The organism is Bradyrhizobium sp. OAE829, assembly GCF_040546575.1.
In the GTDB taxonomy this organism is placed as follows: domain Bacteria; phylum Pseudomonadota; class Alphaproteobacteria; order Rhizobiales; family Xanthobacteraceae; genus Bradyrhizobium.
This window is the reverse complement of the sequence record NZ_JBEPOE010000001.1, coordinates 1,912,388-1,970,058: the sequence shown is the minus strand read 5'-3', so window position 1 is coordinate 1,970,058 and position 57,671 is coordinate 1,912,388. Positions and strand designations below refer to the sequence as shown.

47 protein-coding genes (2 of these 47 running past the window's edge) are annotated in these 57,671 nt (G+C 61.4%); 31 read left to right on the top strand and 16 right to left on the bottom strand.

The window, feature by feature from the left end:
* A protein-coding gene (locus ABIE49_RS09535; RefSeq protein ID WP_192738752.1) for an acyl carrier protein crosses the window boundary here: on the bottom strand, positions 1 to 207 show its 5' portion. Its footprint begins 63 nt before the window's first position; 207 of the gene's 270 nt are visible here — the first part of the coding sequence; the start codon lies at positions 205 to 207; its stop codon lies beyond the left edge, outside the window.
* A 244-nt stretch (positions 208 to 451) separates the two neighbouring features.
* On the opposite strand from ABIE49_RS09535, the gene ABIE49_RS09530 reads away from it, so the two are divergent.
* From ABIE49_RS09530 to ABIE49_RS09485, 10 genes are all read left to right on the top strand, one after another.
* Positions 452 to 1,678, top strand: a complete 1,227-nt coding sequence (locus ABIE49_RS09530) for an acyl-CoA dehydrogenase family protein (RefSeq protein WP_192738751.1) — start codon at positions 452 to 454, stop codon at positions 1,676 to 1,678.
* Between the two features lie 27 nt (positions 1,679 to 1,705).
* Complete coding sequence (locus tag ABIE49_RS09525) at positions 1,706 to 2,659, top strand: amino acid--[acyl-carrier-protein] ligase (protein WP_192738750.1); 954 nt, start codon at positions 1,706 to 1,708, stop codon at positions 2,657 to 2,659.
* An 83-nt stretch (positions 2,660 to 2,742) separates the two neighbouring features.
* On the top strand, positions 2,743 to 4,017 hold the full coding sequence (locus ABIE49_RS09520; protein WP_192738749.1) for an O-acetylhomoserine aminocarboxypropyltransferase/cysteine synthase family protein: 1,275 nt from the start codon (positions 2,743 to 2,745) through the stop codon (positions 4,015 to 4,017).
* A gap of 27 nt (positions 4,018 to 4,044) precedes the next feature.
* Positions 4,045 to 5,106, top strand: coding sequence for a homoserine O-succinyltransferase MetA (gene metA / locus ABIE49_RS09515; protein WP_192738748.1), 1,062 nt, complete (start codon positions 4,045 to 4,047; stop codon positions 5,104 to 5,106).
* 101 nt (positions 5,107 to 5,207) lie between these two features.
* Complete coding sequence (locus tag ABIE49_RS09510; protein WP_192738747.1) at positions 5,208 to 6,089, top strand: acyl-CoA acyltransferase; 882 nt, start codon at positions 5,208 to 5,210, stop codon at positions 6,087 to 6,089.
* Between the two features lie 24 nt (positions 6,090 to 6,113).
* On the top strand, positions 6,114 to 7,001 hold the full coding sequence (locus tag ABIE49_RS09505; protein WP_192738746.1) for a branched-chain amino acid aminotransferase: 888 nt from the start codon (positions 6,114 to 6,116) through the stop codon (positions 6,999 to 7,001).
* 32 nt (positions 7,002 to 7,033) lie between these two features.
* Complete coding sequence (locus ABIE49_RS09500) at positions 7,034 to 8,698, top strand: thiamine pyrophosphate-dependent enzyme (RefSeq protein ID WP_192738745.1); 1,665 nt, start codon at positions 7,034 to 7,036, stop codon at positions 8,696 to 8,698.
* Positions 8,699 to 8,964: 266 nt separating this feature from the next.
* Positions 8,965 to 10,020, top strand: a complete 1,056-nt coding sequence (locus tag ABIE49_RS09495) for a TAXI family TRAP transporter solute-binding subunit (protein ID WP_192738744.1) — start codon at positions 8,965 to 8,967, stop codon at positions 10,018 to 10,020.
* Between the two features lie 661 nt (positions 10,021 to 10,681).
* Positions 10,682 to 11,281 carry a DsrE family protein gene (locus ABIE49_RS09490; protein ID WP_192738743.1) on the top strand — a complete coding sequence of 200 codons (600 nt, stop codon included), beginning with the start codon at positions 10,682 to 10,684 and terminating at the stop codon, positions 11,279 to 11,281.
* A gap of 326 nt (positions 11,282 to 11,607) precedes the next feature.
* Positions 11,608 to 14,142, top strand: coding sequence for a coiled-coil domain-containing protein (locus tag ABIE49_RS09485; RefSeq protein ID WP_192738742.1), 2,535 nt, complete (start codon positions 11,608 to 11,610; stop codon positions 14,140 to 14,142).
* A gap of 133 nt (positions 14,143 to 14,275) precedes the next feature.
* Here the strand turns inward: ABIE49_RS09485 and ABIE49_RS09480 are convergent, their stop codons facing one another.
* From ABIE49_RS09480 to ABIE49_RS09450, 6 genes are all read right to left on the bottom strand, one after another.
* Positions 14,276 to 15,703, bottom strand: coding sequence for an HlyD family type I secretion periplasmic adaptor subunit (locus ABIE49_RS09480; RefSeq protein WP_192738741.1), 1,428 nt, complete (start codon positions 15,701 to 15,703; stop codon positions 14,276 to 14,278).
* Positions 15,690 to 18,467 carry a type I secretion system permease/ATPase gene (locus tag ABIE49_RS09475; RefSeq protein WP_192738740.1) on the bottom strand — a complete coding sequence of 926 codons (2,778 nt, stop codon included), beginning with the start codon at positions 18,465 to 18,467 and terminating at the stop codon, positions 15,690 to 15,692. The genes ABIE49_RS09480 and ABIE49_RS09475 overlap by 14 nt, the downstream gene beginning before the upstream one ends.
* 113 nt (positions 18,468 to 18,580) lie before the next feature.
* The gene (locus tag ABIE49_RS09465) at positions 18,581 to 20,521 is read right to left on the bottom strand and encodes a hypothetical protein (RefSeq protein WP_192738739.1); all 1,941 of its coding nucleotides are present in this window, start codon (positions 20,519 to 20,521) and stop codon (positions 18,581 to 18,583) included.
* A gap of 883 nt (positions 20,522 to 21,404) precedes the next feature.
* The gene (locus ABIE49_RS09460) at positions 21,405 to 22,202 is read right to left on the bottom strand and encodes a hypothetical protein (RefSeq protein ID WP_192738738.1); all 798 of its coding nucleotides are present in this window, start codon (positions 22,200 to 22,202) and stop codon (positions 21,405 to 21,407) included.
* Positions 22,203 to 22,394: 192 nt separating this feature from the next.
* Entirely contained in the window at positions 22,395 to 23,594 is a 1,200-nt protein-coding gene (locus ABIE49_RS09455; protein WP_192738737.1) for a glycosyltransferase family 4 protein, read from the bottom strand.
* A gap of 32 nt (positions 23,595 to 23,626) precedes the next feature.
* Positions 23,627 to 24,778 carry a glycosyltransferase family 4 protein gene (locus ABIE49_RS09450; RefSeq protein ID WP_354066705.1) on the bottom strand — a complete coding sequence of 384 codons (1,152 nt, stop codon included), beginning with the start codon at positions 24,776 to 24,778 and terminating at the stop codon, positions 23,627 to 23,629.
* Between the two features lie 244 nt (positions 24,779 to 25,022).
* Between ABIE49_RS09450 and ABIE49_RS09445 the strand changes: the two genes are divergently transcribed.
* Positions 25,023 to 26,030: a polysaccharide deacetylase family protein gene (locus ABIE49_RS09445; RefSeq protein WP_192738736.1), complete on the top strand. Its 1,008-nt coding sequence runs from the start codon at positions 25,023 to 25,025 to the stop codon at positions 26,028 to 26,030.
* Here ABIE49_RS09445 and ABIE49_RS09440 read toward each other — a convergent pair.
* The gene (locus ABIE49_RS09440; RefSeq protein ID WP_192738816.1) at positions 25,964 to 26,257 is read right to left on the bottom strand and encodes a hypothetical protein; all 294 of its coding nucleotides are present in this window, start codon (positions 26,255 to 26,257) and stop codon (positions 25,964 to 25,966) included. The genes ABIE49_RS09445 and ABIE49_RS09440 overlap by 67 nt on opposite strands.
* A gap of 60 nt (positions 26,258 to 26,317) precedes the next feature.
* The gene (locus ABIE49_RS09435; RefSeq protein ID WP_192738806.1) at positions 26,318 to 27,178 is read right to left on the bottom strand and encodes an acyl-CoA acyltransferase; all 861 of its coding nucleotides are present in this window, start codon (positions 27,176 to 27,178) and stop codon (positions 26,318 to 26,320) included.
* Between the two features lie 776 nt (positions 27,179 to 27,954).
* Between ABIE49_RS09435 and ABIE49_RS09430 the strand changes: the two genes are divergently transcribed.
* From ABIE49_RS09430 to ABIE49_RS09415, 4 genes are all read left to right on the top strand, one after another.
* Positions 27,955 to 28,416, top strand: a complete 462-nt coding sequence (locus ABIE49_RS09430; RefSeq protein WP_192738735.1) for a cupin domain-containing protein — start codon at positions 27,955 to 27,957, stop codon at positions 28,414 to 28,416.
* 295 nt (positions 28,417 to 28,711) lie between these two features.
* Complete coding sequence (locus ABIE49_RS09425) at positions 28,712 to 29,812, top strand: glycosyltransferase family 2 protein (protein WP_192738734.1); 1,101 nt, start codon at positions 28,712 to 28,714, stop codon at positions 29,810 to 29,812.
* Positions 29,809 to 30,138, top strand: coding sequence for a hypothetical protein (locus tag ABIE49_RS09420; protein ID WP_354066704.1), 330 nt, complete (start codon positions 29,809 to 29,811; stop codon positions 30,136 to 30,138). The genes ABIE49_RS09425 and ABIE49_RS09420 overlap by 4 nt, the downstream gene beginning before the upstream one ends.
* Before the next feature lie 37 nt (positions 30,139 to 30,175).
* Positions 30,176 to 31,108, top strand: coding sequence for an O-antigen ligase family protein (locus tag ABIE49_RS09415; RefSeq protein ID WP_354066703.1), 933 nt, complete (start codon positions 30,176 to 30,178; stop codon positions 31,106 to 31,108).
* Between the two features lie 517 nt (positions 31,109 to 31,625).
* Here the strand turns inward: ABIE49_RS09415 and ABIE49_RS09410 are convergent.
* The 3 genes from ABIE49_RS09410 to ABIE49_RS09400 form a co-directional block, all read right to left on the bottom strand.
* Complete coding sequence (locus ABIE49_RS09410) at positions 31,626 to 33,065, bottom strand: lipopolysaccharide biosynthesis protein (RefSeq protein ID WP_192738732.1); 1,440 nt, start codon at positions 33,063 to 33,065, stop codon at positions 31,626 to 31,628.
* A 161-nt stretch (positions 33,066 to 33,226) separates the two neighbouring features.
* Positions 33,227 to 34,372 (bottom strand): GumC family protein, encoded by a 1,146-nt coding sequence (locus ABIE49_RS09405; protein ID WP_354066702.1) that lies wholly within the window; start codon positions 34,370 to 34,372, stop codon positions 33,227 to 33,229.
* Between the two features lie 143 nt (positions 34,373 to 34,515).
* The gene (locus ABIE49_RS09400) at positions 34,516 to 36,006 is read right to left on the bottom strand and encodes an undecaprenyl-phosphate glucose phosphotransferase (protein WP_192738731.1); all 1,491 of its coding nucleotides are present in this window, start codon (positions 36,004 to 36,006) and stop codon (positions 34,516 to 34,518) included.
* Between the two features lie 350 nt (positions 36,007 to 36,356).
* On the opposite strand from ABIE49_RS09400, the gene ABIE49_RS09395 reads away from it, so the two are divergent.
* The 3 genes from ABIE49_RS09395 (at position 36,357) to ABIE49_RS09385 (ending at position 39,327) form a co-directional block, all read left to right on the top strand.
* Positions 36,357 to 37,724 carry a polysaccharide biosynthesis/export family protein gene (locus ABIE49_RS09395; protein WP_192738730.1) on the top strand — a complete coding sequence of 456 codons (1,368 nt, stop codon included), beginning with the start codon at positions 36,357 to 36,359 and terminating at the stop codon, positions 37,722 to 37,724.
* Positions 37,725 to 37,889: 165 nt separating this feature from the next.
* A complete protein-coding gene (gene galE, locus ABIE49_RS09390) occupies positions 37,890 to 38,966 on the top strand; it encodes a UDP-glucose 4-epimerase GalE (RefSeq protein WP_192738729.1) in 1,077 nt (358 codons plus the stop codon).
* A 151-nt stretch (positions 38,967 to 39,117) separates the two neighbouring features.
* Positions 39,118 to 39,327 carry a hypothetical protein gene (locus ABIE49_RS09385; protein ID WP_192738728.1) on the top strand — a complete coding sequence of 70 codons (210 nt, stop codon included), beginning with the start codon at positions 39,118 to 39,120 and terminating at the stop codon, positions 39,325 to 39,327.
* Between the two features lie 644 nt (positions 39,328 to 39,971).
* Here ABIE49_RS09385 and ABIE49_RS09380 read toward each other — a convergent pair.
* A complete protein-coding gene (locus ABIE49_RS09380; RefSeq protein WP_192738727.1) occupies positions 39,972 to 40,859 on the bottom strand; it encodes a LuxR C-terminal-related transcriptional regulator in 888 nt (295 codons plus the stop codon).
* 668 nt (positions 40,860 to 41,527) lie between these two features.
* Here ABIE49_RS09380 and ABIE49_RS09375 point away from each other — a divergent pair.
* The gene (locus tag ABIE49_RS09375; RefSeq protein WP_192738726.1) at positions 41,528 to 42,208 is read left to right on the top strand and encodes a LuxR C-terminal-related transcriptional regulator; all 681 of its coding nucleotides are present in this window, start codon (positions 41,528 to 41,530) and stop codon (positions 42,206 to 42,208) included.
* Positions 42,209 to 43,195: 987 nt separating this feature from the next.
* On the opposite strand, the gene ABIE49_RS09370 is transcribed toward ABIE49_RS09375, so the two are convergent.
* A complete protein-coding gene (locus ABIE49_RS09370) occupies positions 43,196 to 44,092 on the bottom strand; it encodes a LysR family transcriptional regulator (protein ID WP_192738804.1) in 897 nt (298 codons plus the stop codon).
* Positions 44,093 to 44,205: 113 nt separating this feature from the next.
* Here ABIE49_RS09370 and ABIE49_RS09365 point away from each other — a divergent pair, with 113 nt between their 5' ends.
* The 8 genes from ABIE49_RS09365 (at position 44,206) to ABIE49_RS09330 (ending at position 52,104) form a co-directional block, all read left to right on the top strand.
* Positions 44,206 to 45,636, top strand: a complete 1,431-nt coding sequence (locus ABIE49_RS09365) for an amidase (protein ID WP_192738725.1) — start codon at positions 44,206 to 44,208, stop codon at positions 45,634 to 45,636.
* Positions 45,637 to 45,704: 68 nt separating this feature from the next.
* Complete coding sequence (locus tag ABIE49_RS09360) at positions 45,705 to 46,655, top strand: ABC transporter permease (RefSeq protein WP_192738724.1); 951 nt, start codon at positions 45,705 to 45,707, stop codon at positions 46,653 to 46,655.
* Entirely contained in the window at positions 46,652 to 47,548 is an 897-nt protein-coding gene (locus ABIE49_RS09355; protein ID WP_192738723.1) for an ABC transporter permease, read from the top strand. The genes ABIE49_RS09360 and ABIE49_RS09355 overlap by 4 nt, the downstream gene beginning before the upstream one ends.
* 2 nt (positions 47,549 to 47,550) lie before the next feature.
* Positions 47,551 to 48,564: an ABC transporter ATP-binding protein gene (locus ABIE49_RS09350; protein WP_192738722.1), complete on the top strand. Its 1,014-nt coding sequence runs from the start codon at positions 47,551 to 47,553 to the stop codon at positions 48,562 to 48,564.
* Positions 48,561 to 49,595 (top strand): ABC transporter ATP-binding protein, encoded by a 1,035-nt coding sequence (locus tag ABIE49_RS09345; protein WP_192738721.1) that lies wholly within the window; start codon positions 48,561 to 48,563, stop codon positions 49,593 to 49,595. The genes ABIE49_RS09350 and ABIE49_RS09345 overlap by 4 nt, the downstream gene beginning before the upstream one ends.
* 55 nt (positions 49,596 to 49,650) lie before the next feature.
* On the top strand, positions 49,651 to 51,147 hold the full coding sequence (locus ABIE49_RS09340; RefSeq protein ID WP_192738720.1) for an ABC transporter substrate-binding protein: 1,497 nt from the start codon (positions 49,651 to 49,653) through the stop codon (positions 51,145 to 51,147).
* A gap of 69 nt (positions 51,148 to 51,216) precedes the next feature.
* A complete protein-coding gene (locus tag ABIE49_RS09335; RefSeq protein WP_192738719.1) occupies positions 51,217 to 51,453 on the top strand; it encodes a hypothetical protein in 237 nt (78 codons plus the stop codon).
* A gap of 165 nt (positions 51,454 to 51,618) precedes the next feature.
* The gene (locus ABIE49_RS09330; RefSeq protein ID WP_192738718.1) at positions 51,619 to 52,104 is read left to right on the top strand and encodes an Lrp/AsnC family transcriptional regulator; all 486 of its coding nucleotides are present in this window, start codon (positions 51,619 to 51,621) and stop codon (positions 52,102 to 52,104) included.
* A gap of 3 nt (positions 52,105 to 52,107) precedes the next feature.
* Here ABIE49_RS09330 and ABIE49_RS09325 read toward each other — a convergent pair whose 3' ends face one another.
* The gene (locus tag ABIE49_RS09325; RefSeq protein ID WP_192738717.1) at positions 52,108 to 52,794 is read right to left on the bottom strand and encodes a GntR family transcriptional regulator; all 687 of its coding nucleotides are present in this window, start codon (positions 52,792 to 52,794) and stop codon (positions 52,108 to 52,110) included.
* Positions 52,795 to 52,913: 119 nt separating this feature from the next.
* Here ABIE49_RS09325 and ABIE49_RS09320 point away from each other — a divergent pair, with 119 nt between their 5' ends.
* Positions 52,914 to 54,329 carry a sulfatase family protein gene (locus ABIE49_RS09320; RefSeq protein WP_192738716.1) on the top strand — a complete coding sequence of 472 codons (1,416 nt, stop codon included), beginning with the start codon at positions 52,914 to 52,916 and terminating at the stop codon, positions 54,327 to 54,329.
* A gap of 213 nt (positions 54,330 to 54,542) precedes the next feature.
* On the opposite strand, the gene ABIE49_RS09315 is transcribed toward ABIE49_RS09320, so the two are convergent.
* Positions 54,543 to 54,701 (bottom strand): hypothetical protein, encoded by a 159-nt coding sequence (locus ABIE49_RS09315; RefSeq protein WP_192738715.1) that lies wholly within the window; start codon positions 54,699 to 54,701, stop codon positions 54,543 to 54,545.
* A 494-nt stretch (positions 54,702 to 55,195) separates the two neighbouring features.
* Here ABIE49_RS09315 and ABIE49_RS09310 point away from each other — a divergent pair, with 494 nt between their 5' ends.
* From ABIE49_RS09310 to ABIE49_RS09300, 3 genes are all read left to right on the top strand, one after another.
* Positions 55,196 to 55,843, top strand: a complete 648-nt coding sequence (locus ABIE49_RS09310) for a FecR family protein (protein WP_192738714.1) — start codon at positions 55,196 to 55,198, stop codon at positions 55,841 to 55,843.
* Positions 55,844 to 55,956: 113 nt separating this feature from the next.
* Complete coding sequence (locus ABIE49_RS09305; protein ID WP_192738713.1) at positions 55,957 to 56,655, top strand: Crp/Fnr family transcriptional regulator; 699 nt, start codon at positions 55,957 to 55,959, stop codon at positions 56,653 to 56,655.
* On the top strand, positions 56,648 to 57,671 hold the 5' end (the start) of the coding sequence (locus tag ABIE49_RS09300) for a CHASE2 domain-containing protein (protein WP_192738712.1). It continues 1,091 nt past the right edge of the window; the window shows 1,024 of its 2,115 coding nt (coding positions 1–1,024); its start codon is at positions 56,648 to 56,650; its stop codon lies beyond the right edge, outside the window. The genes ABIE49_RS09305 and ABIE49_RS09300 overlap by 8 nt, the downstream gene beginning before the upstream one ends.

Here is a 57,671-nt window from a genome sequence, read left to right as displayed (position 1 = left end):
GTTCTCGGGCGTGATCTCGGGCTGTGGAAGGGTGAGATCGAACTCGGCTTCGACCTTGAGCATCAGCGCAACCATATCCATCGAGTCCAGTCCGATATCCACCAGCCGGGACTCCGGGTGGACATCCGCAATGATAGCGTTCTGCGCAAGGACGTTCCTGACGACGGAAAGAACACGCTCTTGGACGTTGGCGGCAAAGTCTTGCATTTCAGCTCCACTCATCGCGTGACGGGGCAGATCTTGATCGACGTCACGATACCTGACTGAAGCTCAGGTCAGTAGCTCCACTTCGGGGGTACCCCGCTTGGGAGCACGTTCTCGGCAACATCCACCTTTGCGCCGCCGACACCGCAACTGCGGTCGGTTAGATTGCCGCCGTCGCACTCGCGGAATTCGTCTCGACCCGTCGGGTCTTCGACCATCAAACCATCTAAATGGGAGCTGTTGGGCCATGAATGTGCAGGAAGTCCAGTTCCGCAGTCTCGCTCGGGAAGCCAGTCGAGTGCCATTCTCTCCCGATCGCGCTTCGTTCCAGCAGCGGGCTGCCGCCGTCGCGGAGGCCGCGGCGTCGGAGGCCGTAGCGGTCGACCGCGAAGCGCGCTTCCCGCAGAAGGCGATTGACGCTGCGCGCGCGGAAAGACTTCTAGGCGCCCAGATCCCGGTCGAGTTCGGCGGCGACGGTGCGTCGATTTCCGAGGTGGCCGACATGTGCTACGCGCTCGGACGCGCCTGCGCTTCGGCCGGGATGATCTTCGCGATGCATCAGACCAAGATCGCCTGTCTGGTCCGTCACGGCGCGGGCAGCAGCTGGCACGAAAGGCTGATGCGTCGCGTAGCGGCGGAACAAATGCTCCTGGCGTCTTCGACCACGGAAGGCCAGAACGGCGGAAACATTCGCTTCAGCTCGGCCGCGGTGGAGCACGAGGGCGCCGAGATATCGCTGGTGCGCGACGCGACGGTGATTTCCTACGGCGCCGAGGCGGACGGCATCGTAACCATCGCCCGCCGCTCCGACGACGCCACCGGATCCGATCAGGTACTGTTGGCCATCACACGTGACGACTACACGCTGGAGCAAACTCTCGCATGGGAGACGCTCGGCATGCGTGGCACCTGCAGCGCCGGCTTCAAGCTGAGCTTCAAGGGCTCGGCGGAACAGATATTCCCGGTGGCATACGAAAAGGTCCATGCGCAGACCATGACGCCCGTCGCGCACCTATGCTGGTCGTCGGTCTGGGCGGGAATCGCGGCTGCGGCAGTGGACCGGGCGCAGCTCTTCATCCGCAAGGCCGCCCGCGGGGCCGGCGGCAACCTTCCTCCCGGCGCACCGCATTTTACGTCCGCCAAGATGACTCTGACGAAACTGCGCGCCCTCATCGCCGCGAACCTCGATTCCTTTGCGGCCCGCGAACAAGACGAGCGCGCGCTTTCGTCCCTCGACTTCCAGTCCTCGATCAACCTTCTCAAGGTGGAGGCCTCCGAACTCGCGGTCACGGTCGTCATGCATGCGATGCGCGCGTGCGGCCTGTCCGGCTATCGCAACGACACCGATGTCAGTGTCGGCCGCCATCTCCGCGACGTGCTGTCGGCTCCGATCATGATCAACAACGATCGCATCCTTGCCAGCATGGGTAGCGCCACTCTGATGAGCGCCGTCCCGGCGTCCCTGCGCGATTGATTTTTTTCTCTAGGAAATGGGGTTGATATGAACGTAGCCATGTTTGCTGCACCGGCGGAAGCCACTCAGGCTGAGGCTGATCCGCTGGACCATCTTGCCGACGTGCTGTTCCACAAGATGGGATCTCCGGGTGTCTATGCCCGCACCGCGCTCTATGAAGACGTCGTGGAGCGGCTCGCGGCGCTGATCACGCGGCACCGCGAACCGGACACCGAGGTGATGCGCTTTCCTCCCGTCATGAGCCGCGCGCAGCTTGAGAAGTCGGGCTATCTGAAGAGCTTTCCGAACCTGCTCGGCTGTGTCTGCGGCCTGCACGGCACGGACAGCGAGATCGACGCGGCGGTCAGCCGTTTCGATGCCGGCGGCGACTGGACCATGTCACTTTCACCGGCAGATCTCGTGCTGTCGCCGGCGGCCTGCTATCCGGTCTATCCGATCGCGGCGAGCCGGGGCCCCCTGCCGGCGGGTGGCTTATGTTTCGACGTGGCCGCCGATTGCTTCCGTCGCGAGCCCTCGCGCCATCTCGACCGGCTGCAGTCGTTCCGGATGCGCGAATACGTCTGCATCGGCAGCCCCGACCACGTCTCGGCGTTCCGCGAGCGTTGGATGGTGCGCGCTCAGGAGATCGCCCGCGATCTCGGACTGACCTTCAGGGTCGACTATGCCAGCGATCCGTTCTTCGGCCGGGTCGGCCAGATGATGGCGGTGAGCCAAAAGCAGCAGTCGCTGAAATTCGAGTTGCTGGTGCCTTTGCGCTCTGAGGAGAAACCGACTGCATGTATGAGCTTCAACTATCACCGCGATCACTTCGGCACCACCTGGGGCATTACGGACGCGAACGGTGAGCCGGCCCATACGGGTTGCGTGGCCTTCGGAATGGATCGTCTCGCCGTCGCCATGTTCCATACCCACGGCAAGTCCGTCGCAAGGTGGCCGACCGCGGTGCGGGATCTGCTCGGCTTCCCGCGGAACGACCGGTAGCCGACGTCGGCATTCGAGGAACTGAAATGCACCAACGAACTCCCGAGGTAGCCCGCGACAGAAGAGCCGAAGGGCCAACCTCCATGAAAAGAGAGACCCTTGCCGTACACGGCGGCTTCGACAACGATCCGACCACCAAAGCCGTCGCCGTGCCGATCTATCAGACCGCCTCGTACGCATTCGACAGTGCCGACCATGGCGCGGCGCTCTTCAACCTCGAAGTGGACGGCTTTCGCTACACGCGGATCGGCAATCCGACCAACGCGGTGCTGGAGAAGCGCGTTGCCGCCCTGGAAGGAGGCGTCGAGGCGATGAGCGTGGCGTGTGGCCAGGCCGCGGTGAACTATTCGGTGGTCAACATCGCGGAGATGGGCAGCAACATCGTCTCGGTCCCGCAGCTCTACGGCACCACGCATACGCTGTTCGCGCACATCCTGCCAAGGCAGGGCATCACGGTCCGGTTCTCGGAAGACGACAGTCCGGCGAGCATGGAGAAACTGATCGACGACGATACGCGTGCGGTGTTCTGCGAGAGCGTGGGAAATCCGGCCGGAAACGTTTGCGACATCGAAGCGATAGCCGAGGTCGCCCACAGGCATGGCGTGCCGCTGATCGTCGACAACACGGTTCCTACCCCGATCCTGCTCAGGCCGATCGAATACGGAGCGGACATCGTGGTCGAGTCGCTGACGAAGTTCATGGGCGGGCACGGCACCACGCTCGGCGGAATCATCGTCGATAGCGGCAGGTTCCCATGGGCGAAGCATGCCCGGCGCTTTCCGATGCTGAACGAGCCGGAGAAATCCTACCACGGGATGGTCTTCACCGAGCGCTATGGGGCCGCCGCCTACATCGCCCGCTGCCGCGCCGTCTCCCAGCGGACCACCGGCTCCATCCTGTCGCCCTTTAACGCGTTCCTGCTGCTCCAGGGCATCGAGAGCGTCGCGGTGCGGATCGAGCGGCACGTCGAGAATGCCGAGAAGGTCGCGCGGTTTCTGCGCGACGACCGCCGCGTCGGATGGGTCAACTACGCGGGCTTTGACGATAACCCCTATCACGCGCTGACGCAGAAATATCTGGGCGGCCGTGCGTGTTCGCTGCTGACCTTCGGCGTGGCTGGAGGGTTCGAGGCCAGCAAGCGGTTCTACGACGCGCTGAAACTGTTCAAGCGGCTGGTCAATATCGGGGACGCCAAATCGCTTGCCTGCCACCCGGCATCGACCACCCACCGGCAGATGTCGCTCGAAGAGCAGGAAAGGGCCGGCGTGCGGCCCGAGATGATCAGGCTGAGCGTTGGTATCGAGCACGCCGACGACATCATCGCCGACCTCGATCAGGCGCTCCGTGCCACAGATTGAGTGCAGGTCAACCATGAAGGCATTCAGATGCCCGTCCTTGTAAATATAGACTCGTACGAACACCACCTTTTCTCAAGAGCGCGGAACGGAAGCGGCGCTGAGTCCCCCGGAAGCCGGAAGGAATGCCTCGACATCGGGCTGATCAACAACATGTCGGATGCCGCCTTGATGTCCACCGAGCGCCAGCTGTTCGACCTGCTCGGCGCGGCCGCCGGCGAGCTCCTGGTCAGGCTGCATTTCTACACGATGGAGACGACGCCCCGTTCGGACTGGGGGCGCGATTACGTGCGTCGCTACTACCGTGGCACCGACGATCTGCTGAACAGGCGCCTGGACGGTGTGATCGTGACCGGCGCCGAACCGAGAGCCGCCAGCCTGCCGGAAGAACCATACTGGTCCAGCTTCGTCCAAATTATCGATTGGGCCAGGGAGAGCACCGTGTCGTCGGTGTTTTCCTGTCTGGCCGTCCATGGGGCCGTCCTGCACCTGGATGGTGTGGAGCGCCACAAGCTGCCTGCCAAATGCATCGGCGTCTTCGCTCAAACGAAGACGAGAGATCATCCCTTGATGCGCAACGTTCCGGCGACCTTCAGAACGCCGCACGCCCGGTGGAACGAGGTGCAGGAGAGGGCTGTCGAGAGCTGCGGATATTCCGTTCTCACCAAGTCGGCAGAGGCCGGCGTCGACTGCTTCGTCAAGCAACAGAGGAAGAGCCTCTTCGTCAATTTCCAGGGCCATCCGGAGTACGACACCCACAGCCTGTTGGCTGAATTCAGAAGGGACATGGGTCGTTTCCTCCGGAGCGAGAGCGAGGTCTGTCCGACGATACCGAGCGGCTATTTCGCCTCGGAGGCGGAAGAGATTCTGACGGCCTTCCGGCGCAAAGCCCTTTCCGACAGAAGTCCGGAGCTTTTTGCCGATTTCCCGGTCGACCAAGTGGCGAAGGATTTGAGAAACGCCTGGCATCCGCCGGCACGGCGCGTATACCGCAACTGGCTGCTGTACATGGCCTCGCAGCGAGCTGGACGCTCAAAGCCGTTTGCCTTCAACGGAAGTTATCGAACGAGGCCCAGGCCTGCCGCGGCGTAGATCATGGGTGCGTGCGGGCAACATGGAGAACCGGAGCAGCGGCCGCGATCCGCTAGCCGGGCTCTCGCTCGACGACCTGCCGACGAAGAAGCGAGAGCGGATTGTATGATGGAGTTCGGACCGTGATCCGATGCCGCGAGATAGGACCGGCCGACCTTGCTGCCATCGCCGATCTTCTGACGCGTGGCTTTGCACGCCGTTCGCGCGACTACTGGATGGACGGGCTCCAGCGCGCTTCCGTGCGCGAGGTACCCGATGGTTTCCCCCGCTTCGGGTACATGCTCGACAATGATGGGATGCCCGTCGGCGTTCTGCTGTTGATCTACACGGAGCGCGACGATGACGGCGGAACCTCGATCCGCTGCAATCTCTCCAGCTGGTATGTGGAACCTGCGTTCCGCAACTATGCGCCGATGCTGACCAGCGTCGCGCAGCGCCACAAGCGCGTCACCTACGTCAACATCAGCCCGGCCTTCTCAACCTGGCGGACAATTGAGGCCCAGGGATTCCGCCCCTATTGCGGCGGCTTGTTCTTCTCCTTTCCGACGCTGTCGCGTCCGACGAGGAGTATGCGCGTCGAAGTCGTTCAGCAGGGCACGCATGCGGTGGGCGGCTTGTCCGACGCCGACGTCGCGCTGCTTGCGCGGCACGCGGGCTACGGCTGCCTGAGCCTGGTGTGCCGCGCGGGCGACGGCCGCGGTTACCCCTTCGTCCTGCAGCCGATGCGCAAACGCGGAATACCCGTGCCAGCGATGCGGCTGATCTATTGCCCCGACGTGGCCGACTATGTCGCCTGCGCCGGCGCCATCGGCCGCTTCCTGCTCCGGCGTGGCCGGATCCTGGTCGCCCTCGACGCCAACGGCCGCATGAAGGATCTGGTCGGCTTCTACAGGGGAGAGCGCGGTCGCAAATACTTCAAGGGTCCGCGGTGCCCCCGGCTTGCCGATCTGTCGGATACCGAGCTGGTGATCTATGGACCGTAACTCTGCTGCCAATGGAGACCCGTCATGATTCCCAACAGCAAGTCCGTCAGCCATTCGCAGACATGGACATTCTACCAAGGCCAATGGCACGAGGGTAATGTGCCGATCATGGGGCCACGCACCCATGGGCTTTGGCTCGGCTCGACCGTGTTCGATGGCGCACGCGCGTTCGAAGGCGTTGCGCCCGATCTCGACCGCCATTGCGCCCGCGTCAACCAATCCGCGCTCAACTTCGGGCTCAAGCCGATCGTCGATCTCGACACGTGGCTGGGTCTGGCGCGCGAAGGCATCGCGCACTTCGCGCCCAATGCCGAACTCTACGTTCGCCCGATGTATTGGCCGCAGAATGGCGTGGGCGGCGGCGTGCTGTTCGATCCGGAGACGATGGACTGGTGCCTTAGCATCTACGAAGCGCCGCTCCCGAAGCCTGTCGGCAACGCGATCACACTGTCGCCGTTCCGCAGACCGACCGCCGAATGCGCGCCGGTCGATGCCAAGGCCGCCTGTCTCTACCCGAACTGTTCGCGGGCTCTGATCGAGGCCGCCTCGCGCGGCTTCCAGAACTGCCTGATGCTGGACATGCTCGGCAATGTCGCGGAGTTCGGCAATGCCAACGTGTTCATGGCGAAGGACGGTGTCGTCTACACGCCGGCGCCGAACGGCACCTTCCTGAACGGCATCACCCGGCAGCGGGTGATCGAACTCCTGCGCGGTTCGGGCGCCACCGTGGTGGAGGCCACGCTGCGCTATGCCGATTTCCTTGCCGCGGACGAGATCTTCTCGTCCGGCAATTTTGCCAAGGTTGCGCCCGTCATTCGGATCGACGATCGGCAGCTTACGCCCGGGCCGTTCTATACGCGCGCGCGGAAGCTGTATTGGGAATTTGCGCACGCGGTAAAGCTTGCGGCGTGATGATGATGACCTTTCAACCGAGATCAAGTCGCATGGCTTTTCGAGTTGCCGATCTGCTCGTGGATTCTCTGATCGCGCACGGCGTCGACCGGGCATTTAGCGTACCCGGCGAAAGCTTTCTTGCGCTCCTTGACGCTCTGTACGAGCGCGACGAGATCGATCTCGTGACTTGCCGCCACGAGGGAAGCGCCAGCCTTGCCGCAGTTGCCGACGCCAAGCTTACCGGCCGGGCCGGCGTGGTGATGGTAAGCCGCGGGCCGGGGGCATCCAACGCGGCGCTTGGTCTGCATGTGGCTTCGCAGGAGGCGATACCCCTCGTATTGCTCGTTGGTCAGGTCGGTACGTTTGAGCTGAATCGCGACGCAGTGCAGGAGATCGACACGGGGCGGGCGTTCAGTGGCCTTATCAAGTGGTCCACCAGAATCGATTCGGCGGCCCAGCTGCCCGAGATGATGGCGCGCGCATTCTCCGTGGCGCTTGGCGGCACGCCCGGGCCGGTGGTGATCGAGCTTCCGGAAGACGTTCTCGAGATGGAGGCGGGTCCGCTCTCCGCCAGGGTTCACGGCGTCGCGCGAGCCGAGCCCAGCCGGGCCGCCATCGAGCAGGCGACCGTCATGCTTGGCAAGGCGGAGCGACCGATCCTGCTGGTCGGAGGAGAGTGTCGCACCGCGGAATTTCGTATGGATTTGATTGCGCTGAGCGAGCGCTGGAATGTACCGGTCGCCGCCACCAACAAGATGCAGGATCTGTTTCCGAATGATCACCGGCTCTGGATTGGTCAGCTTGGCTTCTTCACGTCGCCGGCGCATGTTGCGCTCTTTGAGCAAGCGGATCTGATCGTTGCGATTGGAACGCGGCTCGGCGACCTGTCGTCCTTGGGCTTTCGGTTTCCGCGACAATCGCCGCCGTCTCAGCCTCTGGTTCACGTCTATCCCGATCCGAATGCGATCGGGACTCACTTTCATACGGATCTTCCAATCGTCGCGTCGGCGCATCCGTTCTTGAAATCCTGGCTCGACTTGCCGGTCGTGTCGCGCGAGCGCGGTGGGTGGATCGAAGCCGTGGCGAAAGCCCGAGAGGCGGTGCACGCATGGCCCGAGCCGGGTATCCCGATCGCCGATGTCTTCGGGCATGCCGTTGCGGCCATCGCCAAGCGCTTCCCGGCAGATGGTATCGTGACGACCGACTCCGGCAACTTCGCCGCCTGGGTACACCGCATATTCCGCTTCCAGCCGTCGGCCCGGCTGCTCGGCTCCGCCTGCGGCGCGATGGGCAGTGGTGTTCCTTCTGCATTGAGCGCGAGCCTTCGTTATCCGAACAATCAGGTGATCGCGTTCTGCGGAGACGGCGGTTTCCTGATGACCGGGAACGAGCTGGCAACTGCGGTTGCCCGCCGGCTCAATATCAAGATTGTGATCTCCAACAACCAATCGTACGGCACCATCCGTTCGTATCAGGAGAAAGCGTTTCCGCAGCGTCCTTGCGGTACCGACCTGTCCAACCCCGACTTTGCGGCCCTTGCCCGCGCATTCGGAGCGCAGGGCTATACGATTACGAACGCGGCGCAGGCAGCCGAGGTCGTCGCAGAAGCAATGTCGGCCAAGGGCCCCGCAGTGATCGAAGTTCGATCTGATGTACGCCAAACTCCCGATCGATCCCTCGCTGCCGCGCGCGCTGATGCATCGGAGCGCCGGTAGGGTTTATCTGCGGCCCTCGGGCCGCGAGCGCCTAATGTGCTGATTGGGTCCGCTAGGTGTACCTCTGAAGGGTTACCTACGGATATCAGCTGCGCATTGATGGAGCGCGGGAGCCGATACCCATTCGTGCCGTCAATCTGTTCACATGATGAGGCTCCGTGCAGAGCATAGCCCGGAAGGGTAGGTGTGATTCCCTAATGCAGGGAATAGGATGCGCAGGCGAAGGGGCATAAATCGCGCAACGACGGATTAGAAAGGATATCACCATGGGACAGGTGATTGCGGTTGGGGCGCGGCACGCAAAAGCTGCGTTGCGCAAACTGCTTGTGCTGGCGGCGCTCGCCCCGCTGCTCACGGTCGTTCAGCCGTCCGAGGTGGATGCACAGACGCAACCTGCTACGCGTCAATTGCGACAGGTGCCGGCGCAAAAGCCGCAAGTGACGATGAACGCCTGGACGGTTGGCCTCGCCGGAGGCCTTCTCGAGGGCGCGCCCATCCGTCTGGCGGCCGAAGTAGCCCGCGTCGTCGATGATGGTGACAAACTGCATGTCCTTCCGATCGTGACGCGCGGAGCCACGGAAAATGTGAACTCGCTGCTTTACTTGCGCGGCATCGATGCCGCCATCATCAATTCCGACGTGCTTGAGGAATACAAGAGCCAGGTGCCCGATATTCAGCAACGGCTGGCCTATGTGCTGAACTTGTTTCCGTCCGAGCTTCATATCTTCGTTCGTCCCGAGATTCAGAGCCTGAACGATCTTGTCGGCAAGAAGGTGAACTTCAATACCCAGGGCACCGCGGCGGCCTATTCGGGGCCGCTGATCTTCAGTCGTCTGGGCCTCGATGTGGAAAAGACCTTCATCCCGCATCAGATCGCGCTCGAGCAGATGCGCAAGGGCGAAATGGCCGCGGTCGTCTTCATTACCTCGAAGCCGGTGGATGCCTTCGTGCGCGGCCGCTGGGAGGCGGGGTTCAAGTTCCTGCCCGTCCCCTATGACCGCAAGTTCGAGGACTATTATCTTCCCGCCGCGCTCGATGCCGCAGAATACCCCAATCTGATCAAGCAGGGCGAACGCGTAACGACGATTGCGGTGCCGACCGCGCTCGTCGCCTTCAATTTTCCAGCCAAATCGAACCGCTACGAGCGGCTAGCGCGCTTCGTGGACCATCTGTTCTCCCGGATTGAAAAGTTGCAGCAGCCTGGCTTCGACCAGAAGTGGAAATCGATCAATCTCGCGGCTACCGTTCCTGGTCTTGCGCGCTTCCCTGCGGCGCAGGCATGGCTCGATCGTGGGCCGCGTGCTGCGCATGCATCGCAATGAGACGCGCGGCCGGTCTGTTCGTGGCTGGAATCACGCTCGCAAGTGGCACTGCTTTGGCGCAGGGGACAAAAGATCATCCGACAGCGCAGCTTCACGATTGTTCCCCGGCGGAACGCGCAGCAGGCCTGGAGTGCCCCGAGAGGGCGCCGCGGACCACGGCGCCTCGTCAGGCGAACCAGGGAAATAACTGGATCATTAGCGTGACGATCTCACCCGTCGACTATTCACCGGTCGCTACCGCCACAACATCGTCACGCGATGGTGCGGGCGAATCCGGAGTGAAGCTTTCGATTCGATGCCGCGGCGGGCGGAGCGAACTGGTGGTCGCCGGGCCCGGCGTTCCCGGTCGCGGCAACGATTATACGATTTCCTATCGCGTCAACGACGGTCAGGGGCTGCAGATCGCGGCAGCTGTGCCGACCTCGGGAATCGGAGTGGCGTTCGGGGGCGACGTTGTTCGGTTGCTGCAGTCCCTTCCAGACAGCGGAAGCCTCAGTATTCACCTTACATCCCGGATGGGGACTGCTCTGGATGCAGTGTTCTCGCTAGGCGGGTTGGAGGCGGTGCGTGCGAAGTTGGCCACAGTGTGCAGGTGGCCACATCCAGCCACGAAACCCAACGGATGAGCAGTCCAATGACGTGTATCGACAGGAGAGGCATAATGAGCATGTTTCAATATATTGCGCGGGTAATCACCATGGCGGCCGCAACGTTGCTGTTCGCCGCGCCACTCGCTGCGGCGGAGCAAGGCGGACGGTACTGGGTGCCGACAACGACGGAGCCCGCTACGCCCCATCAGCGCATTGCGGCTAAGGCCACCACACATAACAAAGCAACCAAACAAAAGAAGGCACGATCCCCTCTCGCCGCCAACGCTCGGCTTGCCGACTCCAAAGCGCACCGTTTGATCTTGCAGGTGAACACGAACGACCCTGCCGCCATGAATCTCGCACTCAACAACGCCACGAACGTCGCGCAGTACTACAAGGATGCCGGCGAGAAGGTGAAGATCGAGGTGGTCACGTTCGGGCCCGGCCTGCACATGCTGCGCGATGACACCTCGCCGGTAAAGGCACGTATCGAGGAGATGGCGCTGAGCACGCCGGAGGTATCGTTCAAGGCCTGCGGCAATACTCAGGAAAGAATGCACAAGGCCGAGAACAAGAGCATCCCGATTGTTCGTCAGGCGGAGGTGGTGAAGTCAGGCGTCGTGCGCGTGATGGAGCTGCAGGAGAAGGGGTGGTCCTATGTAAAACCCTGACCCGAAAGGGGTGGGGTCCGCCATGCGAACCCTAGGATTTGCATGGCGGCGGAGCGCATTATAGCGCGACCTGAACAGGTCGCATCGCCAAGCGACGGTGATTGCAGATGGGCCGCACGGTTATTCTCAGTGACGGATCAAATACCGTCTCCGATATCGCAAGCGCGTCGCGCAACGATTCGGATACCACGCCGTTTGCGCAGAAGACAATGCAGAGGAGGCAGCTGCCCGCGCCCGGACGATCCGCGCCCCTGTGGATGGCCGCTGCTATGCTCGCAATGACATGGGCGTCGGAAACGCAGGCGTCCTCCGATCGGGAGCGACCGTTGGCGGATGCGCAGCTGGTGACGGCTGCCCGCAATCTCGATTCTGTTGGAACGGAAGGTGATGACGATTCAGTAGCCTTGTCGGTTGCCTTGTCGGTTGCCTTGCCGCCGAGCCGAGCCGGCGACGACAGATCGGTGCAGGTTGTCCAAGCGACGATCGGCGACACAAGGCAGTCTCCGGAACAGGAACTTCACTGGGCGGAGACCCTGTCTCGCGAACTCACCAATTCACGACGCGATATCGAGTTGCTGCAACGTCTCGAGCAGGAGCGCGATCGGGCCGAGAGGCTGGAGCAGGGTCTTGCGGCGGCGCGAAGGGATGTCGAAACCCAGAGCGCGCTGGCGGCTAAAGCGGCCGAAGAAGCCGCGCGCATGAGGCAGGCTGCGCCGAGCGGTGCGGCGGAGTCGCAGAACTCCCTGCAACAGGCGCTTGAGCTGGCGGAGCGACTGAAGCAGGATCTCGCGGCGGCGCGACGCGATGTCGGGACCCAGACCGCATTGGCTACAAAGGCAGGTGAGGAAGCTTCCCGGTCGAAACAGGCGGGGGAGAGCATCGCTGCGGAGCTGCAGAAGTCCCTGCAACAGGAGCGCGAGCGGTCCGCGCGGCTGGAGCAGGATCTGGCGACGGTGCGGAATGATGTCGAGACCCTGACCGCGCTGGCGAAGAAAGCGGGTGAGGAAACTGCCCTGCTGAAAGCGGCGGGGGAGAGCGGCGCGGAGCTGCAGAGGTCCCTGCACCAGGAGCGCGAGCGATCCGCCCGGCTGGAGCAGGATCTTGCGGCAGCGCGGAATGATGTCGAGACCCACGCCGCGCTGGCGGCAAAGGCGAGCGAGGAGGTTTTGCAACGGAAGCAGGCAGCGGAAGCCGGGGCTGCCGAACTGAGGCAGTCGCGTGCAAGGGCCGACGCGCTGGCACAAGACCTCTCCCTGTCGCGGAGCGCGATCTATGCATACGAGGCTCAGGCCCGCAAAGCTGGAGACGAAGCGGCGGAGCTCAGGCAAGCCGCTGCAATCGGCGCGCCGTCGCCTGGCAAGGCCGCTGCGGACGAGCGCGAGCGGTTTTCACGTCTGGAGCTGGATCTTGCGGTGGCCCGACGTGACGTCGAGACCCAGGCTGCGCTGGCGGCGAAAGCGGGTGAGGAAGCGTTCCGGCTGAAACAGGAACGGGAGAGCGGCGCGGCGGAGCTGCAGAAGGCCCGGCAACAGGAGCGTGAGCGATCCGCGCGGCTGGAGCAGGATCTGGCGACGGCGCAGCGTGATCTCGAGACCCAGACCGCGCTGGCGACGAAGGCGGGCGAGGAAACTTCCCGGCTGAAAGCGGCGGGGGAGAGCGGTGCGGCAGAGCTGCAGAAGTCCCGGCAACAGGAGCGCGAGCGATCCGCGCGGCTGGAGCAGGAGCTGGCGACGGCGCGGCGTGAGGTCGAGACCCAGACCGCGCTGGCGACGAAAGCAGGCGAGGAAACCTCCCGGCTGAAAGCGGCGGGGGAGAGCGGTGCGGCGGAACTGCAGAAGTCCCGGCAACAGGAGCGCGAGCGATCCGCGCGGCTGGAGCAGGAGCTGGCGACGGCGCGGCGTGATGTCGAGACCCAGACCGCGCTGGCGACGAAGGCAGGCGCGGAAACCTCCCGGCTGAAAGCGGCGGGGGAGACCGGCGCGGCGGAACTGCAGAAGTCCCGGCAACAGGAGCGCGAGCGTTCCGCGCGGCTGGAGCAGGAGCTGGCGACGGCGCGGCGTGATGTCGAGACCCAGACCGCGCTGGCGACGAGGGCAGGCGCGGAAACGTCCCGGTTGAAAGCGGCGGCGGAGAGCGGTGCGGCGGAGCTGCATAAGTCCCTGCAACAGGAGCGCGAGCGGACCCTGCGGCTGGAGCAGGATCTCGCGGCGGCGCGGCGTGATGTCGAGATCCAGACCGCGCTGGCGGCAAAGGCCGACGAGGAAGCTAGCCGGCGAAAGCAGGCGACGGTAGCCAGTGCCGCGGAGTTGAGGCGATCGACGCAGAAAGAGCACGAAACGGCCGATTTCCTTGAAGGCCTCTCGATGACGCGGAGCGCGATCTATGCGTACAAGGCGCAGGCCCGCAAAGCTGGAGGCGAAGCGGCGGAACTCAGAGAGTCGGCTGCAAACAGCGCGCCGTTGCCTCGCAAATCGGCACAGGACCAGCGCGAGCGGCCCGCGTGGTTGCAGCAGGATCTTGCAGAGGCGCGTGCCGAGTGGACACCAGCAGCGCCCGCGCGTGGCGATGCCCAGCTCGATTCCGAGCAAGCCGCGGTGGCGACAGGGTTGGTTGCGCGCGCGGCCGCGCTGCTCCGGCAGGGCGATATAGGCGCGGCGCGGCTTGTACTCGAGCGCGCCGTCGAGATGGGCAGCGCCCAGGCGAGCTTCGCGCTGGCAGAAACTTACGACCCATTGATCCTTGCGAAATGGAAAACTCAAGGCACGCGCGGCGATGCGAGCAAGGCGCAGGGCCTGTATGCCAGGGCCGACGCCGCAGGAATCCAGGAGGCGAAAGCGCGGCTGGAGGCGCTGCGTCGCTAGCACTTATGCCAGTCGACCGGCGACATCCGCGCAATCGTCTCCACGGCCGGCATCTCCCGGCACGTGCTTCGTTCGAAATCGGCAAGCGCCTTACGGGCAATTGTTGCCCGCAAGGCTCATCGATAGCGTTCGCCTACCGCTCTCGCATCGACTCCTGCTTGTATCGCGCCAGTGGCGACAGAAGGTAGCTGATGATCCTGCGCGTGCCGGTCTTGATTTCGACCGTCACCGCCATTCCGGGGCCGAGCTTGACGAGCTTGTCCTCCACCTGCATCTCCGGACGGTCGAGCGAAATGCGCGCGGCATATTCCAGCTCCTGACCTTTCGGCTCACTGCTGCTCTGCGCTGTACCCGATCCCCGGTCACTCGAACCGCTCTGCGGCCTGTCGCGCGTGATGGCATCCGACGACACGCTGATCACGTCGCCATGAAGGAGCCCATAACGCGTGAAGTTGAACGTGTCGACCTTGATCTCGGCCTTCAGTCCCGGATGAACGAAGCCAATGTCGCGATTGGAGAGCATGGCCTCGATCTCGAGCTGGCTGTCGCTCGGAACTACCACGGCCAGCGCCTGCGCCGGCGTCACCACGCCTCCCACCGTATGAACGGCAAGCTGCTGCACGATACCGTCGACCGGTGCGGTCAAGCGCTGTAGTTTCGTGCGCCGATCCGCCTTGACCACCTCCTGCGCGGCGCTCGCAGCCTTCTGCTCGGCCTTCGCGAGTGCGTCATAGGTCGTGCGACGAAACTCCGCTGCGGTCCTTTCCTTTGTTTCCTTCAGCAGCGCGGTGGCCGCGTCGGCTTCGAGCAGTCGACTTTGCTGCAAGAGGAGGTCCTGCTGAAGGCCGACCAGCTCCTGGAACTCCGAGAGATAGATGACCTTCGAGGCCAGTGCCTTCTCGACGAGGCCTTTGCGGATGTCGACGCGCTCCTGCAGCACCGGTATCGTCGCCTGCAGCTTCGCCGCGCTCGCCGACGTGGTTGCTCGTTCCGCTTCCTTCTGACCCAGCTGGCGCTCGATCTCCGCGAGCTTGGCGTTCTGTTCGGCGCGCTGGCTGATCAGGAACTGGCGATGCATTTCGACCTCGGCAGCGCTTGCGCTTTGCGGCGGCCGGAAGGCGGCGAGCGGGTCCGCCGCCAGTGCCGCGCGCAGCCGCGCGACTTCGAGCTCGGCCGCAAGGAGATCGCTCTTCTGGCGCTCCTGGTCGGCTTCCGTCATCGTCGGGTCGAGCTCGATCAGGACGTCGCCGGCCTTGACGCGCTGTCCGTCGCGCACCTGGATGGCGCGGACAACGCCCGTTTCGAACGGCTGGATCAGCTTTGTGCGCCCACCCGGCACGATCTTGCCTGTCGCGGTGGCGACGATATCGACGCTGCCGAGCGAGGCCCAAGCCAGCGCGACGCAGAAGAGCGCGATGATGCTCGCCCCGATCGCACGCCCGATCGGCGACGGAGGCGATTCGGTGATTTCGAGAGCTGCCGGCAGGAACGCAATTTCGTTCTCGCGCCGGCGAACTTCGGCTCTCGGAAATGCAACGACGTTTCGGTTAGCGGACGTCATGGATACCAGCCTGCAAATAGTGGAGGTTCGCGTAACGGCCGTTGGTGCGGATCAGCTCATCATGGCTGCCGTCCTCAACGATCCGACCATGCTCGATCGTGATGATCCGGTTCGCATTGCGCACGGTAGAGAGCCGGTGCGCGATGACGAAGACGGTCCGTCCGGCAGAAATCTGTTTCATGTTCTGCTGGATGGCGCGCTCGCTTTCGTAGTCCAGGGCGCTCGTCGCCTCGTCGAAGATGAGGATGCGCGGATCGGTGATAAGTGCGCGCGCGATCGCGATACGCTGGCGCTGTCCGCCGGACAGGCTGCTGCCGCGTTCGCCCACCACGGTGTCATAGCCCTCGGGCAGCTCAAGGATGAAGTCGTGAGCGCCGGCGAGCGATGCCGCCTCGATGACCCGCTCCATCGACATGGACGGATCGGCGAGCGCGATGTTCTCGCGAACCGAGCGGTTGAAGAGCACGTTCTCCTGCAGCACGACACCGATCTGTCGTCGCAGCCAGCTCAGATCGACCATCGCGAGATCGACGCCGTCGACCAGCACGCGTCCGCTCTCCGGCACATAGAGGCGCTGGATCAGCTTGGTGATGGTGCTCTTGCCCGAGCCCGACGAACCCACGATGCCGACGACCTGGCCAGGCTCGACGCTGAAGGAGACGTTGTGCAGTACCTCGGGGCCGTCGAGGCGGTAGCGGAAGGTCGCGTGCTCGAATGTGACCTTGCCGCGGATCGCCGGCAGCGCGGCGCGGCCGGGATTGAAGCTCGGCTCGGGCAGGGTGTTGAGGATGTCGCCGAGCCGATCGATCGACAGTCGGGCCTGATGGAAATCCTGCCAGATCTGTGCGAGCCGCAGCACCGGCGTGCTGACGCGCGCGGCCAGCATGTTGAACGCGACGAGCTCGCCGACCGTCAGCTCCCCGCCGATCACCAGCCGGGCGCCGAAGTAAAGGATTGCCGCGATGACCAGCTTGTTGATCATCTGGACAGCCTGGCTTGCCGTATTGTTCAGGCTGAGGACGCGGAAGCTTGCGGCCACATAGCCGGCGAGCTGCTCCTCCCAGCGGCGTTGCATCTGCGGCTCGACTGCCATGGCCTTCAGGGTTTCGACGCCCGTGACGCTCTCGACCAGGAAGGCCTGATTCTCGGAACCGCGATTGAACTTCTCATCGAGCCGCCTCCGAAACAGCGGCGCAACTCCCGCGGAGATCCCGATGTAGAACGGGAAGGACGCCAGGACGATCAGCGTCAACGTCGTCGAGTAGTAGAACATTACCGCAAGGAAAACGACCGTGAACAGCAGGTCTATGACCAGCGTAAGCGCCGAGCTCGTCAGGAACTGACGGATATTCTCGAGCTCGCGGACGCGTGCCACCGAATCGCCGACGCGGCGGGTCTGGAAGTAGGCGATCGGCAGCGCCATCAGGTGGCGAAACAGCCGGGCGCCGAGTTCGACGTCGATACGGTTTGTCGTATGCGCGAACAGATAGACGCGCAGCGTTTCGAGAATGGCCTCGAAGACGGTGAGGGCGACCAGGCCAATGATCAGCACGTCGAGCGTGCTCATGCTTCGATGCACGAGCACCTTGTCGATAACCACCTGGAAGAACAGCGGTGAGACGACGGCAAAGATCTGAATGAAGAAGGAGGCGACCAGCACCTCGCTGAGCAGGCTGCGATACTTGTGGACTGCGCCGACAAACCAGCCGATATCGAAGCGACGGGAGAGGTCCGTCAGGGTCGCGCGCCGGGCCATCAGGATGATGTCGCCGTCCCAGATGGCCTCCAGTTCAGCCTGCGTTATTGTTTCGGGCCGGGGCGACAACGGGCGCTGAACAAGGAGATTGTCCTCGATCACCTTGCCGAGGATCAGAAATCCGCCGTCGCGCAGCACGGCGATTCCCGGCAGCGGGGTAACCGCAAGCCGGCTCCAGCTCGTCTTTTGTACCCGTGCCTTGAGCCCGAAATCCTTGGCACAGCGCAGGATTTCGGTAACACCTACGCGCGCCGCGCCTACCCGATGGCGGATTTGACCCGGGTCGGCCGCGATACCATGGCTACGCAGCAATATCGTCAGCGCGATGAGCGCGGATTCATCTGCGGCATTGTCGGATTCGGTATTCGCCACCGCGACTTCGGTGCTCTCCGGTGGGGACGCAGTATCGCCTCGCGCGGCGAAACTTCCACGCATCCAGGTGTCGCGAGCTTTCATCAAGGCATCGCGGGATTTCATCAAGGTGTCGCGCGTGCGCATCAAGGCGTCGCCGGGACTGATCACAGGCCCGAGGGTCCGCACCAGGACGTCCCCGGCGCGGCGCGCAAGGTCAACTCCTCGGGTGCTGAGGCCGGCGAGTGCATGAAGTGCCCGATTGGCGACGGTCTGGGGTCCGGGCAGGATCAGGCGGCCGTCCCAGATTTCCTCGAATTCCGCGCGCGTCATCACCCTGGGATTTGACCAGGTCGGATGCAGCACAAGCGCACCCCTGTCGTCGATTTTTCCGAGAAGCAAAAATCCGCCGTCACGCAGCGCTGCGATTCCAGGCAGCTGGATGCCCGCAAGTCGCTGCCAATGCGTCGTCCGCGAACCGAGATCGACTCCAAACTCGCGCGCGCAGCGCAGCATTGCGCGGATGCCGATTGCGTCGCTTCCGCATCGATCGCGGAGCTGCTCTGGCGTAGCGTTGACGCCATGAATTCGCAGGAACAGAGCCAGGGCTCGGAGCCCTAGATCTGCGGCGTGGGCATTTCCATTCTGGATCGCCATGTTTTTTACTCAACCCTTCGCGGCTACCGACCGCTTCCGATGTTCCTTCTCATGCATTCCCAAATTTCGAAGTCGGCGCACCCGGGCGACGAGCGCCCGGGTGCGGAAGTGGATCAGGCAGGGGGTCTGGTGAGGAACGATTCCAGACCCGGAGTGGTGCCATTCGTTGTAGCCGCCACAATCTGACCGGGATCGACCCGGCCGGTATTGGCGGCCATATACTGGTTCAGCAGCGCAAAGCTCTGGTTGGCCAGGGACGTTGCGGGACTGCTGGTCGCGGGCGAAAGATCGCCCACATTGATCACTTGCGGCGTAGAGGTCGCAACTCCGCCGGCGGCGAAGTCCCCGATGCGGCTAAGCAGGGCCGAACCCGGGCTCGTCGAAGAGGCCGCGGTCGTGGTGGTCGCAGGTGCTGTGGGCGCGGTAATCCCCGGAGGAGCATTCGTCACGGAGATCGGCTGCGGCGCCGTCACCGGGCTGATGATCGGGCCCGTCGTTACGGTGGAGGTCTGCGGCGTCGTGGTGGTCGGAGTGGCCGCAGACGGAGCATCCGACAGCGTCATCCTCTGCGTCGCGGATGTCGTAACGGCGCCGGTGACCGGGTCCTTGGCGGTTGCCGTCAACCAGATTGTGTCGACCGGATCACGCGAGCCTTGGTAGTAGTTGTGCAGCGTCAGTCCGCTGTCAACCTGCTCCTTGGTCAAGGTGATGTTTCTACCACTGAACGTGTGACCGAGGCCGTCGGTGATCGTCTCGTACGACGCCAATCCCCTGATGTTCACGGTCACTCTGTCGTTGGGATCGGTCGTTGACACCTTCACCCCCAGGCCGATCGTGCCGCCCCTGCCGGCCACCGTGAGCGTGTGATCCGCGACGGCGAGGACCGGCGCGACCGAGGATGGAGACGTCGGGTTCGTCGGCGAGGTCGGGTTTGTCGGCGAGGTCGGGTTCGTCGGTGAGATCGGATCGACATCGACCTGGAGACCGGTGAAGGTCTTCAATGCGCCCGAAAGGTTCGCCGCCAGGCCGGATGCATCCTTGATGCTCCCGCCGGCCAAATTGACGCCGGTGATGGCAAGCGCCGAGGTATCGCGGTCGGTCGCCGCGACCGTCGTTTTGAAGGTGAGCGTATTCGAGCCCGTCCCACCCACATAGGTGGCCTGGCCGCCATCATTGAGCGACAGCGTAGGCCTACCGGTGACGGTCACGGCCTCGCTGAAGCCGAGCGTCAAAGTGATGGTATCGCCGACGTGCTCGATTCCCGTTCCCGGTAAAGCGGACGCCTGCGTCACTGTCGGTGCGAGGTTTACCGGATTGGTTGGATTGGTTGGATTCGTGGGCGTGGTGGGCGTCCCCGGACCGGGCTCCAGGCCGGGCGCCGGATCTGCCGTCAATTGGGCCGGAGTGAGCGTAGTGAAATAGACCTGCTGATATTCGGTTGTCAGTTTGGTCCAGTTGCTGTTCCCGGCTAAGGGATTGTTGTTAAATCCGCTGACAAATCCAGCGCTGGGGCTTACCCACCAATCGGCGCCGAGCTGGGCCACCAGATTCGCATTCGGATCGTTGGTCTTCATTTCCGCTACGACGAAAATGCCGTCGACCGTTCCGGGTGCGTAAGTTCCGCGCCCCGTGGGCCAGAAATGGTCGTTGTATCCGCTTGTAGGCGCATCCACGCTTACGGTGCCATCGGACAATTTTTGCTGTTGCCATGGCACACTTGCATTACCAGCGAAGTCAGCGAGATAATGGTGCCCACTGATGCCCTGCGTCGACTGGTTTTGCACCAGGACCCAGTCGCCATTTGTGAGATGCACATACGTACGGAAATTCGCGATCTGTACAGTGTCGTCCGACGGGCTCGGGCTGAGCGGCACTCCGGCCTGATTATAGACCACCCCCCATCCCGTGACAGCCGAGAAATTGGAAGGCGGGTTGTCGTTGGCAACAAGTGCGCCCTTATACCAGCCCCAGCTCGAAGGGACGCCTAGCGGGTATCCATCGTTGTTCCCAGGCGTATTTTGATAGATGGCTTCGTTCAAAGCGCTTGTGGACACTAAGATCTCCTTTACAGGAAGTTGAAGTTGAAGTTGGAATTCCACTGCCGCGCATAGCGGGCGCACGACATATTGCTTGCTCGCAGTCTGGGACCGCGAACACATTTCAACGCTCGGACTGCGAGCGGATTCCAACGCATCGCAGCCCTCGGACTGCGAGCGGATTCCAAATGCAGTGGGAATTGCCCCCCCGACTGCTGATCGGTTGGTTAGTAAGCAAAGATGGCGAAAAGACTTCCAAAAAGTGATTTTAAACACATGTATATGGCCCTATACGTGCGGATATTTCGTCGAAACGCGGTCGACAGGCCGGTTCAAAACACCCACGTTGGATTTTTCTGTCAGATCTACGGCGGCGTCGCTGGGGCGGGAGCGTCATGCGGGTCGTCCCAAAGCGTCGGCGAACCAAGCTTGCGGATCGGTCGACGCTCCCCACCGACTTCGCCACAGAGGTAGCCGAGGGGCGAGGGGTGTTGAGCAGGCTGGCCGGAGCTTCCAGTCGCTTTGGACTCAGCGATGAGTGGTACAGCGTTTGGCACGGCGTCGCCAGCTTGATGCACTTTCAAACCGGCAGCGGTGTTGTTCGCGTTCGCCCCGCGTACGGAGCCGTGGCGTTTGGCTACCAATCGGCGTCGAGCCGGGCCACCAGATTTGCGTTCGAACCGTTGATCTGCATCTGCGCTTCAACGAAGACACCGTTGACGTTCCGGGCGTGAAAGTGCCGCGCACCGCGGACCAGAAACGATTGTTGTATCGCTGGCGTTGTTTGTATGCTGGACGTGTCACGCCATGTTTGCGGCACAGATCGACGACCGAAACGCCCGCCTCTGCTCTTAAGGCCCTTCAAAGAAAATGCGTTGTCCTGGAAACGCCGATAGATCAGCTATTTCAATGGCGGAGGCGGTTCGGCTTGTAGTTGCGATTTGGTCATGGTCGTGAAGAAGAAATACTGGTACGTCGTGGTCAACTTGACCCAGGCCCCCATGCCGACGGCGGGATTATTTACAAATACTCCATCTTGGTTGAGGTACGGAGCTGAGGCGCTTCTCCACCAGTCAGCGCCAAAGTTTGCGATCAGATTTGCCCTTGCGCTATCGGTGCGCAGCTGTGCGATCGAGAACACCCCGTCGACTGTTCCGGGAGTATACGAGCCCCTCGGAAAAATCCAGAAGTGATCGTTGTGGCCGGAAGCCGGCGAGGCCATTCTTGCGCTTCCGTCAGGCTGAACGACGAGACTCATTGGCGAAGAGGAGTCGTTGGAGAAATCTGCCACGTAATGCCCGCCTGCGACAGAATTCGTGGCTTGATCTTGTACGAGTTGCCAGCCGCCACTCGTCAAGTGCACATAGACCCGATAATCCTTCAAATAAACATTGGCAGCTACGTTCGAAGCGCCGACTTGCGGATATATCTGTCCCCAACCAGTTAGTGCAAGGAAGTCGGAAGGAGGAGCGCCGTTCCCCTTGGCAGCGGGGCCACCTGCATACCACCCGAATATGGTCGGGACTCCGTACGGATATAGTCCGTTGTCATATCCGGAATTCTGCGAAACTACACAATCGATAGATAATGAAGTGCAGATGGGTTGGGGCGCCGGACGCTTGGTCTCGGCGCTCGCCGATGAGACGAGGGCGCCGAGGAACATGAGAGCCGGGAGCGGAAGAGCAAGATAGTTTTTCATGGTATTTATGGATCCAATTGGGTCGATGATACAATCAGCAGCCACCGACGCGGACGAGAGGTTTCGCCGTCCGAGAAGCCGGCGAGTCGTGTCGCGCGGGGGTGTCGGCAGACCTAAGGCTACGCTCCCATCTCACAGGCTTGCGCGACGTTCGCGGCAAACACGTCTTTGGCGCCGCGCTCTGATCCACCCTCACGCACTCACCAGTGATCGGTAGGTGTCTGTCAAATTGGCGTTGTGTTTCTCGATGGAGAATTGCCGCTCTGCTCGAATCCGCCCCGCAGCACCCATGCGCGCACGCAGAGAAGGATCGCGCATCAAGCGGCTGATGTGACGTTGGAGTTCCTCGGCATCGCCTGGCTCGAACAAGACTCCCGTCTCGCCTTCAACAACGAGTTCCGGAATGCCGCCTATCCGGCTCGCCACAACGGGTTTGCCATGAGCCATCGCTTCCAGCACCGACATTGGACAATTCTCATACCACTCTGACGGCACGACGATTGCCGAGGCGCCGCGGATCGTCGCTTTCAGGGGCTGTCCTGACAGCTGGCCAACAAACCGCGCGTTGGGGTATCGCATCTGCAAGTCACGCTCCAAAGGACCGGTCCCCGCAACCACCAAGTCCCAGCTGCCGGCAGCCTCATGGGCCCGCAACAGAGTCTCGACGCCCTTTTCTCTGGAAAGCCGCCCCAAATAGAGAACATATCCGTCGTCCTGCGCGCTCGCGTCGATTTCGGCGGTATCTACCCCATTATAGAGTAATACGACCTGTTCCGATCGGAACCGATGCAAAACCGCATCACGCATGAACTGACTAGGCGCAAGAAATCGATCCACCTTTTCATAGCTGCCGAGCCAACGCTGAATTGCTGCTTCTGCGTAGAGCAGGGCACTGTCAGCGATGGCCCCGCCGGCACAGCGGTTCCTCAAGACGTGGCGGAAATCTCCGTCCAGGCACAGCGAACAAGGGCGACCCTCTCGCAGACGCAAATATGCCGGGCACACCGGCTTGAAATCGTGCAGCGTCAACACAACCGGAATGCCCCGCGACTTGGCAATGCTGATGATCGAGGGCGTTATCTGATGATAGACGTTATGGCAGTGCATCAGATCTGGTTGCGTCTTGTCGATGAGCGCAGCGATCTTGCTTACTGCCTCTCGCGAATGAATGAACGAAAGCGCGGGGCTCAGCTTCGACAGCTTGCCGCCTTTGCGATAGTCCTTGTTGGATACGAAATGGGATGCGTAAGGTGATTCACGATTCCGCTCGTCGTGCATCGAGAAATCGATCACTTGCTCGCCCGAGTGCAACAGGTAGTCGCGCTCCTGAAACATGACGACTTCCGCCCCGCCTTTGGGGAAGAAAAACTTATTGGCCATCAGCACCTTCATCCGCGCAGTCTCGTTCCCAAGCCGACGTTTGTTCACCCAGCCGACGCTTTATGCCGCCTAAGTTCGGCTTCTCCGCTGCGTACTGCTCTTCGATATACCCTGATGGTCTGCTTCACCACTGAGTGCCAGTCATAACGCTCGGCGACCCATCGGCGAGTGCTCTCGCGCATTTCCACCGGCCACGGCATGCGCGCGAATGACTCCAACCGAGCCGCAAGTGCAGGCACATCCCCCAAAGGAAAATAGTGCTTCGCCTGCAATCCAATCTCCAGATGCGCGGGGAGATCACTGGCGATCACGGGAAGCCCGTAACTCAATGCCTCCAGCAGCACGATCGGCAAACCTTCGTGAGAAGATGGCAGGACGAAAACGCCGGCATGAGCATACAGCTCGCGGAGCGGAAGGCCGGTCTGGAATCCGGCCAAGATCGCGCCTGGGGTCGCATGGACAAGCGCCGCCACTTCCGCAGCGTATGCGTCCGGGTGATCGGAAGCCCCAATCACCACAAGCTTCCATCCGTTCAGCTTAGCTGTCGCGTAGGCCGCGATCAGATCCTTGTGCCGCTTCTCTGGCACCATACGGGTCACCGTCAACACGTATCGACCCGGTGTCAGCCCAAACGTTTGCAACGCCGAAGTACTGCTCGGAATTTCCGGCAGGTCGACACCGTTAGGTATCACGTACGATTCCAGACCGTATTTGTGACGTATGAGGTTGCGTATCGTCCGAGAGATTACAATACGGCGGTTGCAGAATCGCATCCCCCATGCCTCTCCAGCACGCAGAACTGCCTTGGCAAATAGCCCCCATTTCTCTCGATCATAATCAGGGCCATGATGCGTCACAACCACATGCAGTCCCAACAAGCGTGCCAAGGGCACCATCAGAGAGGGTCCGATTGCCTGGATGTGCAGGACCTGCGGGCGCCGCCAAGCTGCGGCCAACACCCCCAGGAACGAATGAACTATCGTTTCAAGAGCCCGGGACTTGGGCGACCAGATTCGCAGGTAGCGCACCCCCTTCCAGCCGTCGCCTCGATCGCGCGGCACATAGGCGGAACGAACGACCACCTCAACATCACAATCCCGCTCTCTCAACATCTGGCACAAGTGCTCCGCGTGAGCTTCCACTCCGCCTTGCACGCCGGGAAATCCGCGCAATCCAAGCATCATCACACGCAACATGGAACGACCCCGTGCTCACCAACTTGGTCATGCTGTTTCAGCGAGGATGACCTTACTGGCGGTCACGTTAGGCCACTCGCCGATGTCGATGCCGGGCTAAAAGGCGTTACTGGGAGGGAGTCCGGAGTACCCATAAAGAGGTGTCCGCACGAGACTAGTGGTGGTCTTGGCAAACCCGTCCGTTCGATGCGATGCTTCCGCTCATCGAAATTGAGTTGTCTGAGCAGAGGTGGTCCTTGGCTCCATGAAACAGCAACTGAAGGATCTCGTGTGCCACGGGGTTAGCTGGGCCGGGCTTATGCCGGCCGTTCGCAGTCGATTTGCGGGGCGCGCCGCGATAATCTCCTTCCACGAAATACACAGAGAGTTTCGGTCTGAATTGGGAGCCGGGACGTCAGTTTCCCTGTTTGAGCACTCACTGAGTTGGCTACGGCAAGAAGGGTGGGAAATTGTGAGCCTCGAGGAGTGCCTTGATCGAGTGTCGAGGGACGACCGATCGCGTCGCTATGCAGTGCTTACTTTCGATGACGCTTACCGAGACAATGTTTCGGTGGCGCTTCCAATCCTAGAGCGTCATAATGCGCCGTTCATGATGTACGTGCCGACTGGTGCTCCCACGCGAAGCCTGGAATCGTGGTGGCTCGGATTGCGCGAATTAATTCGCTCACGGGATGATGTCACGGTCGATGCAATGGAGACCCGCTTCCATTGTCCCGACGTTGACGCGAAGATATCCGTGTTAGCCCGAGCTACACAGTGGGTTCACGAGGACTATCATCGTGCGGCCATGCTTGCTCCGACTTTCCGCAAAGCTGGTATATCGCTGTCTGCATTGAACGACGCGTATTTTCTTGACGAACGGGAAATTCAAGTTCTGTCGCATCATCCACTCGTTTCTATTGGCGGGCACACGACCTCGCACCCAGCGCTCAAGAATCTCGACAGTGCTTCCGCGCGAGCGGAAATGGCCGATAACCGAAACTATCTCCAGAACCTGACCCAAAGGTCGGTGCGCCACTTCGCTTATCCATATGGCAACCCTAAAGCATCTGGTCCTCGCGAAGAACAACTCTGCCGCGCAGTGGGCTTTTTGACGGGGGTAACTACACGGCCTGGGCCAATAGACGCTCTACCCTTAAATTACTTTGCGCTTCCTCGTGTTTTCGTTGACTCAAAAGTAGGTTTTCAGGCTCGAATGAGCGGTCTCCAGCGGGCCTTTCGGATGCTTATTGGTGATGCACGCGCGGCATAACCTGCCGACCGTCGATCGGGGTCACCGGCGTAGCTTTGCGAATTACTGGTCGAGAAGATCTCGTCAGCGGCTAGGAAATCGGCATAGCGCAGCGCTGACTCGAGCTCGATCACCCGCTGCGGGGTGTTGCATTTCAGGAAGATGCCGTTCGGCGCCGGCGTGTTGACGGCACGCCATGAACAATGTTGACATCGCCAGAATTGCGAGACGTTGCTGAGCCTGTCCATCAGGCCGCTCTGGACCCACCTGACCGCGGATTAATTGACGCAGCCATATGGGCCACTGGGTTACGGTCCGTGGATTACCAGTTCGGTGTCCGATAGATCGGCGAGCCGGGGGCATTGTGGACCCTTGAAGTATTTGCGGCGGCGTTCCCTGTAGAAGCCGACCAGGTCGTTCATGCGGCCGTTCGCGTCGAGAGCGATCGCGACCTTTCCGCGCCGGAGCAGGAATCGGCCGATTGCGCCGGCGCAGGCAACATAATCGGCTACCTCGTGGCAGTAGATTAGCTGCATCGCCGGAGGTGCGATCCGTTCTTTGATGCGCATCGACTGTAGGACGAAGGGATAGCCGCGGCCGTCGGCCGCGCGGCACACCAAGCCGAGGCAGCCGTACGCGGCGTGCCGTGTCAAAATCGCGACGTCGGCTTCGGGCAGGCTCTCGACCGCCTTCGCATCTCGCGGGACGATTTCGACGCGCATGCCGTTCGCCGGGCGCGATAGTGCCGGGAATGAGAAGAACAAGCCGTGGCAGTAGGGGCGGAAACCCTGGGTCTCGATGGTCGGCCAGGTCCAGTCCGCCGGGCTAATGTTGACGTAGGTGACATGATCATGGCGCTGCGCGACCTTTGTCAGGATCGGCGCGTAGTTGCGGTAGGCAGGTTCTACGTACCAACTGGAGAGATTGCAGCGAATCGAGATCGCGCCGCCTTCGTCTCGTGCGGTGTAGATCAACAGCAGGACCCCGACGGGCTTCCCATCATGGTCGAGCATATAGCCGAAACGCGGGTAACCTTCGGGTATGTCGCGCACGGACTGGCGCTGAAGTCCGGCCATCCACCAGGCGTGGGAGTGGCGCGTAAAGCCGTACGCCAGAAGACGGGCGACGGCGTCGAGATCGGTCATTCCTATCTCGCGACATCGGATCATCGTCCGCACTCCGTCATGGGCTCGGCGCAGATCAACCCAGTTGAGCGGCAGGCGCGGCTGAGCGCGTAGCACATATCCGCCGCGTCGGAGATCAACGCGCCATCCCCCGCCGAACTCGATCGGGGTCTGGGCGCCAAGAAGCCTCTCCTTGCGCGCCGCGTCGATGGCTTTCCGTGGAAAGCGCGCCTCGCGGTCGACCGCTTAGGCCTTTGTCGCCGCGGCTTCCGTGACGACGGCCGCCCGCTGCCGGAACGCGACGCGGTCACGAGAGAGTACGACTCTGATTCCCGCTCGGCCTTGTTCCGGTGCTGCCCTTCCTGCACATTCATTGGCCCAACGCTTCCCATGTGATGGTCGGACGGATCCACGCAGAGATTAGTTCCGCGCGAAGCCGCTGGCGGCAATCTAACAGACCGCACTTGCGGGGTGGGCGGTGCAAAGGTGGATATCCAGGAACATGCACCCCAAGCGAGGTACCTCCGAAGCTGAACTGCCGACCTAAGTGCGGTGCGGCGTAAAACGGCCAAATCGACGGTTGCAGCCATCCCGCCGGTTCGCGTGGAACGAACAATTTTGGACAGGAATTTCCCCGGTCAGTGTCGCTCTCAGCTTCATCTCGGTTTCGAGAAGGCGCGAGGTACCTCTTTTGACCCTCAACGAACGCGGCTCGCGCCAAAGTAGCCTCTTCACACTCTTTGCGAAAAATCGGATTGTTCAAGTCCCGGGAGAACTCGGCAACAGGCACGCCGGGATGCTTTCAATTCGAGGTGAGACCGATGCCGCTCGCGCGTATCGAAACTGGTCATTGCAATGTGGATCTCAAGCCAGCGCCGATTGAGCCATCCTGGATCATTGAGGGCAATCCGGAAGCCCGCAACTGCGCGCTGTCGGTCAGCGCAGATCGCGCGGCTTGCACGCTGATATGGTCCTGCACCGAAGGCAAGTTCAACTGGTACTACGACTGCGACGAGACCATCGTGATCCTCGAGGGATCGATCGTGCTCGAGAGCGACGGCATGCCGCCGCAGCGCTATGGAGTCGGTGACGTAATCTTTTTCCGCGACGGTGCGCACGCGAAATGGCATGTCGAGGGCTATGTGAAAAAGGTGGCCTTCTTCCGTAAGACCAATCCGGTGGGGCTCAGTTTGGCCGTCCGCGCGGTCAACAAGCTCAGGTCCTTGATCCCGCGGCGCCATGATCCTGCTATCCAACGAGGGATAGGCGCCACCGCTCGTTAGTGGCAGGGAGGGCTTTTGCTGTCAGGGACTGCGAAAGTTGGCGCGCGTAATCGGCTCCGCAGCAACGGGAGGCAGGCTGCAGGCGCAGTGCTTGACCGGTCATCAATCCCATTTGGGCTAGCTCGAACGGCTGCGCCGGGGTTGGGGTCGGTAACTCGATTGACCATTCTCGATGCCCCTTTGGCCCTTTGCCCGGGAGTCACTCGTTTCATAGGCTTGGCGAAGAGAAAGATCGATTTGGACGAGAGGGCCGGCGGCTGTGCGGCGGGAATCCACGTTCGTTAAGGAAGTGAATGTGTCCACGGAAACACGACCGACTGTCAGCATAATCATCAAGGCGCTGAACGAAGAACGTCATATCGCGGCGGCAATCGAAAGCGCGCTCGGCGCGCTCGAAGAAAGCGACGGAGAGGTAATCCTGGCCGATGGCGGCTCGAGTGATCGTACCGTCGAGATTGCGCGCCGATACCCGATCCTCATCGTTCGGCTGAACCGGAGCGAAGATCGATCCTGCGGATCGGGCGCGCAACTCGGTTTTCAGTACAGCCGCGGCCGCTATCTGCTGCTGATGGATGGCGATATGCAGGTGCATTCCGGTTTCCTGGCCGCCGCCATCGACACCCTGAGCCGAAATCGGAACCTCGCCGGTGTCGGCGGCGTGCTCACCGAGCCCAGCTTGGTAAACGAGGAATATGAACAGCGACGCAAGCGCCATAATCCTGCCCGCCACCCCGGCCGTGTCACACGGCTGGAGGGCAGCGCGCTCTATCGTCGAACGGCGATCGAGTCGATCGGATATCTGACCGACCGTAACCTCCACGGCTTTGAGGAATTTGATCTGGGTGCCCGGCTGCATTCCGCGGGCTGGGCGCTTGCCAAGATAGACCGCCCGATCGCCTATCATGAGCCTCACACCGGGAGTGCCTATCGTCTGTTGCTTCGTCGTGTCCGCAGCCGGTTCTCCTGGGCGCCGGGCGAGCTGGTCAGAGCGGCTGTGGGTCGCCGACATTTCTGGTTCGTCGTGCGGAACGACCGCCAGTGGAAGATATGCCTGCTCGTGACCGGCTGGTGGGTCACGGTGCTCACAATGCTGGCAATGCCGGGCTGGCTTTCGGCGTTTGCTGCCGGCGGGATATTCCTGTTTCCCTTCGCTGGCATGTCGCTGCGCTGGCGATCGGTTCGGCTCGGCCTCTACTCAGTCGCGGCGTGGAACGCCATGGCTCTTTGCTTTTTGCCTGGTTTGTTGCGGCCGCGTCGTTCCCCGGCCAGCTGGATTGAAAGCACTGTCATGTGGGACCGTCGTCACGAGCGCGATGGGACGGCGCACCAGGGCTGCCAGATACCCGGCGGGCAATTGAATATGCACGCGCGCGCCGCCGAGGAGGCCAAATCGTGACGATGGCGCTGCCAGCGAGCCGGCATTCTCTCGTCCGGCCGCTCGCCGGAAGCGACCGTCTCATTCGCAGCACGCTGTTCCTAGCTTTATTTTTGCAGGTCTGGTTGACCGCGAGCCCGTTCCCCGACCAGTCGGATGCGAGCGCGCTCGAACTTTCAACCAACGCAAACGTCACGGGGCAAATCATTGCGATAGTGTTGACGGGCGCCCTGGGTGCGTTTGCGCTCACCCACCGTTTGCGCGCTCTTGCGCGATTAGTGACGCCCCATCCTCGTTGCAATTTTTCTGTGGTTCGCTTGTTCCGCGGCTCTCTCACTTCATCCTGATCTCGCTGCGCGTCGATTGGTGCTGGCGAGTTTCGTGATGTTCCAGGCCGGCATGTTTGTTCTTCTGCCGGAAGATCGCATCCACTTTGCTCGACTGCTGGCGGTCGGCGCTCTGTTCATCCTGGCTTTGTGTTATGCCGGAGTAATATTTGCGCCGCACGTCTCGATCCATCAAGCCACCGACCTTGCCGAACCGCAGCTCGCCGGGAATTGGCGCGGCTGTTTCGACCACAAGAACGGGGCGGGGGCCGGGATGGCAATCCTCATCGTTTTCGGCATTTACATCTTTCGTACGCTGAGCGGCGCGCTTGGATCGCTGATCGTCGCGCTGGCGACGTTTTTCCTCATCTTCACGGAGGCGAAGTCGCCGATGATGCTGTTGCCGTTTGCGTTGGCGTTCAGCGTCGTATTTGTGTGGCTGCGCAGTAACGCCGCGAAGCTGATCGTCCTGATCGGCGTCCCGGCGGTCATCGGCGTCCTTACTATCGGATCGGTCCAGTTTGCCGCCGTGAACACGTTGGTCGAGGAACTGATGCCGGACCCGACCTTCACGGGCCGAGTCGATATCTGGCAGTTCACGCTCGATCATATCGCCCAGCACCCAATCGCCGGCTTCGGATTTCAGGCCTTTTGGGGAACGAGCGAGCTGGTGAACAACTGGACCTGGCGCGGACCGTGGGGTTACCGCGCTAGCGATGCACACAATGGCTATCTCAACATCGCGGTGATGACCGGGCTCGTGGGCCTGGTGCTGACGCTCGGTTGGGCATTCGTCCGACCTTTCATCGACCACGTGCGCACTCCTCCGGGTCGCGCCGATCCGGCGCTCAACTTGATGTTCATCCAGACCTGGCTGTTCGGGCTCTACCTGTGCGGCTTCGAATCCGTGCTGTTCAGCAACGGCAACAGCGTGTGGTTTATGACTGTGGTGTCAATCTTCGGGCTGCGTCTTCAGGCCAGCGCCAAATAGGTTGGAGAGAGGGCGTGAGGCACTCCTCACACTGCCTTCTGTCGATCAACAAATATTTCTGCCCACAGGGCAGGGCCGGAGCGTTCTTTCGAGGGCGGCGGATGGCATGAACGCTGTCGCGGCGGCCGCATTCATAACATCCGGTTCATCGCTGTATCGTTCGGGCTGAGCAGCAGGTCGCGGCGGTGGTGGCGAGGCTCGAACACCGCCCGCCCGGGCAGATCGGGCTGCGTGTCGTGGTGACGCATCACCTTGCGAATTATGAAGCGGGTTTAGCCGCGCGCGCGACTAATTAGTTAGTTGCCGTTTCCCGGTCCCCTCAACGACATCCCCGCGCTCGCCGAACATTTCGAGGCGATGGACACGGCCGGCGCCGCGGCACGCTCGGCCCGATGGACCATGGGCGCTTCTTGAGAGGCCGCGATTGGCAACAGGTCGCCCGGCGGACATCCGATCTTTATATCTCGGCGCTGGCTCGCGCACCCGCCTGGATTCGATGCGGGATGGAGCATCATGCTCAGGTCCGCCGAATGGCCGACAGGCAGTAATAAAGGGCGATGGCGGAAAGGCCGGTCACGCTCGCAATACCCCACATCACAGCACCGGTAATCGCGTATGAGACAAGGACGGTGATCCCGGCGCCGATCACCAGCAAGTCGCGCGGCTCGAATGTCCTGACATCGAACAGGGTTTTTACGCGCGCCGCGAGCGGATAGAGCAGAGCACACGCGAGCGCCATCGTGATCGGAATCGCCGTTGGACCGAGTAACGGCGCTATCACGAACGGCGCGGTGACCAACGCACCGAAGGTCGAGGCGGTGGTTCTGAGCGAGACGTTCGCCTGACCAGCGATCAGCAGCAGTCGATCCGAAGTTGCAAAGAACGAATGCATGAAGGAATGGATCGCCAGCCACACCAGGAACGACCCTGCGCTGGTGTAATTGCCGAATAGCGGCAGCAGGAAGGGGCCGATGCATAATATGCCTGCGATGTTGAGCGCGCTGCAGCCGACCATCAGCTTACGGCAGAATACGTACTCCTGGCGCAGCGCGGCGAGGTCCTTCGTCTGGATTATCTGCGCAGCGCGCGGCGCAAAACGCTTGAGCAGCACGATCTGAAAAAACGAGTAAAGGGCTGCGATCCGCGCGGCGACCGCGTAATCCGCTACAACTTCCGATGGGAACAACATGCCGGCGACCAGAATGTCGACGGCGCCCAATTGATTGGCGAAGAGCGTTGCAGCAACGAACTTGCCGCAGTAGCTCAGGTCCCAGGAGGTCCAGGGCCGCCATCCTCCGACCGAGCGGTCACACAACGACCGAGCGGACCACAGCCATGGAAGGAAGACTGAAAGAGTCATGGCGTGGGCAACGTATGCGTTCGGCAGGCCCGACAGCGCCACGGCGGGCAGCAGCACCATCCGCACCGCGTTGGGAGCGGCTTCTCCGATCGCGATCGATTCCGTGATGCGCGACCGCCCTTCGAGTGCGCCGGTTGACGTCACCAGCAGTACGGTGAAAATTCCAAATGGCGCGAGTTCGCGGAACCAAGCCTCCAGCCCCGGCTTGGCGAGTGCATGCGCTATCGGTCCGGCGAGAGCAAAGCCTGCGAGTGCGACGAGGGCGGCAGCCGTGGCGCTGAAGAAAGCCGAATAGCGATGCAGTCTGATTTCCGCGGTTCTGTCGTTGGGATGCCGCGACACGTGATAAATCAGCACCAGCGAGGCGCCGATCCCGAATGCCATGCCGATAACTCGATAGAAGCCGAAGGCGATCATCATGTCGCCGAAACTGTCTTTGGACAGTATGCGGTTAAGGATGATCAGCACGATGAACTGCGAGGCCAGCCCAAACACGCGGGCGCTGGATCCAGCTGCCAGAACGGCCAGATAGGTGCCCAGTTGGCCTCCACGGAAGACCGCGCGAACGCGGTCTTGGGAAAGAAACGCGGCTAGCATCCTTGCTATTCCAATCCTAACGCCTTGACGATTGACGGATCGAGTGCGGACCTTTCGGTGGGCTTTATCAAGAGACACCAATACTGCCGCTGTGGACCCATGTGGTGAGGGGGATTAACCAGAGACTGCGCCCTGCGCACGATCCTAACCCCTTCGTGCGCCTAACTGCCCAAACTCGGCTCTTTGTACTCGCGATGTCTTTCGAGCTCGGACGAGCCGTCCAACTGGGATTTAGAGGCGTTGGCTTTGCCCATTGGGACAACTGCGCGTCCTCCAGACCAGCCCTCCGGTGCGGCCGCTCGATCTGATAGATCTCGCAGCATTCCGATGGCGATGCCAAGAAGCAACCCTGCAACGGTCGATATCCCGAGCACGATTCCGGCTTTTGGCGCACTGGCCGTCAAGGGACGCGACACATCGGTGAGCTGGTACGCCTCGAACGTCGATGAGGGTGGTTGCTGCTGCGCGGCTTCCATATACCGCTGCACACGGAGAAAATTATCATAGGTCCTTACGGCGGCTTCCGCTTTGGCTTCCAGTTCGCGTAGCTCTCCCTGCATGCTCGCCATCGATTGCGACGGTTTGCCTGCGTCATCTGCGGAATCCGCGATCTCGTTCCTCTTATCCGTTAGTGCCTTCTTGGCAGCTGACACCTGGCTGCTCAAGTCGCTGGTCCGATCCTTGATCCACCTCTCATTTTGCAAAGCCGATTTGTACTTTGCGTCCATCTGACTCACGATGTACGTTTCGGCGACAGTGTTCAGGATCTTCGCCGCGCGCTCGGGGTCGTCGGATTCGTAGGAAAGCTCGATGATGTATGTCAAGCCGACGCGCTTCGCCGAAAGCTTGCGGGCAAACGAATCCGTAGCCTGGCGCATCAAGCTGTATTCCGTTTCTGGCTTCCTCCAGCCAAGCAGCAGAGAGACCGACCTTTTCATGCGCTGCGCGAAGCCTTGTCCGATAAATTCAGGATCGTTTGCCAAACCGAGTTTTTGGATCACGACGCGAGCGAGCCCTTCAGACTCTATGATCGCGATCTGACTGTCCGTGATCGTTGACACGGACGCAGTGTCTCCCGGTGCAGCTTTCGAGTTTATGATCAGTCTCACGTTTGCGGTGAACGTTGGTACTGCAACGATCAGGTAGAGTAGTGCGATGAAAAGCGTTGCCAAAAAGGTTAGGACCATGATCGACAGGTGTCGCCGTATGAAAGCCACCCCTTCTGCCAGAAACTCGAAAGGCGACCGAGATTCAGGCGGCATATCGTCCTGATTTACCGAGCTCTCCGTTCTATAAATCTGCAGCATTTTCACGAACCTGTACTGGCGGTTACACTACCGGGGCGCCGGGCATCAGGCGCAAATGGAACACGACGGATATCTCGGTCTTATCGCCGTGCGATCTACCAAACAAAAGTCGGCTGGCAGAAGATGCTGCGGAGGTAGCCGCGTTAATAGGCATTCCAATACACCTTTCTGGAAAAAAAGGTCATGACCAGGATTTTGAGATCGAGAAGAGGTGACCAGTTGTCGATGTAGTACAGATCATGCTCCACGCGGCGCTGCATCTTCTCGAGGGTGTCGGTCTCGCCGCGGTAGCCGTTGACCTGAGCCCAGCCTGTAATGCCAGGCTTGACGTTGTGGCGGCGGGAAAAAGACGAAATCAGCTCAGCGAACACCTCGTTCTGCGCGGTCGCGTGTGGGCGGGGCCCGACGAGCGACATGTTGCCGATCAGGACGTTGAACAACTGTGGAAGCTCGTCGACATTGGTATGGCGCATGAGGCGTCCCAGACGAGTCACGCGCGGATCGTGTCTGGTGACAGGTTTGAAATTGTCGCCTTCCTCCATCACGGTCATTGATCTGAATTTGAGCACGCGAATAGGCTCGTTGTTGTAGCCGTGCCGTGTCTGGCGAAAGAACACCGGTCCACGGGAATCGAGCTTGATTGCGAGCGCAACGATGACGAAGAGGGGGCTAAGCATAATCAGGCCGGCGATTGCAGCAGCGACGTCGAAAGCTCGCTTTATTGTCCGGTTGAAGGGATCGAGGGGGCATTGGAAGATCCGCATCGTCACCATGTCGCCGAACTGAGTGATCCGCGACACGGCCATGAGATCGATCGATCCAACAGGGAGGACGTGAACGTCCACCGGGAGCTCGGCCAGGGCGCTCGCGAGCGCGAGGGCAGCCGGAACATCCGCTTCCGATGGCAGAATGACAATGTCATCTGCCCGGAGAGGCCGGCAGTTTGCGACAAGCTGGCGCGCATCAAGTAGTGCTTGGGCCGCGCCGGGAAGCGCTGGTACGGAGACGTCGGTGCGGACCGTCGGAAAGTCGAACGAGTGGATGGTGCGAATTCCCGTGCCCATCGCGCGAACGGAGAACCGCAGGCAGTGACTCTGGTCTCCAATTAGAACGATGCGCCTTGCGTCGATCAGTCCCGCTGCAATGGCCGGCTGCAGCAGTGAGAACCAGATTGCCCGCGTGCCAAGTACCGTGAGGAGGACACTCACAGCCTGGGCGATGACAGTGGCGCGTGAGTAATCTTCGGAGATTTTCAAAACGAATATCGTCGAGAGGAAGAAGGAGAACGCGAGTAAGACGCTGCTCGTGCCACTCCATAGGAACATGTGGCGGGGCTGCGTGAGGATCCGGGAATATTGCGCGAGCGCTATGGAAACGAGCAGCTCCAATGTAGCAATAAGAAGAGATTCCTGAATGTACTTGGCGGGATCCGGCGAGACCAGGACCTGCCCCAGGATCAGTCGATGATAAAGGATGGCTGCGAAATAGGCCGCTACGGTTATTAGCAGGAATTCGGTACTTGCTGCCAATGCCAACAGGGCAGCCAACCGGTTCTTGCCGACGCGTGCCCTGCCGGCGTCGAGCGAACGTGCCGTGCTAGACGCCGGCAAATTGGTAAAGGAGGCGAAACTCATAGCACTCTGCCACCAGCCATTCCGTCCCCCTGGCCAAATCAGTACCATCAGAGTCGCCGGTTCGAACTGGCAATAAATAGGTAGGGAGGGGTAACCACGATGGTCGATTGAGCTGCGGCAACGCGGGATTAAAATTGCCGGAAAGAAACCCGCTCGCAATGCGCAGCACTGATCAAGCGAAACAGCGAGGGAGAAACTGAGCGGCCTAGCGCCAATGGGGAGCAAGAACGGTAAGTCTTGCGGATCGTGGACGGTCGCTCGGACGATAGCGATGCAGGCGCGCGCTGCCTTCCATCAGGAGATCTGAAGAACTTCACCCATAGACCACGTCCAAGCAGGGAATTGCTACCATGCCGAATGCCGGATTGCGCAATGATTTCCATATCGATGTCTTCGGCAGCACCTTGGGCCGCAGCATCAAATGGGGCTTGGTGGCCGTTGGCCTGACGATGTTCGCTCCCCAGGCAAAGGCCGAGTATCGGGTAAGCATCGGAGACGTGCTGGAGGTCTCGGTGGCGGGCCTGCCGGAGCTGCGGCATCGTGCTGCCGTCCAGATTGACGGGAATATTTCGTTACCACTGGTCGGAATGCTTCCCGTAGCGGGCCTGCCCTTGCCGCAGGTCCGGGACAAGATTGGTGCCGCACTGGCGAGCAAGGTGTTTCGACAGCGCGAAGCCGTCATCGTGATCGACGCAGATCAAGTCACAACGATGGTGGCAGAATACAGGCCGATATACGTAAATGGGGACGTGTCGAAGCCGGGCGAGTACCCATATCGTCCGTCCATCACCGCGCGCCAGCTCGTTGCTGTGGCAGGCGGTTACGACATCATGCGTATCAGAATGAATAATCCGTATCTCGAGTCGGCGGATTTGAGGAGCGAGTACGGATCGCTTTGGACAGAGCTCGCCAAAGAACAGGCGCGGATGTGGCGCATCAAGAATGAACTCGGAGAGGCGACGCAGCTCAATCCAGGCATGCTGACGGACGTGCCCGTGGCCCGGTCGGCGATCTCGGAAATCGTCAATGCAGAAACGGAATATCTGAAAACCAAGCAGAGTGACTTTCAGCAGGAAAAAACATTCCTTCAAAGCGGCGTCCGTCGGGGAGACGACGAGATCCGCGTGCTCTCGGAGCAGCAGAAGAAGGAGGAAGAGGGCCTTCAGTCAGACCTCGAAGAACTGCAGAAAGCGTCCGATCTCTTCGCCAGGGGGTCCTTGACCAGCCCTCGCGTTACGGATGCCCGTCGCGCAGTGTTGCTGTCGTCAACCCGGAAGCTGCAGACCACTGCGCAGCTGCTGCAGGCCAGGAAGCAACAGGACGAACTCACCAGAAAGCTGGCAAAGCTTGACGATCAGCGCAGGCTCGATCTGCTCCGTGAGCTGCAGGAGACCAGCGTAAAGCTTAACCAAATTCGCGAGAAGTTGCAGAGCGTCGGCGAGAAGCTTCTGTACACCACGATGGTTCGATCGCAACTCGCACGCGGAAGCGGTAACAAAACAGACATTGTGATCATTAGAAAAGGCGACAAGGGCCAGGAACGGATCGTCGCAAGCGAAGATACCGAGTTGGAGCCGGGTGACGCGGTCGAGGTCACCTTGCGATACCAGGACCGCCCTGACGCTTCCCCCCGAAACTTAAGCCATTCAAATATCCCGTCAGGGACAGGCCGGGCCGACGCGACTGGGAACGAGTCGCTGCGCGTCGGGAGGAGGTGACGAGGGTTGCCGCAACGGCGTTCGTCTACGTCACGACACGCCTTGGCGCGGCTGCCGAAGCCTTCTCGCAGAAACATTTATCGCGGTCCGAGTCTGGAGAGCGTAGCCGGCGCCCAGGCAGGCATTGCACGGAAGCCGGTTGGACGAATACGGAAAGTGCCCGAAATGATCTTGTTGACAGGCGGCGCTGGCTACATAGGGTCTCACGTTTGTATCGCCCTGATGGAGGCCGGGCTCGACGTCGTCGTCGTCGACAATCTCTCCAACAGCAACAAGGCCTCGCTCCAACGGGTGCAATCCATCTGCGGGCGGTCGCTCGTCTTCCGGCACGCTGACATCCGGAATGAAGAGGCCATCTACGAGATACTTCGTTCCTGTGGGGTGACTGCGGTAATTCACCTTGCGGGGCTGAAAGCCGTTGGCGATTCCAACGTTCGACCCATGACGTATTACGATAATAACGTCTTGGGAACGATGCGGCTCGTGTCGGCCATGAAGCGGGCAAACGTGAAGTCGCTGGTCTTCAGTTCGTCCGCAACTGTTTACGGCGTACCCAGCTATCTGCCGCTCGACGAGAAGCATCCGCTCGGACCGACAAATCCGTACGGCCGCACGAAGTTCTTTATCGAGGAAATGCTGAGGGATCTTTACAGCTCCGACGACGAGTGGCGGATCGGTATCCTGCGGTACTTCAATCCGGTTGGCGCGCACGAAAGCGGACTGATCGGAGAAGACCCGCTGGGCGTTCCGAGCAACCTGTTGCCGTTTGTGGCGCAAGTGGCGATTGGAAGGCGAGAGAAGCTGCTCGTTTGGGGCAACGACTATGACACGCCGGATGGCACCGGTATCCGCGACTTCATTCATGTCGTCGATCTTGCATCCGGTCACCTCAGTGCCCTGCGCCACCTGCAACGGCCCGGGGTGCTCACGGTCAATCTTGGAACGGGCAGCGGCAGCAGCGTTCTGGAAGTCATTCGAACATTTGAGGCGGTGAGCGGCAGGTCGATTCGGTATGAGATCGGGGCGCGCCGGGCAGGGGATGTCGCCATCTGTTATGGCGACCCCACGTTTGCGAAGGAGGAGTTGGGTTGGATATCGGCGCGATCGTTGGAGCAAATGTGCGCGGACCATTGGCGTTGGCAATTGCAGAACCCCAACGGCTATCGTGATATCGAGCCTGAGGTCCAGGAGCGGTCCAGGCAAGCCGACCGTCACCGTCCGAGCGTTCGCTCCCGGGGGTGAGCAAGCACCGCATCGTCCGACCGCATGAGCGGGCTTGAGGACGAGCTGCGGCAGCGAGCACGCCGCCCATCAGAGGTAGCCCGTTAAGACCCGAAATCTCCATGCCTGGCAGCGTAACTTGCAGATAAAACGGTGACGATAGGGACAAACGATGCCGCATTATCGTGTCTACGTTTCGGATGAACACGGCCGGTTGGTGGGCGTGGTTAACTTTGACTGCGCTGACGACGATGCAGCGAAAGAGCGCGCCAAGCAGTTGGGGAACGCGCACGAGGTGCAGCTTTGGCGGCAGGTCGCGCAGTTCAAATTCGAGAATCCGCCGGATCGATCCAAGCGGCGACGAGGCGCCCTCACGCACTAGGACCAACGCAGTCACGCGCCTCCACCATCCTGACACGTGGCCGCGCTGTGACGGCACTGCCGGGCACCAGTGCCGATTGTGCCGCTACGATAACTTCAGGGATCGTCTGATGGAACGATCGCCGCTCCAGCCAGCATGATCCCAACGCATCATCGACGATCCGACCGCCGCCGAGACCATCGAGAAGCAGGCGCGCTCGATCACATACCAGTCACCATCGCCAGCGGTGCGCGCGCCCCTAAGCCCCAGCCAGGCCGCTGCATTCGGTACGGTCTTCGGGTAGCGGCGGATGCCGTCCGCTTCTCGCGAGGCTTCCCTGGGCCGGCCAAGCCCGGCCTCGAAGGCCTCGTCTCAAGAAGAGGCGGGCGCACCGTCGCGGTCTGAACGCGGCGGCGCGTGGTCAAGCGCGCGCAACGGGTGGCGTTTCCGACCATCGACTTGGTGAAGGATCCAACTGGCGTCGCCGCCCTTCTGGCCAGCGTGCAGGGCGCTACCCGACGTGGGTCGGCAGTGCCATTCTGGCTCGATGTCGGCAGCCGGACATCGCATAACGCGAAGACGCCGTGGCGGCACGCTTCGTTTTGCATACGCAACGCATGCAAATCGCGGCGGGACTGACTTTCAAATCCCGCCGCGATCGCTGGTTATTTAGCTAACCGCGCTGCGCCAAGAGACCTTGGGTTGATGTCCTTGCGGATCAGGCCGTCGTAACGCGTTACCTCGGCATGATTTGTCTCGTGGTTAAGCACTTCCACTGGCGCCGGACCCCCGATTTGCTTGATCTCGGAGATTGCCGCGATGGGTCGCTCGCTCACATTTGAGATTGAGGGCTGAAAGCTGCTTGCCCGATTGTTCATCCCCCAGATCGCCGCTTGTGTGCGGTTCTGGACACGGATCTTGCGCAGGATTGCCTTGACGTGGACCTTCACGGTCGCCTCGGCGATGTCGATTTTTCGCGCTATCGACTTGTTGGACTCGCCTTCGATCAGGCCACGAAGAATCGACTTCTCCCGAGGTGAAAGCTGTGGCGCGATCGTATCCTCGCTTGTGACGACGATTGCTTCGCCGCTGTCGTCGCTCGGCGCCACCTCAGGCAGATGGCTGCCTTTGGAATCGAGGAACAATGACAGGAATGCCGGCGGAAAAAATGTTTCACCCATCATCACCAGCTCGACGGATTTGATGAATACGTCACACCTCATTACGTCGACGAAAAAGCCATTGGCGCCGGCCCGAAATGCCGAAACCAGTTCATCCAGCCGATAGTGATCGGCCACGATTGCAAAGCGGCCGCCCGGATACCTCTGTCGCAAGATTTCGATCTGTTCGAGGGCGACGCTGAAATCGTCACCGGTGTGGACAATGAGAAATAGCAATTGATGTGGTTGGAGTTTGCCGGGCGGCAAATCATCAGCGCACGATACCGAGGCGGATGTGCGACAATTTGCAGCGCGTAGGATTCTGGCAATTCCTTCCCTAACTAAGATGCTTCTGCCAACGAGAACCGTTGTAAAAGATTTTTGCCTCCGCATTTTACTCTCCCGCCAAACGCAATTGTTTGAACTAAATGATTGGCTTTGTACTTCAGTCGGTCTTCTTCTCCAGTCGCCTTGCTCCTTCGTTTCAAAGGGTTTTTTATTGGCGGATTTGAAAGGCCTCGAATCTGGCGATGCTTGTTTGCCTGCGTTCGCAAAATATCCGCTTGGCAGGTTTCGAGGGATCCGCGTTAGTAAAGTCTTTACGAATGTTAGATTCGAATTCTCCGTATCCCTATATACCTTTGGTTATAGTGCCCGCTCGGGCAGATAGATGTCGTTCATGATGGCTAACGGCCCCGTCTTCCGCATTCTCTGAGCGAGTTGATAGCGCGACGCCGATCAAGCGTTGTGAAGCTTTTGCGCTGCTGACGGTGTCGCCGAGGGCGGATGTACTTTGGCGCGAAAGCTTCAAATGATGACATGCGAAAGCGAAGTAACGTGTCACCCGAAACCGATCCGTACTTCTACGGAAGCACCGCGAAAGGGTTACATCCTTTGAGACACAGACAGGCTGACGGGACGCGGGTTAACCTCGTTTTGCGTTGCGGTATCGAATGCGTTGCATTGTTGGAAATTTGTCTCGAACTCGTTTAGGTTGGCAATGAAACAAGCAGCGGCGAGTGGGGTTTAAGTTATTGGGGGGACAGGCCGAGGACCGCCCGATGCGTTGTACCAACGTAGTGATCGCAGACCGGCATCCGATCGTTCTGCAAGGGTTGAGCCGTCTGCTTGGCGCCGACGGCGACTTCAACATTGTTGCGAGTTGCAGTGATGGTGCAAGTTGCATCGAGGCGCTGCGGAAGTTCGGGCCGGACATCGCAATTCTCGGCGTTTCAATTCCTGGCGCGACCGAGTCGGAAATTCTCTCCCTCATCAATTCCGAGAATCTTGCCACGCGACTGATCTTTTTCACCGCAACTGATGAGGACTGCGAACTGGTTATGGCAGCTGCGGCCGAAGGCTACAGCGTCATTTCGAAGGATACGGAGCCCGAAGCTCTGATGCAGGCCTTGCGCGAGGTTGCGACAGGTCAGCGGCTGTTGCCGCTGCTTTCCCCTGAGCAAACAATAACTCGGGAGCAAAGCGCGGTAGCTGAGAGTGCGCTGACAACGTTGACGGATCGTGAGCGCCAGATCATGCGCCTGGTGTCCGAAGGATTGTCGAACAAGGAAATTGGTCGACGGCTGAGTATTACGGACGGCACCATCAAGGTGCATCTTCATCACATTTTTCAGAAGCTCGAAATCAGTAACCGGACAGTGCTTGCGGCGCTCGCGATTTCGCAGAGCGATCGCGCGGGATCCCCTGAAGACAAGCCGGCGCAGCCCATCTCTTCCGATTGATGGAAGGTGGGGACAGGCTGAGCGAAAACTCGCGCCGGTCTCAATCAATAAAGGTAACCTGGAAGTACCAAGTCATCGGCGGACGTCGATGCTGGATTGAACATGTCGTCAGCACGGCCGGCCACTTTCGCATGAGACGATAGCCTCATCGATATTGATGGCGCGCTCTAACCCAATCGGGTGAGACGAAGTTCTGGCCTTCAGTGCCGCTTTGCCAGACTGTCTCGTGCTGTGTCCAGGGCTGGTGGCACGGCTTCAACGTATTCGCGATGAATGGTGGTCGGCGATTTATTTCCATCGAACAAGACGCTGACGCTATTAACGTAGACGCTCCCTCCGACAATCGTGCCGGTCTTGTTGGCAAGGCGCGCGCAGCGTGACGCACCAAGAGCGCTCATTCGGACGCGAACGCCAACCGGTAGATTGGACTTCATGGGACAGTCCAGGCTGCAATCGACTCAGTGCAGAGCTATTCTAACACACGACGATATTCGGCTGGATGCGGCGCAACCAGAACACTTCCTTTGCGCAGAAGCGGTTTTAAGGAGTACCCCCAATTGGGTGGTAGACTTGGAGCGTCGTCTGGCGACAGTCTAGGTGTGATTCGTGCACCCCTTGATCAACGCGGGCTGTGTGCCGGCCCGTGCGCGGGGTCATCGAAGGCGTCGATCAGGGCGACACGAACGAGCGTTGTTTCAAATATTGTTCACCCGTTGGTTTCGTGTGTTTTCGAGCGGAGGCAAAATGCGTATTGCTCTGCCATACGCGGCTATTGTCTGGTGCATCGCTGTTGCGATTTGGATCGCCTTGGGCACGGCGTCATAGCGGACGCTTCGGTATCTGGCAGTGACGTCGCTGTCCGGGCATCGGCCTAAGCCTGCCGGGAATTGTAGAGCGCGGCCGGATTGTCCCGGAGAATCGTCCGCTAAAAGTCCTCGTCGTCAACCCGGCTGACAAGAGCGCGAACGCGCGATAGTATCGATCGGTTCAAATCTGACGGATCACCTTCTCGGCGCACTTCAGGAAATTCCGGACTAACGGATTGAGAGAATCCCGGCGCCAGCAAACCGCGACATCGATGGCATCGTCGGCATTCAGGAAGGGCCTGAACACGATGCCCGTTGGACATCCGAGTTCGGCGCAGGCTGGAAGGATCGCCAGGCCTTCCCCGGCGAGGACCATGCTGAGAGCCGAGTGGGCCGTTTCGACCCGGCTCGCAACCGGCATGCTGACCTGATGCCGCCTCAGCAGCGATGTCACAACAGAGGTCGCGGGATCTTCGGTGGGCCAGGGCAGGCTGATCAGCGGGCGGCCCTCGAGTCGTTTCACCGGTACGGCCGCGGAGCGCGCCAGCGGCGAACCGGCCGGCATGGCCAGCATCAATCGCTGCGTTCCGATCGTGGAGGCTTCAACCTCGCTGTGGCGAATTGCAGGCATGCACAGTGCGACAGTCACGCTGTGGTCCAGCAACCGCGCCTCCCGCGTCGACGCGCTCAGCTCTATGAACTCGAGGTCGACCTTCGGAAGCGACCTCCGGAGTTCGGGAACGAGCTTTGGCAACACGGCGTGGGCGAGCGCGAACATGTACCCGACTGACAATCGTCCCCGGCGCCCCGCTGCCACCGCGCGGGCTGCCTCGAAACCTTCCGCCGTCAAGGCCAGCGCTTCACGCGCGCGCGACAGCAAGGCGCGACCGGACGCCGTCAGCTCCATTCCCCGGGTGTCCCGACGAAACAGCGAAGTTCCTACTTCCGATTCCAGTTTGCGAATCTGAACCGACAATGGCGGCTGCGCCATCCGAAGGCGGACGGCCGCCCGGCCCACGCTGCGTTCTTCTGCAACGGCAACAAAGTAGCGGAGACGGCGGAGGTCCGTTATTGGCATACCGAAATCTCGTGCCATACCAAAATCGTATGGCTTGGTTGTGCGATGGTATTGGACCTGAAGTCAATGCGGATGTCATCTTTGCGTCAATTCGATCCTGGGACTTGAGCGTGATGAGCGACGAACTGTGCCTGCTGCCCGCCACCGAACTCCGCGCGCGGATTGACCGCAAGGACGCCTCACCGGTTGAGATCATGCGTGCCGTGCTTGCGCGCGCCGAGCGAATGCAGCCCGGGTTGAACTGCTTCATCACGCTCTGCGGCGATGAGGCGATGGCCGAGGCAAGCAAGGCCGAGCGTGCGGTCATGGCCGGGGAGCCGCTGGGTCTTCTTCACGGCATTCCGTTTACCGTGAAGGATCTGGTTAATACCCGGGGGGTGCGAACGACTTTCGGAGCGGTCCCCTACAAGGATAACGTTCCTGACCATGATGCGGTCGCCGTGGCGCGAATGCGGGCAGCGGGTGCCATCCTCATAGGCAAGACCACGACGCCGGAGTTCGGCACCAAGAGTCTCACGGATTCGCCGTTGTTCGGCCGCACGCGCAATGCCTGGAGCGGCGCGCGCTCGAGCGGTGGCTCAAGTGGGGGAGCGGCGGTTGCCGTTGCCAGCGGCATCGCGCCTCTGGCGATCGCGACGGATGGCGGCGGCTCGACGCGGATTCCGGCGGCCTGCAACGGCGTTGTCGGGCTGAAGCAAAGCAACGGCGTTATTCCCCACAGCCAGGTGCAGGACGCGTTCGGCAACCAGACCTACGTCACCCCGATGACGCGCACCGTCGCGGACACCGCCCTGATGATGCAGGTAATGTCGGGAGAGGACGCTTCCGATCCGTGGTCGATGGGATTCCCGCAATGGAATTTTGTCGAGGGATCGGCTCCAAACGGCGATTTGCGCGGGCGCAAGATCGCATTCTGCCTTGCGCCTTCAGGCCGGCCGGTTGCGGCCGATGTCGCTGCTGCATTCAAGGCCGCGCTTGCCGGACTGGAAGCCCTTGGGGCCGAGGTCGAGGAAATGTCCGCCGACGGATTTGAGGTGGAGCCGATCTGGCGGGCCATCAATCACACCGCCTGGCGCGCACGATTCGAGAAGCTCGCGGCCGATCACGGCGATGTGCTGAGCGAAACCTTCATGAAGCAACTGGCGCTGGCCACGAAGGTAAGCGGTGTTGACTATCAGCAGGCGATGTTTGACCGTACGGCTCTGTTCCGGCGGATTCAGAGCTTGTTGCAGAGGGTCGATATTCTCGCGATGCCAACCATCACCCGCACCGCGCTTCCGATCGATCAGGATCTGTTCGGCACGATAGAGATCGACGGGCGGGTGTTGAGCGACGTCCGGCCAAGTTGGTTTCCCTGGACGATGCCGTTCAACATGACCGGCCATCCGGCGGTCAGTCTGCCCTGTGGCTTTGATGCGGACGGCCTGCCGATCGGCATTCAACTCGTCGGCAAATTCCGTGGAGACATCGAACTGATGCGCGTCAGCGCGTTGTTTGAGGGCTCGCAAGATCTTCTTGGCCGGTGGCCGGGCCTGAACGGCTGAGCGAAAATGCGGCCGCCATCACACTTGATCGCTGACAAGGGACTGGCCGCCAACGAGGGAATCGAGACTTGAGCGTCTTCCTTTTCCGCCGCTTTCTGACGCTGCTGGCGACGCTGGTTGGCGCGTCGCTCATCATCTTTTTCGTTCTGGATGCGTTGCCCGGCAACGCCGCGCAGATGCTGATGGGAGCGGATGCCTCGCCTGACGCCGTCCGGGCGCTGACGGTCAAGCTCGGGCTGGATCAGCCGCTGTACTATCGGTACTTGCATTGGATCAAGGGGATGCTGACCGGCGATCTGGGCATCAGCTATGCCTATGGCACCCCTGTCGCCGGCCTGATTGGGGAGCGCCTCACGCTGACCATTCCGTTGGCCGTCATGTCGATGTCCATGACGGTCGTGCTGGCCCTGGCTGCCGGAATCTATACGGCGGCAAATCACAACAAGCTCGGCGATGTGGGCGTGATGTCGCTGACGCAGTTCGGCATCGCGCTTCCCAATTTCTGGTTCGCCATCCTGCTGATCCTGCTGTTCTCGGTGAAGCTGCAATGGCTTTCGGCCGGCGGATTTGCCGGCTGGGACGAAAGCATCATTGCCGGGATCAAGTCGCTGCTGCTGCCTGCGATCTCGCTGTCGGTGGTGCAGGCGGCGATCCTTGCGCGGGTCACGCGTTCGGCGGTGCTTGAGGTGCTGCGTGAGGATTTCGTGCGCACCGCACGCGCCAAGGGTTTGAGCAAGCGCGACGTCTTGTGGCAGCACGTGCTGCGCAATGCGATGATCCCGGTGATGACGATCATGGGCCTTCAGTTCGCCAACCTGCTGGCGGGGACGATCGTGATCGAGAACGTGTTCTATCTGCCGGGTCTTGGCCGGCTGATCTTCCAGTCGATCGCCAATCGCGACCTGATCGTGGTGCGCAACTGCGTGATGTTGCTGGCGGCAGTGGTCGTCATCGTCAACTTTGTGGTCGATGTGCTCTATGCCTTCATCGATCCGCGCATCAAGGTACACAGCCTATGAGCACCCCGCTGAGCGCCTCAGTCGAGGTTGGTGCCAGCACCGCGCGTCCGCGGCTTGCAACCGGCTTCTGGCGCCGCGCGCTGCGCCACCGCAGCTTTGTCACGGGCGGCACGCTCAGCCTGATGGTGCTCTGTGCCGCGTTGCTGTCGCTGGTTTGGACGCCGTGGTCCGCCTATGAAATCGACGTGGCCTCCAAGCTGCGACCACCGTCGGCCGCGCATTGGCTCGGCACCGACGCGCTCGGCCGCGATATCGTCTCGCTGCTGCTGGTCGGCGCCCGTTCCACCATCATGGTCGGCGTCATCGCCGTCGGGATCGGCCTCACTTTCGGGGTGTGTCTTGGACTGATCGCCGCCGCGCGCAAGGGCTGGACCGAAGAGATCATCATGCGGATGAGCGACTTCACCTTCGCGTTTCCGGCGGTGCTCTCGGCCATCATGCTGGCGGCGGTCTTCGGCCCGGGCATGGTGACCTCGATCGTCGCCATCGGCATCTTTCAGATTCCGACCCTCGTCCGGTTGACCCGTGGATCGGCCAATGCGATCTGGGCGCGGGAATTCGTGCTGGCCGCGCGTGCCTGCGGCAAAGGCGGCTTCCGCATCACGATCGAGCACGTGCTGCCCAACGTCCTCCCGATCCTGATCGTGCAGTCGACGATCCAGTTCGCACTCGCAATCCTGGCCGAAGCGGCGTTGTCCTATCTCGGACTCGGCACGCAGCCGCCGCAGCCGTCCTGGGGCCGCATGCTGAACGATGCGCAGACGCTGCTGTTCCAGTCGCCGATGCTGGCAGTCTATCCGGGCGCTGCGATCGCCATCGCTGTGCTTGGCCTCAATCTGTTCGGAGACGGATTGCGCGATCTGCTCGATCCCCGGCTGGCGCGGGAGCGTTGAACATGACCGGGTCCGACAACGCGCCTTTGATCGAAGTCAGCGACCTCGGCGTGCGGCTCAACACCAGCCGCGGTCCCGCGCAGGCTGTTCGCGGCGTCAGTTTCTCGCTGAGGCGCGGCGAGACCCTGGGTCTCGTCGGCGAATCCGGATGCGGCAAATCCGTCACCGCGCTGGCGCTGATGGGCCTCTTGCCTGACAGCGCCGTCATCAGCGGCAGCATCCGCCTCGACGGCATGGAGCTGGTGGGCTTGCCGGATGCGAACTACTGCAAGCTGCGCGGTAATCGCATCAGCATGATCTTCCAGGAGCCGATGACCGCGCTCAATCCGATGCACACGATCGGCCGCCAGGTGGCCGAACCATTGCGGCGCCACACCAATTGTTCGGCGGGAGAGGCGCGCAAGCAGGCCATCGTCTTGCTCGATCGTGTCGGGCTTCCCGATGCGGCGAAGCGCGTCGATGCCTATCCGCACCAGTTCTCCGGAGGGCAGCGGCAGCGCGTTACCATTGCCATGGCGCTGGCCTGCCAGCCAGACGTGCTGATCGCCGATGAGCCGACCACGGCACTCGACGTCACCATCCAGGGACAGATACTCGACCTGATCGCGGATATCGTTGCCGAGCGCGGCATGTCGATGATTCTGATCTCGCACGATCTCGGCGTCATCGCCGAGAATGTACAGCGCATGATGGTGATGTATGGCGGCACCGTCGTCGAAAGCGGCGCGACGGATGCGGTGTTCACGCGCATGGGACATCCCTATACGCAGGGGCTGTTTCGCGCTCGCCCGCGCCTTGGTGCGCGCAAGGGCACAAGGCTGAAGACCATCGCCGGCACCGTGCCCGAGCTTGCCGATCTGCCCTCCGGTTGCACTTTCGCCGACCGCTGCGTGATCGTCCAGGATCGTTGCCGCGTGGCGCCGCCGGCCGCGGTGGACGTCGGCGCCGGCCACGGCGTGCGCTGTCTCAGGACCGATGTTTCGATGACTGAGGCGGTTGGAGTTTTGGGCGCATGACCGTGCTGGACCAGGCGTCATCGTCCGCCGAACTGCCGCTGCTCGATGTGAAAGATCTGGCGCAGCGCTACACTTTGCCGCGCGAAAGCGTGTTCAAGCCGGCCGGGCAGGTGCATGCGCTCAACGGCGTCACCGCACAGGTGACGGCAGGCCGAAGCCTCGGTGTGGTCGGCGAGTCCGGATCAGGCAAGTCGACCTTCGCGAGGCTGGTAATGGCGCTGGAGCGGCCATCGTCGGGTTCGGTGTCGCTCATGGGCCGCGACCTGAACCGGCTGCCGGCCGACGAGTTGCGCCGCGCCCGGCGTGATTTTCAGATGGTGTTCCAGGATCCCTACGGCTCGCTGGACCCGCGACAGACCATTGCGCGCATCGTCGCGGAGCCCTTGACCGCGCTCGGACGCATGGATCGCGGCACGCTGCGTCAGCGCGTTGCCGACGTGCTGCGGCAGGTCGGGCTGCGCGAGGCCGACATGGACAAGTTCCCGCACGAATTCTCCGGCGGCCAGCGCCAGCGCATCGCGATCGCGCGCGCGCTGATCACCCAGCCAAAACTGATCGTCGCCGACGAGCCGGTCAGCGCGCTCGACGTTTCCGTGCAGGCGCAGGTGCTCAATCTCCTGCAAGACCTGCAGGATCAGTTCGGGTTGAGCTACGTCCTGATCAGCCATGATCTGGCGGTGGTGGATTATCTCTGCGACGAGATCGCGGTGATGTATCTCGGGCGGATCGTCGAGCAGGGGAGCCCTGAGGATCTGTTCGCGCATTGCGCCCATCCCTACACGCGGGCGCTGCTCGAGGCGGTGCCGCGCGCCCGCGCCGGCGGAGTGCGCCGGCGCCGCGGTGCGCAGGTGATCGCCTCGCATTCGGTGGGCGCAACGGGATGTCCCTACGCGTCACGCTGTGTGCTGGCCGATCAGCACTGTCGCGAGGTCGCGCCTGCGCTGCGCAAGGTGGGTCTGGCGCAATCAGCCGCGTGCCACCGCGCCGAGACGGTCATGGCATTGCCTCCGGTAGCGTCGGAGGAGAGTTAGCCTTTTATGCGGGACTGGCTTAATCTGGTCGCGCGATATGTCAGGGGAGCAAGCGATGTTGAGGAAGTTAGCCATTTTTGCAGTTGTGGCCGCGTTCGCCGCCGCGCCGCTGCCGAGCCTGGCGCAGGGCAAGAAGGACAGCGTCGTCATGGGTATGACGCTGGAGCCGCCGGGGCTCGATCCCACCAACGCAGCCGCAGCCGCCATTGCCGAGGTCACGCTCTATAACCTCTATGAGACGTTGACCAAGATCAACGAGGACGGTTCGGTGTCGCCCTTGCTCGCCGAGAGTTGGAAGGCGTCGGAAGACCTGAAGACCTATACGTTCAAGCTCCGCAAGGGAGTCAAGTTCCACAACGGCGAGCCGTTCGATTCCGCCGCGGTGAAGTTTTCCTACGATCGCAACGCGGCGCCGACCAGCACCAACAAGGACAAGAGCCTGTACCAGGCGTTTGAGTCGGTTACCGCGCCCGACGCAGAGACGATCGTGGTCGTGCTCAAATATTCCGAACCGAACCTGCCGTTCCTGATCGGTCAGGCCGGCGGCTCGATCGTCGAGCCGAAGAGTGCGCCGACCAATGCGACGCAGCCGGTCGGCACCGGACCCTATACGCTCGGCGCCTGGGCCAAAGGCTCGTCGATCATCCTGAACAAATGGCCGGATTATCGCAACGCCGCCGCGATCAAGCTTTCCAAGGTGACCATTCGCTTCATCGGCGATCCCGCCGCGCAGGTCGCGGCGCTGCTGTCGGGCGACATCGACGTGTTTCCGCGCGGCGCGGTGGCGCGCAGCGTTGCGCAGTTCAAGAGCGATCCGCGCTTTAATGTCCTGATTGGCGGCTCCAGGGCCAAGACCATCGTCGGCATCAACGAACGGAAGAAGCCGCTCGACGATGTACGCGTCCGCCGCGCCATTCTCGCGGCCATCGATCGCAAGGCGATGATCGACGGCGCCGTCGATGGCTTTGGCACGCCGATCGGCAGCTTTTATACGCCGGGATCGCTCGGCTATGTCGACACCACAGGCATTAATCCATACGACCCGGAAAAGGCCAAGAAGCTGCTGGCAGAAGCGGGCGTCAAAACACCGCTGGAGCTCAGCCTCAAGCTGCCGCCGCCATCATATGCGCGCAACGGCGGGGAAATCCTCGCGGCCCAGCTCGCCAAGGTCGGGATCATCGCCAAGATCGAGAACGTCGAATGGGCGCAATGGCTGTCACAGGTGTTTGCCGGCAACGGCCCGCACAATTTCGATCTCACCATCGTCTCGCATGTCGAGCCGTTCGATCTCGTGAAGATAACCGAGCCTGACTATTATCTCGGCTATAACAACGAGGCCTTCAACGCGCTCTACCAGCAGATCAAGGCAACACCGGCCGAGGCCGAACGCGCCAAATTGCTCGGCGACGCGCAGCGCATGCTGGCGACCGACGCGGTTGCCGGCTTCCTGTTCCAGCCGCAATGGATCACCATTGCGAGCAAGAAGCTGAAGGGTGTGTGGAAGGAAGTCCCGCAATTCGAGAACGACTTCTCCGCCTGGTCCTGGGAATAGGCGCCTCACGAGGGGGCGGTTAGCGGACCTTTCGGAAGCTGTTGCGGCGACCATTGCGCGCGCGATCGGGTGAGATCATGGGGCGGCGGCTGGAAGTGCGTGCTGACGTCCGCCTCTCACCTCGATCGCGGCAACGCCGATGATCGCGCCGACGCGGCGGGCGAGCCTTTCGACGGTCCGGCGGTCACGGACGTCGATGGAAGCCTGGATTTTGTATTCGCCGGCTTCCTGGCGGGCATCGACGGCCGCCAGCCGAAGGTCGGCGACGCGCACCTGGTCGAGCAGGCGACCGAGCGCGGCATGTAGATCGCTTGCGTGCAGCTCCAGAATGAACACGGCGTCCCCATTCAAATTTGGAGAAGTTGTATCCGTATTTGCGGAGAAGAGGCTTCCTTTTGCCTGGCAATTTGGCGATTTAGCGATATAATTATCCTCGGAAACTAACTTATACCCAGAATAGAGTTCTCGGTTATGAAGGCGACCCAGCGGAAGGACTCTCTGCGCCTTGACGAGACCGACCGGCGCATCCTGCGGGCGATGCAAGCCGATGCACGGCTCACGACGGCGGAGCTGGCCGATAGGGTCGGGCTATCCACGACGCCGTGCTGGAACAGACTCAAGCGACTGGAGAAGCAGGGTTACATCGACGGCTATGTTGCGCTCCTCAATCAGGAGAAGCTCGGTCTGCCGGAAACAGTGATCATCGAAATCACGCTCGACCGTCACGATGAGGAGGTGCTGGAGCGGTTCGGCGAATTGCTCGCGGGTTTGCCCGAAGTGATCGAGGCCTATCTCACCACCGGAGATTACGACTATCTGGTCAAGGTCGCCGTCGAGAGTACGGCCGGCTACGAACGCTTCCTGCGTGAAAAGCTTTATCGCATTCCGGGTATCCGCCACAGCAGATCGTCGTTCGCGCTGCGGTGCCTGAAGAAGCTGACCTCGATTCAGGTCTGATCTTCAGCTGTGCGGCTTGCGATCGCCTTCGCCCCAGACATGCCGCGAACGTTCGAGGTGGCGGCGCATCACCGCAACAGCGCCGGCCTCATCCTGCTTCGACAGCGCGTCGAGCAGCTGGAAATGCTCGCTGGCCGACTGAGCGATATGCTCCCGGGTCGAACCATTCTTGAAGCCGTGAAGCCGAACGCGATCACGTAGCGTCTCGACCAGGTCGGCGAGGGGCTTGTTGCCGAGTGTGGCGATGAGGCCAATGTGGAATTGGCGATCGGTCTCCAGGAACTCAATGAGATTGCCGTCATCGGCGGCCCGTTTTGTGGCTTCTGCGAGGTCGCGCAGTTGCTCGGTCTGCGCGGTCGTGAGGCGGGCCCGCGCGATCTCGGCGACAACAGGCACTTCCAGCAGCACGCGGATCGCGAAGATATCGTTGAGTTCGCCCGGCGACAGCGAGACCACGCGGAAGCCGCGATTTCGCACCGGCTCGAGCAGGCCTTCGCGTGCGAGATCGAGCAGGGCTTCGCGTACGGGTGTCGCCGAGACGCCGAGATCGATCGCGAGACGCGGGACGGAATAGAGCTGATCGGGTTGCATCTGTCCCGTGATGATCAGTCCACGGATCACCTGCCTCGCTTGCTCCCGCAGGCTGGGCCCGGACACCAGGCTCGATCCGCCGATTTGTTGAAGATCCATGGCTGTCACTACCCGAAACTCACGGGTGAGTAAATGTAACGTGTGACATATTACTGTTGCCGGTGTACTGTGATATGTGATATATTACTACAAAAGAACACAGAAATGGGAGGTTCGCCGTGGTGGAACGCATTTTGATGATCGTATCCGACACCGTCCGCTGGGACATGCTCGGCTACAACGGGGGCCACGTCCGAACTCCCAATCTCGATCGGCTCGCCGCGCGCTCTATGGTCTTCGATCGCTATTATGCGTCGAGCTTTCCGACAGTGCCTGCGCGCTACGACTATCTCACCGGCAAGCCTGCCTTTGCCGGCGTCGGCTGGGGCGCGCTGCCGCGCGCGGATCGCTCGATCGCGACCTCATTGACCGAAGCGGGTTACACGACGCTCGGCGTGGTGGACACGCCGTTCTACCAGGTCAACGGTTATTCATATGATCGCGGCTTCAACTTCTTCTACGACATGAAATCCCAGCTCCTGGGGACGCCGCATTACAGCTCCTACACCGCACCCAACAAGACCAAGCGCCAGGGCGAAGGCAAGCTTCCGCAGTGGCCGATCACCGGCAAGGTGAAGCCAGATCCGCGCACCGGCGAGATGGATTGCCCGGCACCGATCACCATGGTGCAGGCAGCCAAGTGCCTGGAGGAAATCTACCAGGATAAATTCTTTGCGCTGGTCGACACCTGGGATCCGCATGAACCGTGGGACCCGCCCGCCTATTACGTCAGACACTATCTTCCCGACTATGCCGGCGAACGCGTGCACCCGCCCTATGGCGACTGCAAGAAGCACGGCATGACGGATCGCGACATCGCGGTGGCGCGCGCGCTCTATAGCGGCGAGCTCGAACTGGTCGATCGCTGGATCGGGCATCTGCTCGATCAACTCGTCTATCTCGGTATCGAAGACTCCACCGCCATCATCTTCGTCTCGGACCACGGCTTCCTGTTGGGAGAACACGGGCTGATGGGCAAGATGGTCCGCAGGGCGCCCGGCGAAGCGACGTGGATGCGTTCGCCGCTCTATGAGGAGATCGCCAGGGTGCCGCTGTTGATCCATGTGCCGGGAGCGAAGCCCGGACGAACCAGCAAGCTGACCTGCGCGCTCGACCTCGCTCCCACGATCTGCGACATGGCCGGCCTGCCGCGCCAGGCGGAGATGCAGGGACTCTCGCTGCTTCCCGCGGTCCGCGGTCAGCCCTTCGAAGGGCGCGATCACGTGCTGACGGCTCTGCCGCTCGCCAACCCCGGCGAGACGGTCGAAGTGGTCGACGACCTGATGCGGACGGTGGTCGAATGGCAACCTGTCACCATCACCACGAAAGACTGGTCGCTACTCTACGCCACTCCGAGCGAGCCGGTCGAACTCTATGATCTGCGCTCCGATCCGAAGCAAACGACCAACGTGGCGCCAAAGCACCCTGCCGTCATCCGTGCAATGCTGGAGATGTATGCAGAGGACCTGCGCCGCGCTGGAGTCGCCAGCAGGTATAGCGATCCGCGCCTTGCCGCCTTGCTCGAACGCGCATGATGGTTTGCGACATCGCTCGGAAGGACTCGATGCTGCCGAGGCGGCATCGTCGAGATCGCTGACGTGCGGCGGAAGATGTCGCTGAAAGCGTCCATCAAACAGCGCAAAGGATGGGACAGCGAATTGCTGTCCCGTTCTCTTTCGTCTGCATCAAGCGAACCATCAACCTGCAAGAATACGGTGATGATGACGGCCGTATCCTCGGCTGGCTAATCAGTCGACCCTCACCATCAGGGTGCGGCCGTTGACGTAGCCGATTGCATAGGTGTGGCCGTTCATCGTTTTATAGCGAAACTTGCGGTGACCGCCGACGACGGCATTGGGTTCGTTGTCGCCGAGTTGGCTGTGGGTGTTGCTGGGCCGGGTGATCATGACTTTCTCCATCTCGTCGAGAGGACGCGGCTATCGCTTCCCTCGGGTCGATTTTGAAGAATAGAGGACCGCGCTTTGCCGAGCTGTTCCGTACGGAACAGCTCACGGCAGCGGAATTCGAGTACTATATTTTTATCTAACATATTGAAAATGAAGAATTTTATTGGAGAAGTATAGTGCTGGCAGGTTGGCAATTAAGAGCGCGGCGGCTATTTCGCTTCGCTTCGCTGCGCCCGCATGCAGGTGCCAAAGCTTCGGAGTTGCGGAGGTGGTCGCTGCAATTTGTCGCAGCGATGGATCAAGGCAGCATCTAAATGCGCGCGACGCGGGCCTTGGAATATGACCCGTGACCACGTGTCATCCATTTGGTTTACAATTCGCCGTCGCGTTGACCGGCAGCTGAGTTCTGACCGCATCCCGCAGACGTTTGCTGCCGGTTGCCTGCACTTGGTAGCTCCGCTAGCATCAATTTCCCTAATACAGCGGGTTGTACGATGCGCTTCATGATTCCGGGATCGCGGCGCTATTGCGGGCATCCGCTCGATCGACGAGAGGCCTTGGGCTTCGTCGGCGCGCTGCTTGCGTCAGCGGCCTTCAGCAAGCCGGCGCGCGCCGCCGATCCTGCCGGCCGCGTTGAAGAGATCAAGGGCGAAGCATTTGTCGAAGCGAGCAGCCAGCAGCGGCCTTTGCAGAAAGCCTCCTCGCTTTTTGTCGGTGATCGCGTCGGGACGGGGCCATCCTCCCGCCTGACGATGTTGATGGGCGAGGACACGACGATCAAGCTCGGCGAAAAGGCGCAACTGGTCATTGACCAGTTTCTTTCGACGACCGGAGGCGAAATCTCGCTGCAGTCTGGTCCGATGCTTCTTGACCGGCCGAGTGGAAGCCGGCCCGTTCCAATGAAGATCAGGAGTTCGTACGGACTCATTGCCGTCCGCGGCACAAAATTCTTTGCCGGGCCGAGCAACGGCGTTTTTGGCGTGTTTGTCGATCACGGCACGGTCACCGTTTCCGGAGGCGGGAGCGAGGTCGTGCTACAGGCAGGAGAGGGGACAAACCTGGCCACTCCGGGTTCGAAACCTTCCGCGGCCACCAAGTGGGGCACGGAGCGGATTCGCGGCGCTTTGGACAGCGTTAGTTAGCTTCTCAATTCGCACGGCATGCCGGACTTGACGACGGAGATCCTGCAGACGCGGAGAGATTTTCCGGTCTGACGTCAATCATTGCAAACCGAGGCCTTTCATTCAGGCGGCAAATGTCCAGCAAAGATACTCTCGTTTCTCTTCTGTCGAAAACCGAACTCTTCAAGGGCCTGGCTGTCGAGGATCTCGAGGCCTGCGTCCCGTCCTTTCGCGAGGCCAAATTCAAAAAGGGACAGGCGCTGTTTACGCGCGGCGAGCGCGCGACGGGCCTCTACCTCGTCGCCGAAGGACGTGTGCGACTGGCGATCGCCACCGAGGATGGTCGCGAATTGAGCTTTCGGCATGCGACAGCGGGTGAACTGCTCGGTGAAATTGCGGCGCTCGATGGCGGCACAAGGAGCGCCGATGCCACCGCCCTCACGGCGGTGACGACCTACCGGCTCGACAAGGAGGATTTTCGCAAGCTTTGGACCGCGCGGCCGGTGCTGTCCGAGCGGCTGATATCGTTCCTCTGCAGCCGGCTGCGGGACACCAGCGGACAACTCGAGTCGATCGCACTTCATCCCATGCATGTTCGGCTGGCGCGCTTCTTCCTGGTCGCGATTGGCGACCGCAAGCCCGTGCCGGGAAAGCGGCTGCCGCTTGATCTAGGCATGTCACAGGGCGAACTCGCCCTGCTGCTCGGCGCGAGTCGTCCCAAGATCAACGAGGCACTGGGCAAGCTGGAGGAAGTCGGCGCCATTGGCCGCACGCTGGACCGAATCTTCTGCGATCCGCTCAAGCTCGCCGAAGTTGACGGGTCACATGCTTAGCCAGCTGGGCAAGACTCATTCAGGCCTGATTGCCGGACTTCTAGCGCTCGCGCTGTTCCTGGCCGCCCTATTGTTGATGCCGAGGGAATGGCGGAACGTATCTCGTGAACGGGCATTCGACGTGGTGCTTGCGGCCGACCGGCAGATCCGCCGATCGAACCCGCAGGAGACAGCAAGTGCTGTTCCGGTCGTCGTTGTCGATATCGATCGGCGCACGCTTGACAGTTTGGGGCCGTGGCCGTGGCCGCGCGAGACGATGGCGCGCCTCGTCGAAGCGGTGGCCAGTGGCAAGCCGGCCGTCGTTGGAATCGATGTCCTCTTTACGCAGGTGGATACCCGCTCGCCAGCCGCGCTGGCGCGACAACTCGGCTCTCTCACCGGCAATCACGATATCAGCGCGCTCGCCGGCGGTCTTCTCGACGGTGACAAGCATCTCGCCGCGGCGATGAAGAGCGTTCCGGTGGCGCTCGGATTTGTTCTCGATGCCGACAAGGCCGATGCCGTGCCAGGGGTGCCGGTTCTCGCACGCCGCCCGGTCGTGCTGGATGGCCTCTGGCGCATGACCGGCGGCCTCGGGCCGGTATCGCCGCTGGTCGACGCGGCGAAAGGGCTTGGTGCGCTTTCGTTGCCCGGAGACGCAGATGGCAGGATCAGGCGCGTGCCGCTCCTCGTCGGCGCCGGCGAAGCGACGCGACCGGGCCTGGCGCTGGAAGCGATCCGGCTGTTTGAGCGCGCGCCGGCCTATTCCGTCGATGCCGATCCGCAGCGGATCATCGTCGGTGATCTCGAAGTGCCGCTGCCCGGCGACGGCCTGTTGCGCCTGGCCGGGGCCGATATCCGCAAACGGCAGGCACGCACAATCGCCGCGGCTGACGTCGTCAACAACAACGCCATGCATCGCGCGCGGCTTGCCGGCGCTATTGTATTGATCGGCGGGTCGGCGCCTGAGCTTGGCGGATTGCGCGAAACGGCAACTGATCCGCTCGTCCCGTCGGTCGAGATTCAGGCCGATGCCA

Coding starts and splice junctions, on each gene's coding strand:
- ABIE49_RS09530 (WP_192738751.1), top strand. CDS start 452: ATGAATGTGCAGGAAGTCCAGTTCCGCAGTCTCGCTCGGGAAGCCAGT.
- ABIE49_RS09525 (WP_192738750.1), top strand. CDS start 1,706: ATGAACGTAGCCATGTTTGCTGCACCGGCGGAAGCCACTCAGGCTGAG.
- ABIE49_RS09520 (WP_192738749.1), top strand. CDS start 2,743: ATGAAAAGAGAGACCCTTGCCGTACACGGCGGCTTCGACAACGATCCG.
- metA (WP_192738748.1), top strand. CDS start 4,045: ATGCCCGTCCTTGTAAATATAGACTCGTACGAACACCACCTTTTCTCA.
- ABIE49_RS09505 (WP_192738746.1), top strand. CDS start 6,114: ATGATTCCCAACAGCAAGTCCGTCAGCCATTCGCAGACATGGACATTC.
- ABIE49_RS09500 (WP_192738745.1), top strand. CDS start 7,034: ATGGCTTTTCGAGTTGCCGATCTGCTCGTGGATTCTCTGATCGCGCAC.
- ABIE49_RS09495 (WP_192738744.1), top strand. CDS start 8,965: ATGGGACAGGTGATTGCGGTTGGGGCGCGGCACGCAAAAGCTGCGTTG.
- ABIE49_RS09490 (WP_192738743.1), top strand. CDS start 10,682: ATGAGCATGTTTCAATATATTGCGCGGGTAATCACCATGGCGGCCGCA.
- ABIE49_RS09480 (WP_192738741.1), bottom strand. CDS start 15,703: ATGACGTCCGCTAACCGAAACGTCGTTGCATTTCCGAGAGCCGAAGTT.
- ABIE49_RS09475 (WP_192738740.1), bottom strand. CDS start 18,467: ATGGCGATCCAGAATGGAAATGCCCACGCCGCAGATCTAGGGCTCCGA.
- ABIE49_RS09460 (WP_192738738.1), bottom strand. CDS start 22,202: ATGAAAAACTATCTTGCTCTTCCGCTCCCGGCTCTCATGTTCCTCGGC.
- ABIE49_RS09455 (WP_192738737.1), bottom strand. CDS start 23,594: ATGAAGGTGCTGATGGCCAATAAGTTTTTCTTCCCCAAAGGCGGGGCG.
- ABIE49_RS09450 (WP_354066705.1), bottom strand. CDS start 24,778: ATGTTGCGTGTGATGATGCTTGGATTGCGCGGATTTCCCGGCGTGCAA.
- ABIE49_RS09445 (WP_192738736.1), top strand. CDS start 25,023: ATGAAACAGCAACTGAAGGATCTCGTGTGCCACGGGGTTAGCTGGGCC.
- ABIE49_RS09440 (WP_192738816.1), bottom strand. CDS start 26,257: ATGGACAGGCTCAGCAACGTCTCGCAATTCTGGCGATGTCAACATTGT.
- ABIE49_RS09435 (WP_192738806.1), bottom strand. CDS start 27,178: ATGATCCGATGTCGCGAGATAGGAATGACCGATCTCGACGCCGTCGCC.
- ABIE49_RS09430 (WP_192738735.1), top strand. CDS start 27,955: ATGCCGCTCGCGCGTATCGAAACTGGTCATTGCAATGTGGATCTCAAG.
- ABIE49_RS09415 (WP_354066703.1), top strand. CDS start 30,176: ATGTTCCAGGCCGGCATGTTTGTTCTTCTGCCGGAAGATCGCATCCAC.
- ABIE49_RS09410 (WP_192738732.1), bottom strand. CDS start 33,065: ATGCTAGCCGCGTTTCTTTCCCAAGACCGCGTTCGCGCGGTCTTCCGT.
- ABIE49_RS09405 (WP_354066702.1), bottom strand. CDS start 34,372: ATGCTGCAGATTTATAGAACGGAGAGCTCGGTAAATCAGGACGATATG.
- ABIE49_RS09400 (WP_192738731.1), bottom strand. CDS start 36,006: ATGAGTTTCGCCTCCTTTACCAATTTGCCGGCGTCTAGCACGGCACGT.
- ABIE49_RS09395 (WP_192738730.1), top strand. CDS start 36,357: ATGCCGAATGCCGGATTGCGCAATGATTTCCATATCGATGTCTTCGGC.
- galE (WP_192738729.1), top strand. CDS start 37,890: ATGATCTTGTTGACAGGCGGCGCTGGCTACATAGGGTCTCACGTTTGT.
- ABIE49_RS09385 (WP_192738728.1), top strand. CDS start 39,118: ATGCCGCATTATCGTGTCTACGTTTCGGATGAACACGGCCGGTTGGTG.
- ABIE49_RS09380 (WP_192738727.1), bottom strand. CDS start 40,859: ATGCGGAGGCAAAAATCTTTTACAACGGTTCTCGTTGGCAGAAGCATC.
- ABIE49_RS09375 (WP_192738726.1), top strand. CDS start 41,528: ATGCGTTGTACCAACGTAGTGATCGCAGACCGGCATCCGATCGTTCTG.
- ABIE49_RS09370 (WP_192738804.1), bottom strand. CDS start 44,092: ATGCCAATAACGGACCTCCGCCGTCTCCGCTACTTTGTTGCCGTTGCA.
- ABIE49_RS09365 (WP_192738725.1), top strand. CDS start 44,206: ATGAGCGACGAACTGTGCCTGCTGCCCGCCACCGAACTCCGCGCGCGG.
- ABIE49_RS09355 (WP_192738723.1), top strand. CDS start 46,652: ATGAGCACCCCGCTGAGCGCCTCAGTCGAGGTTGGTGCCAGCACCGCG.
- ABIE49_RS09350 (WP_192738722.1), top strand. CDS start 47,551: ATGACCGGGTCCGACAACGCGCCTTTGATCGAAGTCAGCGACCTCGGC.
- ABIE49_RS09345 (WP_192738721.1), top strand. CDS start 48,561: ATGACCGTGCTGGACCAGGCGTCATCGTCCGCCGAACTGCCGCTGCTC.
- ABIE49_RS09340 (WP_192738720.1), top strand. CDS start 49,651: ATGTTGAGGAAGTTAGCCATTTTTGCAGTTGTGGCCGCGTTCGCCGCC.
- ABIE49_RS09330 (WP_192738718.1), top strand. CDS start 51,619: ATGAAGGCGACCCAGCGGAAGGACTCTCTGCGCCTTGACGAGACCGAC.
- ABIE49_RS09325 (WP_192738717.1), bottom strand. CDS start 52,794: ATGGATCTTCAACAAATCGGCGGATCGAGCCTGGTGTCCGGGCCCAGC.
- ABIE49_RS09315 (WP_192738715.1), bottom strand. CDS start 54,701: ATGATCACCCGGCCCAGCAACACCCACAGCCAACTCGGCGACAACGAA.
- ABIE49_RS09310 (WP_192738714.1), top strand. CDS start 55,196: ATGCGCTTCATGATTCCGGGATCGCGGCGCTATTGCGGGCATCCGCTC.
- ABIE49_RS09305 (WP_192738713.1), top strand. CDS start 55,957: ATGTCCAGCAAAGATACTCTCGTTTCTCTTCTGTCGAAAACCGAACTC.